The 57,671-nt window shown below is 44.5% G+C and carries 41 protein-coding genes, 1 pseudogene and 1 riboswitch (2 of these 43 running past the window's edge); of the genes and pseudogenes, 18 read left to right on the top strand and 24 right to left on the bottom strand.

Annotation, left to right across the window (positions count from 1 at the left end; genetic code table 11):
* Together IUA53_RS03495 and IUA53_RS03500 are read right to left on the bottom strand one after the other, a co-directional pair.
* Positions 1-354: the 5' end (the start) of a sulfite exporter TauE/SafE family protein gene (locus IUA53_RS03495; RefSeq protein ID WP_044058068.1), read on the bottom strand. It extends 468 nt beyond the left edge of the window; 354 of the gene's 822 nt are visible here — the first part of the coding sequence; its start codon is at positions 352-354; the stop codon falls past the left edge of the window.
* Positions 355-465: 111 nt separating this feature from the next.
* The gene (locus tag IUA53_RS03500; RefSeq protein ID WP_196898396.1) at positions 466-3,129 is read right to left on the bottom strand and encodes a TonB-dependent receptor plug domain-containing protein; all 2,664 of its coding nucleotides are present in this window, start codon (positions 3,127-3,129) and stop codon (positions 466-468) included.
* 449 nt (positions 3,130-3,578) lie between these two features.
* Between IUA53_RS03500 and IUA53_RS03505 the strand changes: the two genes are divergently transcribed.
* Complete coding sequence (locus IUA53_RS03505; RefSeq protein ID WP_044058066.1) at positions 3,579-4,583, top strand: LysR family transcriptional regulator; 1,005 nt, start codon at positions 3,579-3,581, stop codon at positions 4,581-4,583.
* On the opposite strand, the gene IUA53_RS03510 is transcribed toward IUA53_RS03505, so the two are convergent.
* The 5 genes from IUA53_RS03510 to IUA53_RS03530 form a co-directional block, all read right to left on the bottom strand.
* Positions 4,538-5,260, bottom strand: a complete 723-nt coding sequence (locus IUA53_RS03510; RefSeq protein ID WP_044058065.1) for an endonuclease/exonuclease/phosphatase family protein — start codon at positions 5,258-5,260, stop codon at positions 4,538-4,540. The two genes, IUA53_RS03505 and IUA53_RS03510, sit on opposite strands and share 46 nt — an antisense overlap.
* Complete coding sequence (locus IUA53_RS03515) at positions 5,248-7,434, bottom strand: VTT domain-containing protein (RefSeq protein WP_044448609.1); 2,187 nt, start codon at positions 7,432-7,434, stop codon at positions 5,248-5,250. The genes IUA53_RS03510 and IUA53_RS03515 overlap by 13 nt, the downstream gene beginning before the upstream one ends.
* A gap of 196 nt (positions 7,435-7,630) precedes the next feature.
* Positions 7,631-8,746 carry a diguanylate cyclase domain-containing protein gene (locus tag IUA53_RS03520; RefSeq protein WP_044448607.1) on the bottom strand — a complete coding sequence of 372 codons (1,116 nt, stop codon included), beginning with the start codon at positions 8,744-8,746 and terminating at the stop codon, positions 7,631-7,633.
* 153 nt (positions 8,747-8,899) lie between these two features.
* Entirely contained in the window at positions 8,900-10,756 is a 1,857-nt protein-coding gene (locus tag IUA53_RS03525; RefSeq protein WP_196898398.1) for a monovalent cation:proton antiporter-2 (CPA2) family protein, read from the bottom strand.
* A gap of 173 nt (positions 10,757-10,929) precedes the next feature.
* Positions 10,930-11,508 (bottom strand): porin family protein, encoded by a 579-nt coding sequence (locus tag IUA53_RS03530; RefSeq protein WP_044058061.1) that lies wholly within the window; start codon positions 11,506-11,508, stop codon positions 10,930-10,932.
* A gap of 570 nt (positions 11,509-12,078) precedes the next feature.
* On the opposite strand from IUA53_RS03530, the gene katG reads away from it, so the two are divergent.
* Both katG and IUA53_RS03540 read left to right on the top strand, forming a co-directional pair.
* Positions 12,079-14,379 carry a catalase/peroxidase HPI gene (katG, locus tag IUA53_RS03535; RefSeq protein ID WP_196898400.1) on the top strand — a complete coding sequence of 767 codons (2,301 nt, stop codon included), beginning with the start codon at positions 12,079-12,081 and terminating at the stop codon, positions 14,377-14,379.
* A 178-nt stretch (positions 14,380-14,557) separates the two neighbouring features.
* Positions 14,558-15,043 (top strand): hypothetical protein, encoded by a 486-nt coding sequence (locus tag IUA53_RS03540; protein ID WP_044448600.1) that lies wholly within the window; start codon positions 14,558-14,560, stop codon positions 15,041-15,043.
* Between the two features lie 46 nt (positions 15,044-15,089).
* Here IUA53_RS03540 and IUA53_RS03545 read toward each other — a convergent pair whose 3' ends face one another.
* From IUA53_RS03545 to IUA53_RS03555, 3 genes are all read right to left on the bottom strand, one after another.
* Positions 15,090-16,022 (bottom strand): AraC family transcriptional regulator, encoded by a 933-nt coding sequence (locus IUA53_RS03545; RefSeq protein WP_196898402.1) that lies wholly within the window; start codon positions 16,020-16,022, stop codon positions 15,090-15,092.
* Between the two features lie 158 nt (positions 16,023-16,180).
* Positions 16,181-17,503, bottom strand: coding sequence for a mechanosensitive ion channel family protein (locus IUA53_RS03550; RefSeq protein WP_196898404.1), 1,323 nt, complete (start codon positions 17,501-17,503; stop codon positions 16,181-16,183).
* Positions 17,504-18,097: 594 nt separating this feature from the next.
* The gene (locus IUA53_RS03555) at positions 18,098-18,829 is read right to left on the bottom strand and encodes a FadR/GntR family transcriptional regulator (protein WP_044058057.1); all 732 of its coding nucleotides are present in this window, start codon (positions 18,827-18,829) and stop codon (positions 18,098-18,100) included.
* A 346-nt stretch (positions 18,830-19,175) separates the two neighbouring features.
* On the opposite strand from IUA53_RS03555, the gene IUA53_RS03560 reads away from it, so the two are divergent.
* The 3 genes from IUA53_RS03560 to eda all read left to right on the top strand — a co-directional run bounded on the left by IUA53_RS03560 (position 19,176) and on the right by eda (position 23,025).
* The gene (locus tag IUA53_RS03560) at positions 19,176-21,380 is read left to right on the top strand and encodes a polysaccharide lyase 6 family protein (protein WP_196898406.1); all 2,205 of its coding nucleotides are present in this window, start codon (positions 19,176-19,178) and stop codon (positions 21,378-21,380) included.
* A 72-nt stretch (positions 21,381-21,452) separates the two neighbouring features.
* Positions 21,453-22,376, top strand: coding sequence for a sugar kinase (locus IUA53_RS03565; protein WP_044449759.1), 924 nt, complete (start codon positions 21,453-21,455; stop codon positions 22,374-22,376).
* A 31-nt stretch (positions 22,377-22,407) separates the two neighbouring features.
* Positions 22,408-23,025: a bifunctional 4-hydroxy-2-oxoglutarate aldolase/2-dehydro-3-deoxy-phosphogluconate aldolase gene (eda, locus tag IUA53_RS03570; protein ID WP_044058056.1), complete on the top strand. Its 618-nt coding sequence runs from the start codon at positions 22,408-22,410 to the stop codon at positions 23,023-23,025.
* Between the two features lie 77 nt (positions 23,026-23,102).
* Here the strand turns inward: eda and IUA53_RS03575 are convergent, their stop codons facing one another.
* Positions 23,103-23,303: a hypothetical protein gene (locus IUA53_RS03575; RefSeq protein WP_156141796.1), complete on the bottom strand. Its 201-nt coding sequence runs from the start codon at positions 23,301-23,303 to the stop codon at positions 23,103-23,105.
* A gap of 330 nt (positions 23,304-23,633) precedes the next feature.
* On the opposite strand from IUA53_RS03575, the gene IUA53_RS03580 reads away from it, so the two are divergent.
* Complete coding sequence (locus tag IUA53_RS03580) at positions 23,634-24,977, top strand: DEAD/DEAH box helicase (protein ID WP_044448593.1); 1,344 nt, start codon at positions 23,634-23,636, stop codon at positions 24,975-24,977.
* Between the two features lie 94 nt (positions 24,978-25,071).
* Here the strand turns inward: IUA53_RS03580 and IUA53_RS03585 are convergent, their stop codons facing one another.
* The 8 genes from IUA53_RS03585 to IUA53_RS03620 all read right to left on the bottom strand — a co-directional run bounded on the left by IUA53_RS03585 (position 25,072) and on the right by IUA53_RS03620 (position 35,718).
* Positions 25,072-25,890 carry a 2-keto-4-pentenoate hydratase gene (locus IUA53_RS03585; protein WP_052806719.1) on the bottom strand — a complete coding sequence of 273 codons (819 nt, stop codon included), beginning with the start codon at positions 25,888-25,890 and terminating at the stop codon, positions 25,072-25,074.
* Positions 25,891-26,022: 132 nt separating this feature from the next.
* Positions 26,023-26,778 (bottom strand): SDR family NAD(P)-dependent oxidoreductase, encoded by a 756-nt coding sequence (locus tag IUA53_RS03590; RefSeq protein ID WP_044058054.1) that lies wholly within the window; start codon positions 26,776-26,778, stop codon positions 26,023-26,025.
* 440 nt (positions 26,779-27,218) lie between these two features.
* Entirely contained in the window at positions 27,219-28,040 is an 822-nt protein-coding gene (locus IUA53_RS03595; protein ID WP_044448591.1) for a hypothetical protein, read from the bottom strand.
* Positions 28,022-28,624 (bottom strand): ATP-binding cassette domain-containing protein, encoded by a 603-nt coding sequence (locus IUA53_RS03600; protein ID WP_044058051.1) that lies wholly within the window; start codon positions 28,622-28,624, stop codon positions 28,022-28,024. The genes IUA53_RS03595 and IUA53_RS03600 overlap by 19 nt, the downstream gene beginning before the upstream one ends.
* 105 nt (positions 28,625-28,729) lie before the next feature.
* On the bottom strand, positions 28,730-30,478 hold the full coding sequence (locus IUA53_RS03605; protein WP_044448590.1) for a M1 family metallopeptidase: 1,749 nt from the start codon (positions 30,476-30,478) through the stop codon (positions 28,730-28,732).
* A gap of 122 nt (positions 30,479-30,600) precedes the next feature.
* The gene (locus tag IUA53_RS03610; RefSeq protein WP_052806718.1) at positions 30,601-32,475 is read right to left on the bottom strand and encodes a CocE/NonD family hydrolase; all 1,875 of its coding nucleotides are present in this window, start codon (positions 32,473-32,475) and stop codon (positions 30,601-30,603) included.
* A 56-nt stretch (positions 32,476-32,531) separates the two neighbouring features.
* Complete coding sequence (locus IUA53_RS03615) at positions 32,532-33,551, bottom strand: alpha/beta fold hydrolase (RefSeq protein WP_082052933.1); 1,020 nt, start codon at positions 33,549-33,551, stop codon at positions 32,532-32,534.
* Positions 33,552-33,720: 169 nt separating this feature from the next.
* Positions 33,721-35,718, bottom strand: a complete 1,998-nt coding sequence (locus tag IUA53_RS03620; RefSeq protein ID WP_196898408.1) for a hypothetical protein — start codon at positions 35,716-35,718, stop codon at positions 33,721-33,723.
* 767 nt (positions 35,719-36,485) lie between these two features.
* Between IUA53_RS03620 and IUA53_RS03625 the strand changes: the two genes are divergently transcribed.
* The 4 genes and pseudogenes from IUA53_RS03625 to IUA53_RS03640 all read left to right on the top strand — a co-directional run bounded on the left by IUA53_RS03625 (position 36,486) and on the right by IUA53_RS03640 (position 40,500).
* On the top strand, positions 36,486-37,760 hold the full coding sequence (locus IUA53_RS03625) for a hypothetical protein (protein ID WP_082052990.1): 1,275 nt from the start codon (positions 36,486-36,488) through the stop codon (positions 37,758-37,760).
* 231 nt (positions 37,761-37,991) lie between these two features.
* Positions 37,992-38,189: pseudogene (locus IUA53_RS20345) on the top strand (sugar ABC transporter ATP-binding protein); the annotation flags it as partial.
* Positions 38,190-38,311: 122 nt separating this feature from the next.
* Complete coding sequence (locus tag IUA53_RS03635; protein ID WP_044448584.1) at positions 38,312-39,001, top strand: HAD family hydrolase; 690 nt, start codon at positions 38,312-38,314, stop codon at positions 38,999-39,001.
* Between the two features lie 113 nt (positions 39,002-39,114).
* A complete protein-coding gene (locus IUA53_RS03640) occupies positions 39,115-40,500 on the top strand; it encodes an alpha/beta hydrolase family protein (RefSeq protein ID WP_082052932.1) in 1,386 nt (461 codons plus the stop codon).
* A 28-nt stretch (positions 40,501-40,528) separates the two neighbouring features.
* Here the strand turns inward: IUA53_RS03640 and IUA53_RS03645 are convergent, their stop codons facing one another.
* The 5 genes from IUA53_RS03645 to IUA53_RS03665 all read right to left on the bottom strand — a co-directional run bounded on the left by IUA53_RS03645 (position 40,529) and on the right by IUA53_RS03665 (position 49,288).
* The gene (locus IUA53_RS03645; RefSeq protein ID WP_196898410.1) at positions 40,529-42,769 is read right to left on the bottom strand and encodes a heparinase II/III domain-containing protein; all 2,241 of its coding nucleotides are present in this window, start codon (positions 42,767-42,769) and stop codon (positions 40,529-40,531) included.
* Positions 42,770-43,052: 283 nt separating this feature from the next.
* The gene (locus IUA53_RS03650) at positions 43,053-43,985 is read right to left on the bottom strand and encodes an AEC family transporter (protein ID WP_044448583.1); all 933 of its coding nucleotides are present in this window, start codon (positions 43,983-43,985) and stop codon (positions 43,053-43,055) included.
* A 94-nt stretch (positions 43,986-44,079) separates the two neighbouring features.
* Positions 44,080-45,099 (bottom strand): LacI family DNA-binding transcriptional regulator, encoded by a 1,020-nt coding sequence (locus tag IUA53_RS03655; RefSeq protein ID WP_044058041.1) that lies wholly within the window; start codon positions 45,097-45,099, stop codon positions 44,080-44,082.
* 54 nt (positions 45,100-45,153) lie between these two features.
* Complete coding sequence (locus IUA53_RS03660) at positions 45,154-46,257, bottom strand: polysaccharide lyase family 7 protein (RefSeq protein WP_044448581.1); 1,104 nt, start codon at positions 46,255-46,257, stop codon at positions 45,154-45,156.
* A gap of 103 nt (positions 46,258-46,360) precedes the next feature.
* Positions 46,361-49,288 carry a TonB-dependent receptor gene (locus tag IUA53_RS03665; RefSeq protein ID WP_044058039.1) on the bottom strand — a complete coding sequence of 976 codons (2,928 nt, stop codon included), beginning with the start codon at positions 49,286-49,288 and terminating at the stop codon, positions 46,361-46,363.
* A 615-nt stretch (positions 49,289-49,903) separates the two neighbouring features.
* On the opposite strand from IUA53_RS03665, the gene IUA53_RS03670 reads away from it, so the two are divergent.
* The 7 genes from IUA53_RS03670 to IUA53_RS03700 all read left to right on the top strand — a co-directional run.
* The gene (locus IUA53_RS03670; RefSeq protein WP_156026765.1) at positions 49,904-50,671 is read left to right on the top strand and encodes an SDR family NAD(P)-dependent oxidoreductase; all 768 of its coding nucleotides are present in this window, start codon (positions 49,904-49,906) and stop codon (positions 50,669-50,671) included.
* Positions 50,672-50,767: 96 nt separating this feature from the next.
* Positions 50,768-52,012: an Nramp family divalent metal transporter gene (locus tag IUA53_RS03675; protein WP_044058037.1), complete on the top strand. Its 1,245-nt coding sequence runs from the start codon at positions 50,768-50,770 to the stop codon at positions 52,010-52,012.
* A gap of 10 nt (positions 52,013-52,022) precedes the next feature.
* A complete protein-coding gene (locus tag IUA53_RS03680; protein ID WP_044058036.1) occupies positions 52,023-52,517 on the top strand; it encodes a gluconokinase in 495 nt (164 codons plus the stop codon).
* A gap of 47 nt (positions 52,518-52,564) precedes the next feature.
* Positions 52,565-54,802 (top strand): polysaccharide lyase 6 family protein, encoded by a 2,238-nt coding sequence (locus IUA53_RS03685; protein ID WP_196898412.1) that lies wholly within the window; start codon positions 52,565-52,567, stop codon positions 54,800-54,802.
* Positions 54,803-54,963: 161 nt separating this feature from the next.
* Complete coding sequence (locus IUA53_RS03690; RefSeq protein ID WP_044448577.1) at positions 54,964-56,082, top strand: adenosylhomocysteinase; 1,119 nt, start codon at positions 54,964-54,966, stop codon at positions 56,080-56,082.
* A gap of 49 nt (positions 56,083-56,131) precedes the next feature.
* Positions 56,132-56,266: riboswitch (cobalamin riboswitch) on the top strand.
* Positions 56,267-56,417: 151 nt separating this feature from the next.
* Positions 56,418-57,233 carry an ABC transporter ATP-binding protein gene (locus tag IUA53_RS03695; protein WP_231401250.1) on the top strand — a complete coding sequence of 272 codons (816 nt, stop codon included), beginning with the start codon at positions 56,418-56,420 and terminating at the stop codon, positions 57,231-57,233.
* Positions 57,234-57,253: 20 nt separating this feature from the next.
* Positions 57,254-57,671, top strand: the start of a protein-coding gene (locus IUA53_RS03700) for a FecCD family ABC transporter permease (RefSeq protein WP_156141840.1). The gene runs 602 nt beyond the window's last position; the window shows 418 of its 1,020 coding nt (coding positions 1-418); its start codon is at positions 57,254-57,256; its stop codon lies off the right edge, out of view.

Raw genomic sequence — 57,671 nt, forward strand, 5'->3', positions numbered from 1 at the left:
TGCAGCAAACACGACGGTTAAGCCATTTGCACTGGTATTGTTGGCAATAATGACGCCGCCAATTACACCTAACACAAGCCATACACTCCAAGAGCGGAGAATGTCAAAATCTACTGCGCCTTTCGCGCGGTGTGCCATAACAGATCGTGCGCTTGACACTACAATTGAAGCGAGGGAAGTCCCTATAGCGACTTTAACTAACTCTTCTGAAGGAGGGGTGAAAAACGGAAATACCGCTAACAATGCTGGAACGACGACGAACCCTCCACCGTTACCAAACAGACCTGCCGTGATGCCAGCAATAGCCCCTGTTAAGCAAAGGGTAACCACGAACCACAATAGTTCTATTTCCATTAAAAGTTTGCTCCAATGAATACTGCTAAAAACATAAATAAACCTTTAAGTTTTACTAATTTTAGGGCTGATAAACAAACACCGGCTTTCACCGGTGTTTGTTTTGAACGCTTAGAAGCGTGCGGCTAAACGGGTGTAGTAATAGCCACCTTGCCAGTCAACAACAGAAGCGGAGTCGTAGATTTGTCCACAACATGCATCTCCGTTAACGGTTGGGTCAGGATAGTTATCAAACAGGTTTCTCACTCCCACTGATAAAGTGAGGTTCTCATTAATCATATAAGAGCCTTCTATATCAAACATAAATTCTGAACCGTAAGTTTGAATAGTGTCTTCATTAATGACGTCACCATCATCACTACCTACATTTTCATATTCACCGTAGTAGCTTAACCTTGCTACCGCAGACCATACATCGTAGCTGTGGGTAACAGAGAAAACGCCGCGCATTTCAGGTGTGCCATTCTTAAAGTCAAAAATGTCCTCTGGATCTAAATACTCACTAGGATCTGAGTCAAAGTCGGTATCATTGTAGTTAACCGACCCAGTAATCATAGTTGTACCATAGGTGCTGTCCATTTTATAAGTCGCAACTACATCCAAACCTTCGGTAACTGTGTCAAACGCGTTTTGGAAGAAGAACACGCCACCAATAGATTCAGCACCAGATACACCCGCTGAAGATAATGCAAGGTAGTTTTGATAGGCATCATAGCCATCAGCATCAGGGTCAGTAACCACAGTGGTGGAAACATCACGGGTTGACACAGAGTAGAGTCTATCTTCCAACTTAATGTTGTAGTAATCCACCGTTAAGGTTAAGTCGCCATAGTTGGCAGTTAAACCAAGGGTAAAGTTGGTGGATTTTTCAGGTAACAGTTCTTCAGCACCAAGCGCTTGCGCCACTTCACCACCAGCTGGGAAGAGCCCCGTGGCTACAGGTTGCCCATTAGGCAAACGAGTGGACACGTTTGTGGTCCCTTGCTGACCTGGTGTTGGAGCTCTAAAGCCAGTTCCATATGAAGAACGAATACCTACATCATCGTTAATTTGATAGAAGGCGGCTACTTTATAAACCAGCTCTGAACCAAAATCTGAGTAATCTTCATAACGCAACGCTGCCTGTGCGAATAATGAATCAGTAATATCGCCAGAAATGTCGGTATACACAGCGTAAGAATCACGCTCATACGAGCCAGAGTAATCAGGAGAGTAACCAGGGAAGCCGTTAGATCCTACACCAACAATGGTGTAAACCGCATCAACACCCTCAAATCCGTCATCTTCAATACCATCTTCATCGGAATCGTTGCTTGTGTAGTTTGCACAATTGAGTGTTGAACCGTTGGCGATGACCGCCGCACCCGCTTCCGTGGTGGTATAATCGTCATTACAGAAGCCCCAAGGATCAGCCTGGGCATAATCACCTGCGAAATATGACGCTTCTTCACCTTCGGAAATTTCATAAGATTCATCTAAATAACTTAGACCAAACGCAAACACATACTCATCTAAATCATAGGTAAAGTCTGCTTGAAATTGGGTTTCTTCGTTCGTTAGGTCGCCAGGCTTAAAGGAAGTCGGTGATTCGTTACCCATTGACGGGTTAATGGTATTTGACAGCGTGTAAGAAATATCGTTGTAACCGTAGCGGCCACTGATGTCGTAACCCAATGCGCCAGACATGCCTTTAATACCACCTACTAAGGAATAGTCAGTCACATCACCGAAGAAGCGCGGCGTAAAACCGCCTGGGTATATTTCTAAAGGGCTCCAGATAGAACCATCTTCTAAGCGAAGATCTTCGATGGTGCCGTTGCCTGGATAACGGTAGTAGAATGAACCATCACCTTCACTTTCTGAGTAGTTACCAAACGCATAAAGCTCAGCATCGTCTGAAAGCGCGTAGCCTGCGTTAACAAAAATACGCGTACCACTGGTATTCGGTTGTCCCCATGGTTGAACCACATCTGAGCCATGCACTGAATTGGCCATTGCAGTGGCGTCTGCAATGTATTGATCTGATTGCTCATCAACGCAGAACCAAGATTCACAGTATTGCTCGCCACGATAGGTGGCTTCGCTGTCTGAGTATTCAGCAGATATACTTAAAAAACCGTCTTCGCCAAGAGAAAAACCTTTATTACCTGTAATGGTAATTTGGTCGCCGTCACCTTCGAAATAGCTACCGTAATCAGCGGTGAAAGAACCGCCTTCTGTGTTCTCTTTTAACTGAAAGTTGATAACACCGGCAATGGCATCTGAACCATACTGTGCAGCTGCGCCGTCACGTAACACTTCAACATTCGCAATAGCGGCTGTAGGGATAGTCGCAATATCAGGGCCTTGCGTACCCGAACCACCAATGGAAACCAAAGCAGCTCTGTGTCTGCGCTTCGAGTTTACTAGCACCAAGGTTTTATCCGTGGGCATGCCTCGAAGTGTGGCTGGACGAATAAACGTACCGCCGTCTGAAATGGGCTGACGACTTACAGCGTAAGAGGGCACGAGTGTCATCAAAACGTTGTTCATATCTGTAAACGCTACAGCTTCAATGTCTTCCGCGCTAAGCACATCTACAGGTACTGGTGAACTGGTGACTGAACGAGGAGCACCACGTGCACCCACCACCGCGATTTTTTCCAGATTTTCAGGTTCCGCTGCTTCCGTCTCAGCTTCTTGCGCAAGAGCGAGAGGAGCAGTAAGTGCTAGCGCCGCTAGCGACATACCGGAAAGTGCAGTTGTAATAGCGTGCTGAATTTTTGTTTTTCTCATGTGTATTCCCAGAATATGCAGTGTTTAATTTGTTGTCTGCTGCAGAAATAACGTTTGCTTCTGCTCACATATGGCACGCACAGGCACCGCCTCGATGCATTAAGCACACTATTATTGTTGTTAGCGATCGCCTGTGTTCGATATACAAGCTAAAAACTCTTAGCCTTTGGCGGAAGAAAAAAGAATATATAGGGGTATAAGGAAAATATTGAAGGTGTTTGTAATTATTTGTATTTAAAGAGAAATTATATTCATTTTTAATCGTTAAAATTTAAATCAATTAAGCTAATTAATTATTAACTAACATGTGTAAAGTTAAAATGCCTCGTTTCCTGGTACAGAAGTTGCTGTAACTTGCTGAAACAAAGTAGTTATTTTTGATAGCTGCGAAAGCGTTAAAAAACGAACTGTGTGTTAATTTATTGTAACTTGTTGATGGGGCGACACTTTTGAATTTTAAACAGCTTCACTATTTTCTCACTACGGTAAAAAAAGGAAGTATAGCTGCAGCAGCAAGGGAATTGGACATTGCACAACCGGCGATTAGCCAACAACTCGCCAGTTTAGAGCGAGAGATGGGAGGGCAACTTCTTACTCGCAGTTTTTCAGGAGTGGTATTAACCCCCGCGGGGCAAGTCTTTTTGAACCACGCTATAAAGTTGGTTGATGATTTTAATCTAGCGAAAAATGAGCTCAATGGCATCTTTAATCGCATTGATTGTGTGGTAAAAGTTGCCATGTTGCCTTCAATTGGGAACGTACTTTCCATGCCTTTAATCGCAGAAGTGAAAGCCCGACACCCCAAACTTACTTTGGATATTAGTACTGGCCCTTCTTATTCCGTCAAGAGTTGGCTGGAGGAAGGCAATGTAGATATTGCGCTAACTTACGAGCAGGAAGTTAACCCGCAATTTATGACGGTAGAGCCTCTCATTCGCGAAGAACTTCATCTCGTTGTTTCGAACGCGGCCACCAACAATGAATATCAGCATTTGCTTTCAAGAGACACTATCTCGTTTTGGGAAATTAGTCAGTTCCCGCTTTTATCACCCAGTACAAAAGATGCCTTAGGTAGGCTCATTGCGCACTATGAGCGCCTCACTGGAGTCAGTTTACAGCACGATCGCGCCTATTCAGGCCAGTTGATGACGGGATTGCGACAAGTTATGCAAGGTGAGGGGGTGATGATCTTGCCTACGTCGGCGGTGTTTCATTTGCAGGAATCAGGGTTAGTTAAGTTATTAAAAATTGTGGATCCGGAAATGCCAAGGTTGGTGCTCGCTGCTACCAATAAAACCGCGCCACTTAACGATGCTACCGCAAGAATGCTGTCTATCATTAAGCAGGTGGTGGCGAGTGAGCAAAAGCAACATCACTGGTGTGGTCTGCTTGCTTTCGCTCAGCAGGCTCAATCTCGGGGTGCCAGTTTATCGGGCAGCCTTATATCCAACTGAACGGGCAGGTGGTCGGAGAATACGCGGGTTCTTTTGCTCCTTAACTTGCGACAGTTAATCACCGTAATATCGTCGCTGGTCCATACCCTATCAAGAGAAAATAAAGGGAACTGGCTAGGGAAGGTTGCGCCTACTTTTTGCTGGTTTAGTAAGTTATCTAAGCCTCTAAAGGCGCGGGTGAAGAATTGCCATTCGTTAAAGTCGCCCGCCAACACAAGGGGCACAGGGTCGGATTTTAAGCGATTGGCCAAGTGCTCATGAAGCATGGCAAATTGAGAGCGGCGCTCTAGTTTTTTTAACCCTTTGTGGGTGTTCACTACCCTGATAGGCCCTTTTTCTGTTTGCAGTTCTACTATTTGCACGTTTCTAGGTTGCCGCCCTTCCTGACTGACATCGAAGGTCTCTTGTTTACGCACATTGAAGCGAGTGAGTATGGCGTTACCATACCACCCGCTGGCTTCTTGAATCGCAGGTGACGGCACCAGTTTAAAAGCATTGCCAGCGCATATGTCGTGAATGTCGCGCTCTATGGCCCGTTCCGAAGGGCGTGTGTCCATCTCTTGAAGTAGCACTACGTCAGCGCCTGACTCCGCGAGGAATTGACCAATTCGACGGTAGTCTTGCACCTTGTCTCGCCCAATTCCGCTATGAATATTATAACTAATTATGCGGCACATTCTTTCTCATCCGTGGCGGTTTTCTGTTTTCGCTCTTGGTAATAGCGAGCAAATTTCTGCGAGCCCCAGATCATTAACCCCCATAAAACGATACCCGCGACAAGATAGCCGATAGAGGTCGCAGACGGGTTTCTAAAAATTTGCGTAATAGAGTCGCCCACTAAGCCTTTGGCTATCATGGGGGGGAACATACCTAAGAAGGTTCCAATAAGAAATTGAACAATACCGATAGAAGAAATGCCCGCCACTAAGTTCACTAAGCTAAATGGCGCAATAGGTAGCATTCGAATGGCTGCAACACCCACGATACCGCTCTTTTTCAGTTTCTCGTCGACTGCTTCCACTTTTGGGCCGCCTATTTTTCGTAGGCCAGCGTTTCCTGAAAGTTTGCCAATACCGAACAATATGGCCGAACTCAATAGCGCGCCCATAATACCGTAGATAGGGCCCCATATAGGCCCGAAGATGGCCGCCACTGCAAGAGATAATACCGTCACAGGGAAAAACAAAATGCCGCCCACAACGTACACCAACAGTACCGTCGGTAGAGCAAAATAGGTGCCTCTACTTTTTTCTAAAAAGTCATTAATGCTCTCTGAACTTAGCCACGAAATAGACTGACTAGCCCAAAACATTAGGCCGCCTAAAATGGCAATAACGGCGATACCTAGCATGATCATAATACTGCGACGGCGAGGGTTACGAGCCGGCAACGCCGCCCCATCTAGAGTAGGCAGGGAAATAAGCGGTTCTTCTGGGTCAGACAGTGAACGGAATACGTTCTTCACTGAATGATTGGTAAACACTTCGTCACGCACTTCAGTAAGCACATAACCGTGGGCAATCTGACCTTGCATTAACGCGTCTACTGGATAGTCAGTGTCAAATAATGCTGGCATATCTTCCAGCTTTCGCCCGGTATGTTCTGCAAGTAAATCGTTTCGTACGTGTAAAATTTGCTGTCGGTTATGCTCACTATTGCCATGCAAAACAACGTCAATTTCTGTATCTAACGTCATAGAGCGATTACTTAGATTACTCGAGCCTATAACAAGGTATTTATCATCAACCGTCATGACTTTCGAATGTATTCGTTTGTAGGCTTTTCGGCCCTGCATGTCTTCAATAGAAGAGTAGGTGAGGCGAATACGTTTAGGGTCAATACCCTTCTCTAAAATAGCCTTAAACTCGATTCGACTGGCCCAAAAAGCCTCACATTCAAACTTACCTTTGGGTTCATAGGAGCTTACAAGTATGACATGCAAATTAGGGCACGCCTTGAGCCGTTTGTTAAGCGCTTCAGCGATTTCCTGACGTGTAGTAAATTGGTTTTCTATGTATATAAACGACTCCGCCTGATTAATTAAATCAAGCAGCATCGTGCGAACTTCTTGTGCGGGCTCGACTTCATCCATAAACGGGATAGTACGCGCCAATGCACAGCTTACATTTTCAAATTCTGGTGGAAAATCATCCGGCCAGGTGCGAGGTTTAGCCGCGGTTAAACCTGTGTCAGCTTCCTCTCTTAATGCGATAGGCTCGCTGTCAGCAACACGCTCCCAGCGCCATCTCACCAATGTTGCGAAATCTTTTACCACAGGGCCACTGGATACCATTTGTACATCATGCAGTGGTGGATATTCACCATCAGGGCCTTGACGCTCTTCCGACTGCACGGGGTGGTCTCGGGTATCCCAACGATTGGTTGAAATGTCCATACCGCCAGAGAATACAAGTTCGTCATCCACCACAATTATTTTTTGGTGCTGACTACCGCCCATAGGAATGGTGTCATCCAGTTGGGTTTCTACATTATCGGGTGTCTTTTCTTCCCATACTTCTTTGGCCCACATTTCACGTTGCGCAAAAAATGCTAAGGAAGAATCCCAGCGCAATAGATATATTTTAATATCGGGATTTTGTTCTGCTTTCCAGGCCAGTAAATCACTGACTACGCTTGGTGCTTCTGCGTTTTCTTCATCTTTACCTCTTAGCAATCTTATGCGGCTATCAATATCCCAGCCGACAATAAAAATGCTGTGTTGGGCTTTGGAAATCGCATTATGAAGCGCCTTGTAATAATTCGCGCAATCAATAAGCGGCGTCACATAGCGTGCTTCGCTACTGACCCAACAGTTTTCACCAGGGGTGAATATATTATTTTTAGTCACAATCTTTCTCCCGACATCGAATCCATGTCATTTTGTATAACAGGGAGAAGTGCAGGAATCATTCCTAATAGAGTGACGCTTTAAACTGCTCTATCTTATTGATATATATCTGAATAGATGAATGGGCTTTGATATGTAGTTAGCCCGTCAGTGTAACTTTTTCACGGAGTTCGGAAGTTAACGCCATATAGGCAAGGGGTTAATATGCCAGCTGCAGGGCGCAATTACCTTTCCCTTCTGGTCTATCAGTGGAGGATTCTGATGTGGCAGTTAGCGCAGCCGAAATAGAGTCAAACACACAAATGTGAGTGGTAAAAACCGGCGTGTTCGAATGTGTTTGTAGGTTGTGTGCAGTGAGGTCGTTAGCGAACCGGTCAGCAATCGCTAAAGAGGCCTCTTCCGGCACACCCTTTAGCACAGCGGCAAAAGTATCGTCTGACAATCGCGCTATCGTATCTTGCTCACGGGTGTATTGCTTAAGGCTGGAAACCACCTTTTTAATACTGTTTTTGTAAAAGCTTTCGCCCAGATCCTGTTTAATATCAGCGAGAGCATTGATTCTTACAAGAATAACAGAATGAGTAGAATAGGCAGGATAAGATTCAAAAAGTTGTATCATTTGCTCTCGAGAGTAGTAACCATCACAGCTAGGTGTCAGTGTGTTTAAAGGCACGCTAATTTCACTGGCAAGTGGGTTATTGAAAAGGGTAAACGCCAATACAATTGTGGCGACATCGACCAATATTAAACTCACTTGGTGGAGAAGATGGATGTCGCTGAATTCTCCTGCTAGCGTTAATGCAGCGGACACTACCCCATGGAAAAATAGCACAAACGCGCTTGCGAATAACAACTTCTTCATAGCGTATCCATGCGATCGAATGACCAGCCTTTCATTGTAAAGGGTGCCTTCACAAAGAAGTAATATGCATGCAGCGATACTCATATTAAGCGCTTCGGTAAGACTGGGTGAAATATAGAAGCAGAGGCAGGTTGCGATGCTGCCACCTACAAACGTCCACCACGCATAGGTATTCAATGAATCCTTCTTTTGTCGAAGCGCAGATAAACTCAAGAAGAGTTGGTAGCAACCTAATAGCCCAAAAACAAAGCCAGTGAGAATGAGCACAGTGGGCAATGGTAACTCGGTGGTAGTCCAACGTAGGATTAACGTTATCGCAATCAGTGCACAAGCCAAAGAAGCATGTGTATCAGCTTTCGATTTACCACGTTTCGCCTTCGTCGCTAAAGCGCTGCCAGTGGCAGTACATGCAGCGATAGCAATGAAAAATGAAAGGGAAACGAGACTTTGCACTTTGCCTACTCGAATAGTTAAGTCCCCATTATTATACCTAAGTATGAATCAGCAAAAAGTTAACTCCTTTACGGTGACGTATGCGATGCAATATTTAGGTATGGCTTTTCATGCTTAAAACCTGTAGAAATAAAATGCCCTCTATCAGGCCGCTTATTCACTTTTACTGTTATTTTTTACCTCAGCTTTCTCGAACTTGTCGTTATTGTTACAGGTATTAAATCTATCTCCCGCTTGAGAGTCTTGCGCCAACACTTGCGTGAGGTCCTGCATTCTTTGTTTAATTGCCACTCCGTAAGACTTATCATCGCCCCATACATCGGCAAGCATTTTCATTGATTCAATGTCGTGCTCCCTAAACATCCTGCCCGCTCTTTCGGCATCCGTATCTTCATTGCCGAGCAATTTGAGAGATTCAACGGCAAGTACAATAGCAGAGTCAAACAATTCACGGTTGAATGTAGTGACGTTCAATCTTATGAGTTGATAAGCGTGGCGTCGATCTCGTGCTCTTACCGCTAACTTGAGATTGGGATAGTGCTTTCTCGCTAAATCCACAATTGCCATAGACTTGTCTACATCATCGATGGCAATAACAAGAAGCTGTGCATGTTGAGCGCCTGCTGCATCCAATAACTCTTTTCTCGCGGCGTCCCCGTAATACACTTTATTACCAAACTTACGGAGCAGGTCGATTTGCGTGGGACTATGGTCTAACACACTCACTTCATACCCTTGTGCCTTGAGTAAGCGGCCAATAATCTGTCCAAAGCGCCCATATCCAGCAATAATGACATGTTTCGACTCCCCAATTTCACTCGGCGCATCAAAAGCAGGAGTGTCTGTTTTACGGTGTTTTTGCGCATAATCATAGAGCATGAGTAGCAACGGCGTGATGACCATAGATAGCGCTACCACCAAGGTGACTAGGTTAGCTTCGTTGTCACTGACTATACTCAACTGGCGAGAAAGGGATAAAAGAACAAAGGCAAACTCTCCACCTTGGGCTAAGGCAATGGCAAACAATAGACGTTGTCGTTTGTTGATTGAAAATAAGGTGCCTAGCGCGAAGAGAATTAATGCTTTAATGGCAATTAACGCCACCACTAACATGACAATGAGTAAGCTGTTATCTAGCAATAACGTAAAATTAATAGACGCACCCACCGTGACAAAGAACAAGCCGAGCAACAATCCTTTAAAAGGCTCAATATCTGCTTCTAACTCGTGGCGAAACTCGCTTTCAGCTAATACGACACCGGCGAGGAAAGTGCCTAGTGCAGGCGACAATCCGATAGATTGCATCAGCAAAGCAATGGCTATTACAAGAAACAATGCAAACGCGGTGAAAATTTCACGCATATGAGTTTGTGCAATATATCGAAATATCGGTGCAGATACATATTTTCCCGCCACGATAATTCCCGCAATAGCCGCAGCGGATACGGCAACTTTCTCCCACGCAGACCAGCTCGAAATAAGTGAGTGCTCACTTTCTATGGCACTTTCAGGCATAAAAGAAAGTAACGGTAATAAAGCAAGAATAGGGATGACAGCAATATCTTGGAATAAAAGCACGGAGAAGCTGTTTTGCCCAGCATCCAATCTAAGCCAGCCTTTTTCTTCTAGCGACTGAACCACAATTGCCGTGGAAGAAAGAGCGAGCATAAGCCCCACGGTGAGAGAGGTTTGCCAAGCCAATTGCAGCGCGAAGTAAGCTACACTGAAAATAGCGGCGGTTGAGAGCAGAACTTGAAGCCCTCCCAACCCAACGATGGAGTGGCGAAGTGTCCATAATCGTGATGGCTGCAGCTCAAGGCCTATCAAAAACAGCATCATGACGACACCAAACTCAGCAAAATGCATAATTTCAGTTTGGTCACCCACTAATGAGGGCCCAATCAGGATACCTGCTATTAAATAACCTAGAACAGAACCTAACCCTAACCTTTTGGCCAGAGGCACAGCCACGAGCGCCGCCGTGAGATATATTAAAGCAAGTAAAAGCATAGTGTTGTCGCCGAAGGTGTAATGATTGGTATGCTAGCCTAATTCGTTTAGCGGCGTAACAAGTGAAAGCGTATAAAATGACTATCAATAGGCGAATTTACATTCAACGTTAAAAACGGCACCGTGAGAGGTGCCGCCTTCAAAGAAATAACGTTTATTTCTGCGAATAATGATTAGAAACGGTATTCAATCCCTAAACTGGCTTGTTTTAAATCTGTTTCAAAGTCAGTATCGTCAATGTCGTCAACAGCTTCATCTGCATCTAGCGTCGTGTCGTACACCGTGTACTCTGCATTAACGAGGAAATTACGTGTGATTTCATAACTGATACCAGCCCCAACAAACAAGCTCTCGTCGTCGTAGTCGCCAGTAGCAGTACCGAAGTTGTACTCTGTTTCAGACCAAAGTTGCCCCACTTTTGCGTAGAGAGAAAAACGGTCTGAAATAGGAAGGATCCCTTTTACCGCAGCAGTGTAGCCGTCGGTTTCAGCGCCAGCAAGGTCACTGCCATAATCGCCGAAATCTATGTAACTACCTTCTAGTGCTACCCATTCGTTAAACTTATAACCAAGTAGTCCTTGCCATACGTCCTTATCGTCGTCGAAGTCATCTTCACCTTCGGCTTTTAGGTAACCATAGTTACCACCGACGTAAAACCCACTGTCATCCATAGGGTAGTCGCTAGACTGGGCGTATGTGCCAAATGAAGTTAATGCGGCAATACTTGCAATAGCTGTAAGTGTGTTTTTCATAATGATTCCTCTTGTCTTTAACGTTGTCCTTCACCAAGTGCCGATTAACCGGCAATTTGGCGACTCAAGTTTCACGATATGATGAGAGAAGAATTTCCCCCGCTTTCGCTGTTGAGTTTTCATAGGGAGGTGTTCAAGAGGTGTGCCAGCGTAAATATGACCAAAACCGGGGGAGAAATTGGGTAATATTTTCAAAGCGAGAAGGGATTTGATGAGTATACAAACAGTTTTGTAAAGTTGCCGGTATTTTGAGCAACACAACTTTACTCACCAAGTGTAAAGACTTCACGCTCACACACGTGTTTTATAGTTAACCCTGCAGTGTCATTAAGGGTCTCATAAAATAGCTTTAATTATTGATGTTTAACGATTTTTAAAGGCTAATTCAAATTTCCTATTAAGCCCATTTGTTTTATCAACTGTAAATTTCTCGTCTTGCTATCTATCTTTTAAGAGCTTGGTGTAAACAAATTGTTAACGCGTTGTCGGCGTAAAGAATGTGGACACGACAAAGAAGCTCCCTACGTCATTGACGAGGGCTAACACACGAGAAAAAACGGGAACAAGACCATGACGATAAAAAGGTTTAAGAAAACCACGCTGTCAGGCCTAATCGCCTTGTCGCTTGCAGCGACTGGGGCAATTGCCAACGATCAAATCAGTAAGCCTGCTGGCGCAAAAGGTAGCGGTACTAGCGTGCCATTTCAGCCTAAAAATAATAAATTTTGGTGGCCTGAGCAGTTGGATTTATCGCAACTTCGAGACCATGACACACGTTCAAACCCACTAGGTGAAGACTTTGATTATGCAGAAACATTCTCGAAGTTAGATTTAGCCGCGGTTAAAGCTGATGTAAATGAACTCCTTACTACATCGCAAGATTGGTGGCCGGCAGATTTTGGAAACTACGGTCCTTTTTTCATTCGTCTTGCTTGGCATAGTGCTGGTACCTACCGAACGTTAGATGGTCGTGGTGGCGGTGATGGTGGTCAAATGCGATTCGACCCACTAAATAGCTGGCCTGACAATGCAAGCTTAGATAAAGCCCGCCGCTTACTTTGGCCAATAAAGCAAAAGTATGGTGAGTCTATTTCATGGGGCGACTTAATGATCCTTGCCGGTACAGTGGGCATGGAAAACATGGGCTTTGACACCTACGGCTACGCAGGTGGTAGAACTGATGATTGGGAACCTGATATGGTGTATTGGGGCCCAGAAGTAGAGATGTTAGCCAGTGACCGTGAAGAGCGTGATGGCAAATTGCAACGTCCGCTAGGCGCAACCCACATGGGCTTAATCTACGTTAACCCTGAAGGTCCAAAAGGGGTGCCTGATCCTATGGGGTCAGCTAAGAACATCCGCATTGCCTTTTCACGTATGGCGATGAACGATGAAGAAACTGTAGCGCTTATTGCTGGTGGTCACACCTTCGGTAAAATGCACGGCGCACATAAACCTTCAGATTGTTTGGGTGCAGAGCCTGGTGGTGCAGGTCTTGAAGAGCAAGGTTTAGGTTGGAAAAACAAATGCGGGAAAGGGCATTCAGAAGACACGGTCACTAGTGGACTAGAAGGCGCTTGGACGCAACTTCCCACAAAGTGGACGAGTTTGTATTTACAAAACCTACTTGGCTTTGAGTGGAAACAAACGCGCAGTCCAGCAGGCGCAATTCAATGGGTACCCACCGACGAATCTTTGCATAAGTCAGTTCCGGATGCGCACGTGGAAGGTAAACGCAATCCACCTGTGATGACCACGGCAGATCTTGCCTTAAAGTACGATCCTAAATACCGTGCTATCGCTGAACGATTCCTTGCTGATCCCAAAGAGTACTCTACAGCGTTTGCGAAGGCCTGGTTTAAGCTTACTCATAGAGACATGGGGCCAAAAGAGAGATACTTAGGCACAGATATCCCAGAAGAAAACTTTATTTGGCAAGATCCTGTTCCTGAAGTGGATTACCCACTGATTGACAAAGACGATGCCAAGGCATTGAAAGCGGCCATTCTGGACACTGGTTTAACGGTACAACAATTGGTGAAAACCGCATGGGCTTCTGCGTCTAGCTTTAGAGCGTCAGATCTTAGAGGCGGCGCAAACGGTGCACGTATCGCCCTTGAGCCTCAGATTAGTTGGGATGTAAATGAGCCTGATACCATTAAAATGGTGGTGGCTAAACTGAAAGAAGTTCAGAGCGACTTCAACGAAGGCATGTTTAATAAAAAGCAGGTATCGTTGGCCGATCTCATTGTTCTTGGTGGCGCAGCGGCCATCGAAAAGGCGGCAGCAGATGCAGGCGTTGAAGTGACGGTTCCGTTTGTTCCGGGTCGCGGCGATGCAACGCAAGCACAAACTGACGTGAACTCGTTCTCATTGCTTGAGCCTAGCGCTGATGCGTTTAGAAATTACTACAATGCAGAAAAGAGCTATCGCACACCGACGGAAATGTTGATAGATAAAGCTGATCAACTTTATCTTACCGTGCCTGAGATGACGGTACTTCTTGGTGGCCTACGGGTACTCGATGTGAATGCAGAGGGTGCGTCACATGGGGTATTCACTGAAAACCCAGGTACCTTATCGAATGACTTTTTCGTGACCTTGCTAGATATGGGTGTGAAATGGCAGAAAACCGATGATGCAGGCGTTTACCAAGCCATGGATCGTAATACAGGTAAAGTACTATACACAGGTACACCTGTTGATCTTATCTTTGGCTCAAACAGCGAACTAAGAGCCGTGGCCGAAGTATATGCTTACAGCAACGCGAAAGAGAAGTTTGTCAACGATTTCGTAAAAGCGTGGACAAAGGTGATGACTCTCGATCGTTTCGATTTGCGTCATGATCTTGGCAAGCCATTAAATATGTAGGTAATGATACGCACGCGTTGAAATCTACTGATAAATTCAAAGGGCGATAATCAATCGCCCTTTTTTATTTTTTCAAAAAACGTGGATTCCATTCTGAAAGCAGTTCAAAATTTGGGTACACTAAGTGGCTATGTTTACGGCAATTTTCTGCACCAAATAGCGAACACTAGTTTTAGCCATGGCCCAAATTCAGCGACACCTTGTTAGCCTTGAAATGCTGGTTGATGATTTAACTTTGCTTTCTTCCAACGAATGCGGTACCAACGTGCATTTAAAGCTGATACGGGAATATCGGCAGGTGTTAGCCTTGCTGTTAGAAAGTGTTCAGCAAGAAACGGAATCTAGTTTTAAAAAGTGGCTAACCCCTACCTTATTTGCTCAGGTATTTGAAAATAAGCGAATGGTGAGCATCCATTTGCGCCTAGTGGATTACGTATTAACCTACTGGCAGACGATGCAGAAAGTGAATGACATACGTGATACAAACTTTGAAAGCAATGCGGATAAACGACTAGATTTACTGCATGTCAAAGCCGTTAAAGCAAAGTCACAACTAAAAACAGTGGCCAGTGCCATGGGACAAGACAATTACTCGCGATTTCTTGCCCTTATCAACCTGTCTGACGTTGAGTGGCAATGGGATGTCATCCGCGCCCGCTATTAACGTGAAGCACCTCGTGCTTTGATGCTTTCCCTAATTAGGCCTGCACTTAATTAAAGGCTGGCTTACTGGCCTCTTTATAAGTGTCGGGTTGAAGCATCTCGGGGAGCGGCCTAGACTGAGTCCATTGTTTTGGCGAAAGGCCATATAACCGCTTGAATTCACGGCTAAACTGAGATGAACTAACGTAGCCTACAGACATTGCTGCTTCACTTACATTCTTACCTGATGCTATCTGCATTGCTGCGTTATTCAATCGCATAGACTTCATAAATTGAATGGGAGACATCAAGGTTGCTTGTTTGAATTTACGATGGAAAACCGCACGACTCATACCTACCTGCGAAGCAAGTTCATCAATGGTGACATTGTCGTTCAAATGAGTAGCCAAATAATCGATAGACCGCGCAATTTCGTTGCCTATGCCGAAGGCACGTTTAACGGCTAATCCGCTTTTACCTTTTAATACCGCATAGTAAAGTTCTCGCAGCCTAGCCTCGCCTAATATGGCGGTATCTAATTTGTTGCCCCCTAACTGTAACAGCCGAAAAAGTGCCTCGGAAAAATTATCGTCCCAATCAGCTAACGATAAACTGCTGAGTTGTTCACTAGGTTTTGGGGACTTAATTAGGCCGGAAGCGGTTTCAATTTCTAGCGCCAACTCGGTCATGACTTTAGTATCTAGAGAAATTGAAACACCTAATAGCGGGTTTTCTACTGACGCATTTGGTGTGCCTGCTTCAACGGGCATCGACACGGAACAGCACAGGTATTGGCGACTGTCGTAAGTCAATTTATTGCCTTCCAGTATGGCTTCTTTTTGACCACTCACAATGGCGATGATAGTGGGCTCATAAACTGCTGGAGAACAAGGGATAGAGGACGTTATCTTGAAAGTACGCACCCCTTTAATGCCTGTTTCCGAAACACCCTCTTGGTGAGCAAGGCTTTCTACTAATTGCTTAATACGCTGCTTTGTCATGCCTAAAATCTCATGCTGATACAAATAGGCATATAATAAGCGAAAAATCTGGCTTATTTAACTCTATTTAGGTGTTTTTGATTGCGTATGGCAAAATTTATAATGTGCACTCAGCACGGGGAGACGCCAAGATAAAGGCCGCAAGCAAGACCTTTCCCTTACGGCGTGGTTTCTTTAATACTAGGACCTTCGTTGAGTACACGTACTTCTCGCTGCGGAAAGGGAATCTCAATACCATGTTCTTTTAGTGTTTCAAACACAGTCAGTAGCAAATCGCCCCCGACGCGATTTTTCCCATCGTCTACCCCTTCAATCCAAAACTCGACGAACATATTCACGCCTGAGTCGCCGAAACTGTCTATTTCACAGTCTGGGCGTTCTTCAAAAGGCACAGCATCACCGCTGATCACCTGCGGGTGTTGAGACACCGCGTCTTTTATGATGTCGACCATGGCACGAATATCGGTTTTATAGGCCACAGAAAAATCAATACGATAACGTTGTTTTGGGTCTTTATGCGTCCAGTTTATGAGGAGTGAACTAATAAATTTTTCGTTGGGTACGAGAATATCTTTGCCATCGAAGGTTTCAAGTACGGCGTAACGCATTTTGAATTCACGCACGATACCCTTTTGGCCATCTTCGAGTTCCACATAATCGCCTACAGTAAGAGATCTATCTAATAAAATGATAATACCGGAGATAAAATTTGACGCGATAGACTGCAACCCCAACCCGAGTCCTACACCTAATGCACCACCAAATACCGCTAGGGCGGTAAGGTTTATCCCCATTACGTTTAGTAGTAGAAGAAACACAATGCAAAAAAGCGCCACCTCAAAAAGCTTCGCAAAAACCTCTTTAGTTGAGCCGTCTAACGTATTGTGATTACGGATGATGTTTTGACCCACAGTGTTGGACGCTCTGCCTAGCCAAAATAGCAACCCGCCAAAAATGAACACTCTGGTAACGCCGTAGGCTGAAATATTCACGTTACCGATAGAAATAGAGATACTTTGTAGCGCATCGGTAATGACAGGTAACACACCCACAAGATGTAGAAACAAGACAGGCATGGCAACGTAACGCATGAAGCCTGCAAAAAGTGCGTTTTCTACAAAGATCCTAATCAATGAATTAACAAAAAGCATAACGGCCACAACAATGGCCACGTTAAGTAGCCATGCGTCAAACTGATATTGCTCAGAAAGCACTGAGGTAAGCTTTAAAGCGCTAATAGTGATGATTGGAAATAGGGTGTCACTGGCTTTATGGGCTAATCCGTAAAGCGTATGTGTTCCTTTAAGCTGCGGCCGGCGTTCAATCTTAAGTGCGTACTTAAGCTGACGTGAAACAAGGAAAGACACCAAGTAGATAGCGGCTAAAACAAGTAATTGTATAGCAAAACTTTCCGTGTAGATCGCAGCTTTAATGTTGGCTAGTGCTTCATCAAGATGTATCACAAGGTTATCTACATTCATATTAGCAGTCAGCTCCAGAGATACCGGCGTTGGGCACTCAACGTTGGATAATTAATACTAGGCCGCTTTTTAACCTTTAAATTATACAAGGTAAAGAAATATTCACATTTTATCTGTAAGAGGTGAGGGGGGGACCCATAGGAAAAAACGTACACATCTCAAAATTGGAATGACCAGTTTTTGTATTGGTAATGTATTATTGTCATCATTGGTAAAATAAATGGTTGACCGGTGGCAGGATTTTGGTTACATTTATTTTACGCAGACGGAAAGAATAGACGGTCTCTGGCATACAAGCACTAAGGTGTAACCTTCAGAGGAAGTCAGGTCTAGCTTAAGTTTATCCTGCGGCGGCGTAGGTGTGTGCGGGCCGTCGTGGGGCCTTTATTGGTCAAGCCGATTGAAGACTTTGTGGCAAGTATAGAGTAGAGCCTTCAAGGTTACTTTTTATCTTCGGTCGGGGAAAGCAGTACGAACTCAAGTCAATAAAAACAACATAACTCACTGAGTACCCTAGTAAGTAACAGGCTTCGTAAGAAGCCTGTTTTATTTTGTGCGCCATAAAATCATCAACGATGATGTTGTCGCTTAGATTTACTGACTTAAATGAGAGATTGAGTAAAGATCGCGGGTTTCATCGGTTTTGCGTTTAATTTCTTCAAGTGCTTTTGCTTCGCTTGCATCAAAGAGTGCATTAATCAGGCGATTGAAATGATAATGCATAGCGCGCCGGGCACCTGCTGGGTCTTTATTCGCAATGGCATCATATATTGCGGTGTGTTCTTTCAAGCGCTGCTCATTCCCTTGCGAGCACACTTCACTGTAGGCACTAACAACTTGCGGAACAGTGCGTCGTAATTGCCACAAATTTTCTACTGAAATAAGAATGGCATTGTTACGGGTAGCTTGAGAGATAACTTGGTGGAAACGTTGATCGGCAGCATCTGCTTTCTCGGGCGTCTTCATTTCTACCAACGTTTGATGCAGTTCAGCCAGTTCTTCTTGAGAGATTGTTGAGGCAGCAAGCGCAGCAGCCTCGCCTTCCACTAATGCTCTCGCTTGTGTGAGTTCAAACGCACTAATAGGTTTAGAATTGTTCTGGCTGTTTTTCTGTTGCAGCACATAAACGCCGGAGCCGGTCTTTACTTCCACGCGCTCGCGTACTTCCAACGCAATTATCGCTTCTCGGATGGTAGGCCTGCTTACTTGATACGTTTCCGCAAGTTCTCTTTCCGCAGGCAATCGACTGCCAACGGGGTATATACCCTGATCGATAAGCGATTCAAGCTTCTCGACAATACTCCAAAAAAGCCGACGGGTTTTCATTAATTCTACCTTTTTCTACATATGCCAAACACACTGTTAAGATGACGATTGTATCCTGAAAACAGCGCTAAGCGCAAAAGCAGGTAGATACAACCATTCACAATAGTAGCAATTTTTTAACATTTATCAATTGGTAATATAGGTTAATTTGATTTGGTAAAATAAATTGGTTGTTTTTAGCGGCTTTATTGGTTAGATTTAACCTCTAGAGTTAGTAACAATTTGATAACGGCAATAAAACATATTTGTTTTTCAATCATCCTGTACGGGGTGAAGTACGCAGCAAACGGACGAGTTTGTTCTGCGCTTTGCATATGTTTTTGCTTTTTGTCAGGGAGTAGAACGAATGTCAGTATTTAAACGATTCACGCTTTTGATTGGCTCAACCGTTGTATTAAGTGCGCAGCCGGCACTTGCAGAGGATTTCTTGGTTGATTCTTTAAGCGCTTATCAAAAAGCCGTGAGTGATTTAGCCCCAGGCGATCGCGTTATCTTAAAAAACGGTGTCTATGAAGACTTCGAAATGGTATTCGATGCAGAAGGCACAGCCGACGAGCCTATCGAATTGACTGTTGAGGAAAAAGGTAAGGTTATCTTATCGGGTCAATCAAGCCTAGCTATAGGCGGAAAGCACCTTGTGGTTTCTGGTCTTGTATTTAAAGACGGTTATTCTCCTTCCGGCGCCGTGGTCAATTACCAGGTTAATAAGAACCGTTTAGCTAATCATGTTCGAGTGACAGAGTTAGTTATAGAAGACTACTCTAAGCCCGACCGCTTTGAGAATGACTACTGGGTAGCGCTTTACGGCAAACATAATCGCCTAGACCACAGCTATCTTGCTGGTAAGCGAAACCGAGGCGTTACCGTCGCTGTGCGCCTCAATAGCGAAGAGAGTATTGAAAATCACCACCGCATTGACAATAACTACTTTGGGTTTCGCCCTGAGCTAGGTTCTAATGGAGGGGAAACGCTACGGATTGGTACTAGCCACTATTCACTAGAAGACTCATTTACCCTTGTCGAAAACAACGTGTTTGATAAGTGTAATGGCGAAGTTGAAATTATCAGTGTTAAGTCAGGAAGCAATACACTCAAGGGCAATACCTTTATTGAATCTAGAGGGACGTTAACGTTGCGCCACGGCAATGGGAATAAGATTCTTGAAAATGTTTTTCTAGGAAACGGGGTGGCGAATACCGGCGGTGTGCGCATCATCAACCAAGACCAAGAAGTGGCTAACAATGTATTTAAGTCGCTAACGGGTTATCGTTTTGGCAGCGGGTTTACCATTATGAATGGTGTTCCCAATTCGCCCATAAACCGCTATCACCAAGTTAAAAATGCGTATGTTCATCACAATACCTTCATTGATGTCAGTCACATTCAACTGGCTGCAGGGGCTGATGAAGAGCGCTCCGCTGCGCCTATAGACAGTCGCTTTGAACAAAACCTTGTCATCAGCGATAAGGCAGACACTACCTTTAGCTTTTTCGATGATATAAGCGGTATCACGTTTAACGATAATATAGCTAATTACCCGGTAGATAAGAAAATTAGTGAAGGGTTTAATGTAGACGACAGCATAACGGCTGACACGGGTTACAACGTGACTGTTGATGGCGTTACCGTCGGCGCATCTAATTCGGTTAAAGCGCTAACAAAAAACGACGTTGGCCCAAGCTGGTACACCAAAAAAGCGTACGATACCGCTTTTGGTTCTGGCAAGGTTCATGAAGTGTCCGCTGGCACTAACGCGTTATTTGATGCAGTTGCCAATGCCTCTGACGGTGACGTGCTACTCCTCAATGATGGCGTCTATAATGAGCAAAAAATTGTTTATATTGATAAAGCGTTAGTGATTAAGGCAAAACATCCTCATAAAGCCAAACTGCTTCCCCAACGTTCAGCATTGTTTGAAATTAAGGATAATGGCGCGCTTTCTCTTTCAGGGTTAGTACTGTCAGGTGAAGACGCCCCCGACGCTACAGGGAATACCCTTATTCGCACGCAAAAGTGGGGGCTTAGAACTAACTACCGTTTTGAAATGGACAACACTAAGGTTGTGGATTTAACCGTTAACCATAGTTACCACTTTTTTGCTGCAGGGGCACGAAGCTTTGCAAAATCGTTCTCCATTACCCATAGCCAATTTTCCAATATTTCCGGTCACGTATTAAAGTTTAATAAAGAAAAAGATGATTTAGGGATATACAACGTGGAAATGTTACACGTGAGTGACAACAGCTTCACTAATATAGAAGGCGCTTTGGCATTGGTTTATCGTGGTGGCAGAGATGAGAGTACCTTCGGCCCACAAGTGACAGTGACCGACAACGTCATCAATAATGTAGGCAAAGGTAAACGTAATTCACGTCACGCCAGCCTATTTTTCCATGGTGTTCAAATTGCCAACGTTACAAATAACCTGTTTGAGGACTCGGCACCTATTTCCATTGAATTGACCGTGGGTGAGCCTCAAAACCATTTAAGTGGTAACAAATTCGATAACACAGCCGAGCCCCGTATCGTCGATTTTCTGGCTCAAAAGTAAACGCATTAATAGGTATTAACATCCCTAAGCCAGTAAATGGGCATAGGTGAAGACATTTCGGAGTCCGCATACATGAGAGTGGGATTTATTGGTGAATGCATGGCCGAGCTAAAAGAGCTTGATGGCCAGCTATCAGAAGGGTTTGCAGGCGATACGTATAATTCTGCAGTGTATTTAAAGCGCACGTTTAACCAACATGAAACGTTTTATATTAGTGCCGTAGGAAGCGATCCTTTAAGTGACCAAATGGTCGCGGGGGTGGAAGAAGAAAATATCAGTACACGTTTCTTAAAACGCGATACTGAAAAGCATATTGGTTTATACAGAATATACACTGATGACGAGGGTGAGCGTTCGTTTATCTACTGGCGTTCAGATTCTGCCGCAAAACGAATGATGTCTATGTTTGATGCGACTGATATCGCGTCTATGACCGCATTGAATATGGTGTTGTTCTCTGGCATTGCACTCGCTATTTTGAATGAAGATGATTTAGCACAATATTGGATGCTGCTAAGTAAGCTTAAAGCATCGGGCACAAAATTAGTCTTTGACATGAACCACCGACCGTCTCTGTGGCGTGATAATGAGGCAGCAAAAGCGCTTTATGCGAAGGCTTTTGAACTGGCGGATGTCGTCTTGCCAGGACTCGAAGATTTTAATTTTTTATATGGTTTTGAAACCATTGATGAAGTCATTAGTTACTTAGAGCAGTTTACGTTTGATGAAATTATCATAAAAAATGGTAGTGATCCCGTCACGGTTATTGCCGAGGGTAACCGGATGACTATCCCTCTCACGCCAGCTACGAAAGTGGTGGATACCACGTCTGCTGGCGATGCGTTTAATGGTGTTTACTTAGGGGCACGTTTAGCCGGCGTAGAGATAGAAGACGCTGTACAGAAAGCGTCTAAATGCGCTGCATTTGTTATTCAACATCGTGGTGCCATTGTAGAAGCGGGCACTTATCAAGATTTCGTACAAAATTTGGCTTAATAGTCAGATAACACATTGAGAGAAAAGTGATATGGATTCAGTATCGTCATTAATGGATGGGCAGGTTCTGCTGCCAATTATTCAGGTAGACAACGAACATGATGGGGTGGCTATTGCAAAGGCCATGCATGCTGCTGGACTAAAAACCGTTGAAGTTGTTTTACGTTCAGAACAATCAGCAAAAGCACTGTCTGCGATAAAGGCTGAGTTGCCTGAAATGATTGTAAGCGCGGGGACCATTGTTGACGAAGCATCGTTAAATGTGGCGCTAGAAGCTGGTGCCGATTTCATCGTGACACCAGCGGTCACCGAGAAATTACTGAGTAAACTGACCCAATGCGGTAAGCCAGTGATACCAGGCGTGTCTACCGTGGCTGATATTGTATTAGCCAGAGAGCATGGTTTTAGAGAACTTAAGCTATTTCCTGCAGCCTTATCGGGCGGTGCAGGCTTCCTCAAAGCAGTAGGCGGTCTATTCAAAGATACCAAATTTTGTCCAACTGGCGGTATATCTCAAGACAACTACCAAGACTATTTAAGCTTAAATAATGTTTTCGCTATTGGCGGCACTTGGGTCGCTAAAACTGATTGGGTGGTGAATCAGGAATGGCAAAAAATTACTGATGCCTGCGCAAAAGTAAAAGCGTAAAACAAAAATAGTACATAGAAGGGGTGTTCGCCTAGGTTATCGGTGAACACCCTTTTTTGTTTCTCATGTTGGCAGAGTTACTTTCTCAATGACCAAGCAACATTATCTGAAACGTAGCTGTGCGCCACAACGACAGTCGATGCACTCTGGCTTGGAGAGTGACTATAAATAGAGTTATCGATACGCACAGACGCGCTAGCCTGGGTTGTCAAAGGTGTAGTGCCGTTCATTGCTGCCCCGCAGGTACGTTGAATATCATTTTGGAGTAGTGGTTGCATGTTATTTCCTCTTAGGTTTTGCATTAGGGTGTTGATTAGCGCTACTCATGATACGCAGTTGAATACAGTAGATAACTGACTTAGAGGATAGGTTTAGTCTAGGTTTGATTAAAAATTAATCTGGCTTGAAGGGCGCAACAGTGGTAGTATGCGCGCCTAATAAGTTGGTACTATTTAAATTTGATAAACGCTTCAGCCGTTAGTTCTCTGTCAGTCCCTCACGCGATTCACATAGTGACCTTTACCGTTTTAAGCCTGCTACAAACTGATAGCTCTCCAGCGCCCCTAGGCTATATCTCATAGCGCATTTTATTTTTTAGGAGTCATCATATGTCATTTACTGAGTTGGGACTGTCAACCCCGCTTTTACAAGCTATTGAAAAACAGGGTTACACGTCGCCGTCTCCCATTCAGGAACAAGCAATCCCGCTAGTACTTGAAGGTAAAGACGTGTTAGCCGCTGCGCAAACTGGCACTGGCAAAACGGCAGGGTTTTCCTTGCCTATGTTACATAAACTATCATCAGGTAAGCCTGCCTCATCCAATCGAGTAAGAGCGCTAATCTTAACGCCAACCCGAGAATTAGCAGCGCAGGTGGAAGATAACGTTCGTGGATTTAATGCGTTTCTTTCGCTAAAAACGGCCGTGGTATTTGGTGGGGTAGGCATTAACCCACAAATGAAAGCACTGCGCTCTGGTGTAGATGTACTGATTGCCACACCGGGTCGTTTACTGGATTTGTTTCAGCAAAATGCGGTGAAGTTTGACCAACTTGAAATGTTAGTGCTTGATGAAGCAGACCGTATGCTGGATATGGGTTTTATCCACGATATTAAACGTATCTTAAAATTGTTACCTGCAAAACGTCAGACCTTATTGTTCTCCGCTACGTTTTCTCCAGAGATCACTACACTTGCTCACACGATTACGGTAGACGCTGTGAAGGTTTCTACCGCGCCGGCAAACACCACGGTAGACAAAATTGAGCAACGCTTAGTTACCCTTGATAAAGCAAAGAAAGCCACCGCGCTTATTTGCTTAATAAAACAAAACAACTGGAAACAAGTACTAGTGTTTAGCCGAACTAAGCATGGCGCTAACCGTATTGCCGAGAAGCTCTCAAAAGCTCGTATTCCTAGCGCGGCCATACACGGAAATAAAAGCCAAGGCGCGAGAACGAAAGCGTTATCAGGGTTTAAAAACGGTGAAATTGACGTACTTGTAGCCACGGATATTGCAGCACGTGGAATTGATATCAGTGAGCTACCTGTGGTGGTGAACTTCGATTTACCCAACACGGCAGCTGATTATGTTCACCGTATAGGCCGTACAGGGCGAGCGGGAGCAAGTGGTCAAGCGTGGTCTTTCGTGAGTGCAGATGAACTGCAGCAGTTAAAAGACATTGAAACCTTACTACAGCGTCTATTGCCTCGTGAAGTCATGGATGGGTTTGAACCTCAGGTTAACGTGCCAGACACGACATTGTCTGCACCTAAAAAGCCGAAGAAAGCCAAAAAGCCTAAACAAGGGGCTGCGTCAGCAGGAAATAATCAAGGGAATGGTCAGCCGCGTTCGTCTCGTCGTCGTCCTCATCAAAAAGCGGCAGGTAATGCTTCTTCAGGCAGAAGGCATGAAGGAAATAGGCAAGGCACATCGCGCCCGTCGGCATCATAACTTAAAGTCATGTCTTTAACTGTTATTGGCAGTGGTCACTTGTACCACATGCCAATAACTACACACCCTTCATATTAATCAGAAGTTTTGTCGCTTAAAATGCCACTAACTTCATATTGATCTTACCCGCCTCACCAAAGTCTACTGTGGACGTTGAGCCTACTAAGGTTTCGTGAACACCGGTAATCGCTCCCGAGCACACCATTGTGCCCTTCGGTAACGTGATATTACGTTTACTTGCTTGGTCTATAAGATAGGCAAATGCCGCCATTGGCCCATTTAATACATTGTTGGCAGGGGCGGAGTTAATCAGTTCATCATTGATGAAACACTTAGTTTCAATGGTCGCGATTTTTGATTGCCAATCCTCGATTGGCGCACCTACCACCATGCCGTGGTTATTGCCAAAGTCTGCAATTATCGCAGTAGGGCCGTAGTCATTTAAGTCCTTCACTGGGCTACTGGCTATTTCGACCCCGGTATAAACATGACGAATCAAATGAGATAGATCCGCAGAAGTATCTATACTGCCAGGCGTGATCTCGCGGTTAATCTCAATCATGAGTTCAGCTTCAACCGCAATAAAGCCATCGGTATAGACAGGCAGTTCTATGTACTCATTATCACCGTGAGAATGCCCAATAAAGTGTGCCACATTCTTAAAGACTGGCCCCATTATGCGCTCAGATTTCATTTGCTCACGAAGCTCTGGAATAACCATGCCGACTTTCCAGCCCACAACGTTATCGCCAGAAGCTGCAATAGAAAGATCTTGTACCGCATAGGCTTGCTCTAGTGTGGCGGGGAGTTTGCCCGGAAACTCAGGTAGCGCTTTGCCTGTTGTGCGAGCGTTAAATAGCGTGTCTGAAAGCTGACGAACTTCTTCGTCGGTTAATGTATGAAATTGCAACATGTCATGCCTCTGGGTGTCGCTAAATGTCTATGTTCAACACCTTCTCGTGGTTGAAAAGGTTATGATGGTAAGGAGGGCAAATGCGAAAGAGCAACGCCCATGGCCTTGCTCTTTCGTTAATACAAACAGGAATTAAATCCCTAGAGCTTGGCCGCCACCAATTTGAACAGTTTCTGCAGTAATAAATGACGCATCTTCACTCACTAAGAAAGAAACAACAGAGGCTACCTCTTCCGGCTGACCTAATCGACCCAACAGAATGCTGTCTTTCCATGACGCAAATACTTCTGGCTTAGTGGCTTTAATTTGCGCGTGGAATGGCGTATCGATAGTGCCTGGAGATACAGCATTCACGCGAATACCTGCAGGAGCAAGTTCTTTAGCAAGTGCACGGGTTAACGTATTAACCGCTGCTTTTGATACGCCGTAGATACCTGCACCTGGGCCACCTGCATTCCAAGCTGCATTCGATGTGTAGTTAACGATGGAGCCGCCAGTGGTTTTCTTAAGATAAGGAATGGCCGCACGAGAAACGAAGAAAGCGCTGTCTAAGTTGAGTGCCATGACCGAGCGGTAAAACTCAGTGGTCATCTCTTCCATTGGGCTTCTTCCACCTAAACCGCCCGCATTGTTAATAACCGCATCGATTTGACCGTATTTTTCGCCGATGGCTTTAACGTTTTCTGTCACCGCTTCGTCGTTAGTAACATCGAAGCCATAATATTCTGCTTCAATCCCCAGTGCTGCTAGCTCTTCTACGCGTTCCGCGCCTTTGTCATCTTCGATACCGTTTAATACAACAGTATAGCCGTCTTCACCTAGACGCTTTGCTACTTGAAATCCAATTCCGCCAGTAGCCCCTGTAACCAATGCAATTTTCTTAGACATAACTCGTTTCTCTTTGTATGTGTATGACAATGAATGTTTACCAATATTAGAGCATTAAAATATATTGGTCTACCAGATAAGGCAATAAAGTGTAAATTTTGTTCTATTATTTTTTGGTTTTTTTGTTAATTTAATCGACAGGCCAGTGTTGATACGGGTTGGTTCTAAACAAAAAGTGACGAAAAAGTACAAAAAAATGCACATGGAAGGCGCTTAAAAGCGATTTATTCGAAAAAAGCCTTTGTTAGCGTGAATGGATTAGCCCTATTGCCCTTGCACATTAAGTGAACGCGTAAAAATGTCACGGAAGCTAGCGAATGACACTGAGTTTATCGAATATGGCACCCTGAAAAAGCGTCGCGAAGATGACACCCTGTTAAAACCTCTTTATTGGTAATACCAGTTGGTGGGGGATACGAGGTGAATGACAAGAAAGAGGGTTAAAAAAGGAGTAATCTTGACCAAGGTAAGGCGATCGCGATAGCCCAAATGAAGAAAAGTACAACGCGAGTATTGCGCCAGCAAGATTGATAAAACCTAGCAGAAAGACTCATTAAAAATAGGCGATGGGATTCTACATAGTTAAAACAATACGCGCTGCATGTATATAGCAGGGTAAAAGTAAACATACCGATAAATGTAAAAATGCCAAGGTTGAATAAAAATGACTGCTGCGAGTCCATAAGGTATATCTGCACGCTAAGGGCGAATAAAAACAGTATCCACCTTAAATAAAGCCGCAAAAGAGGCGTTAGCAAAAAGCGTAGTTGGAATGAGTAAGCGAAGGACGTCGCTGGTGTTGATGATGTTAAACGCCAAACGCTGTCTAAGGTAATAAAACCGGCTAAAATAAGGCTTATCGTGATACCGCTTATTATACTAGAGGGAGTCAATGGGGCTTCAGCATATCCAATCGCGAGCAAAATGAAGACCGGGGTGCATGCAATAAGCCGATTGACACAGTACAGCGTGTAAAACTTATGCTTGCCATAACAGTCTATCCCCCAGTTGATATACTTTACTTTCACCACGGCGGAATGAAAAGACAACATGCTTTTGCTGATAGCAAGCAGTAGACTCAGCCCTAACCAGAATCGAATGTCGGTAACGGGCATGGCTAATATCCAATATCCCAATAAAGGAAAAAACAGCAATATTACTGGTGAAATTAGCATAACTGCTATGGAAATAGCGGAATATAACCCTCTGTTTTCAATGTTGTGCGCTTTAAACAAACGAGCAACTATGGCGTTATAGTGCATGATCCTGCGTCATCTATTTTAATTTTCCCTTTCACATGTGGGGCACAACGCTTTTCATGGTCAACAATGATCATGGGCCTTTGTTCCTGTGCTATTTCATCTAATGCAACGAGTACGCTTTCGTTGTCTAAGCCATTTAACGGTTCGTCGAGTAGCACCAACGGGTGACTGCTTGCTAAAGCTAAACATAAGCGTAGCTTCTGAAGCGAACCGGTTGATAGTTCTCCCACTAAGGTTGATAAATATGGCGTTAGATTGAAATGCTTAATGCGCTGTTCAAAGGCATTTTTATCAAGTTTACCTTCTTTGACATATAAGTCGGCAAGCTCACGAATCGCTAATATTTCTGGGTAAACGATACAATCAGAGGCAATAGCAGCACTTGATGCCCACGGCGGCCTTTCAATTGTGCCTTCTGAGGGCTCTTCCAAGCCGGCTAGTATCTTTAATAACGTGGTTTTTCCTACGCCATTTCTACCGCTTAATAGGAACTTCCCGTGAGGGATAGCAACTGAGAGCGGCTTTAAAGCACACTTTTTCTTATAGCTTTTTGCGAGCTGACGTAGTGTTATGGTGTCGTTCAAAAATCTGCACTCATTCGCTAACAGTAAGGTGGTAAGGCAGCGGCATGCCTCTTTGGGTTAAAAAGCACCAACAAGGTGTTATCCAAAAGAGACATGCCTATAGCGTTACTTCTTCTTGGTATTACTATTTTCTTTTATCCAAGCTTTATAGTCTTCATATCGCTGTTCGTATCTCAATACTTTGCTATTAGGATCTGCAATCACTGTGTCGAATTGGCTCACTGGCAGGCTAAACGCTGTTTGCATATCAAGCTCGGTGATTTTACCGTTTATACTCACTTCAAGTGGCATAGGAAAGGGGAGGTTGTTGTCAGTTTTCCAAGCAAATGTGACACTGTCTTTATGGCGAGTCATTGTTAATTCAGGCAGAGCCGCACTGAAAAGATACACGTCGAAAAACCAGTCTAAGTTCGATTCGCTATGTTTATTTACAATATCGATGAAATCTTGTGTATTAGCAAAAATAGGTTTGAAGTTACCAGGTTTAGGGTCGGTTCTGCCGTAGACTAGCTCGGTGACGGAACGAAAGAAGGCGTCATCGCCCATAACGCCTCGCAAGGTATGAATGACCCAAGCGCCTTTTGCATAAATATCACCCGCAGGCCCTTTTTCATAGACATCTTCTTCAGACATCAAGGTATTACTGACGATGGGGTGGGCGTTAGCTAACCCTTTGCGCTGGGCATTGAGTTTAACAAAGTAGGCCTCATTACCGTGAAGGTACTGTGCGTATAGTGGTTGCATATAGGTTCCGAAACCCTCATGCAGCCACATATGATCCCAGTTGTCATTAGTGAGTTGATTGCCAAACCACTCATGGGCAAATTCGTGTTGCATCAGCCAATCGTAACCCCCATCATCTTTTCGATATTGATTACCGTAGGCATTAATCGTTTGGTGCTCCATACCTAAATGTGGGGTTTGTACAATGCCCACTTTTTCATCCGCAAAAGGGTAAGGGCCAATCATACGTTCAAAGAAGGTTATCATTTCCGGTAGTTCGTCAAATAGCGCTTTTGCTTTATCTTCCTTCTCCGGTAAGTAGTAATAGGTAAGCGGATAAGTGTTTCCGTAAATGCTGGTAAATTGCGTAGTCATTTGCTTGTATGGTGCAATATTTAACGCAATGCCATAGGTATTGTGAACAGACTTTGTTTGCCAGTGATAGGTGCGGTTTTCACCTTCATCATGGGTGTTAATAAGTACACCGTTGGTGGCGGCAACCAAAGGTTTCGGCACCGTAATGTAAAGCTCTGTCTCATTGGGTTCGCCAAAGGGTTGGTCTATACATGGCCAAAACAGATCACAGCCTTCGCCTTGCACCGCCGTGGCTAACCAAGGTTGCCCTTCAGCGGTTTTCTCCCACATAACCCCCCCATCCCAGGGCGCGCGTATAGGTGTTCTCGGATGACCTGAATACACAACGCGTAACGTGGCCGGAAATGCGACTAATGAAGATGAAGAGACAATGAGTTCCCCGTATTTGTTGCTATAACGATCGTTGGGTAATCGCTCGCCATTTAGCCATACATCTTGCAGGGTAAATCGGGTATCTAAATCAACAGAAAACGTCGATTGTGGCTTTGATGCATTCAGTGTGAGCGTGGTATCGCCAAACAGGATTTCTTTGTCGAAATCGAATGAAAAGCGTAGCAATGCTTTGTCTACGGTGAGATGTTTTTGGTGCTCTGATATCTCGCCGCCAGTTTTTAGCGTGTAAGGCGTAGACAACTCATTCGGCTTAACCGTTTGCGCTAGGGGCGTTGTACTATCAGGTTGCGTTATCGACTTAGGTGCTGCGCAGCTAAAAAGAAATACGCTGACACAGCTTAGGGCTATTGCGCTCTTTTTCATGTGTATTTTCCGTTGTTGGTACTTGTTGTTATGTATTATTGTGTTTTGCAATACACCTTTATACAGGCATAAAGGTGTGGGTCAGAAGCGCTAAAACTAGCGCTTCTGGTGGCGCATTGTGATCAGTTGTCTAATGTTTTAAAGCGTATGGCACTTGGGTAGTCCTTGTTGTGGTAAATGGTGTGCATCGCTTTAACATAGTCAGACTCTTTCGCTTCAAAAATATTGTCTACATAGTGTTGTGGGTTAATGTCGATAAAGGGAAACATACTACTTTGAATTTGTATTTGTAGCTTGTGTCCACGTTTAAATGTATGAAGTATGTCGTACAGGTCGAAGGTGACTTTTGTGGGTTGATTGGCAACGAAAGGTTTGGGTTCGCTCATGCTTTCGCGAAATCTACCTCGAATGACACTCCAGCGAACTAACTCGTGTCGATTACCGGTTTCCTTATCCACTTTATTGGTATTGTCATCTTTACCGGGGAAAACATCGACCACTTTTACGACAATGTCAGCGGCCGTTTGTGTGGTAGAAAACCAAAGATCTAAATCAATGGCACCTGCAATGGTCATATCGTTTTCTAACACGTCGGTTTCAAAAACAAGCACATCAGGGCGTCTTGCGGCAAAGCGTTGGTCTTCAACCATATAAGGTTTATCCCAACCGCGACTGACTTTTGCTGAATGAGGAACGGGTTTGTTGGGGTCGCTGATGTATTCACTTGCCCCTTTGCTTGTGTTTTCATCGAGAAGTTGTTCATTGTTGCCAAGGTATAGCGTTTGTACATTACCCGCTTTAGGTGGCCAGGTATCGAACTTCTTCCAACGATTACTGCCGGTTTCGAACATAGTCGCAGTGGCAAGGTTAGCCTCACCTTCGCCTTTTAAATGCTGTTTGAAAAAGGGTAATAACACCTCTTTTTGGAACCAAGCACTGGTGTCAAAGCCAAAGTTTGCTTCACCCAGACTTGCGCCACCTTTTGTACTGTTCCATTGGCCATGTGACCAAGGGCCCATCACCAATTTGATGTGTGATTGACTATTTTTCTGCGACATGGTTTGGTAAGTATACAAGGGTCCATAAAGGTCTTCTGTATCGTACCATCCGCCCACGACCAAGGTGGCTGGTTTCGTCTTCGAAAGGTGTTGCAATAGATCGCGTGATTGCCAGTAGTCATCGTAGTTAGGGTGCGCAATAATTTCGTTCCAAAATGGTCGCTCGCCGTTAAAGTAATCTTCATTAACGTTCGTTAGCGGGCCTAAATCTTTGAAGAACTGATAGCCATCAGGAGTGACTTGATCCATCCCTTTCGGCCAATAAGCAAATTGCCCATCTCGCTGTTTATCGAAGGTATCGAAGAAGATAAATGCCATGGGCGTGACAAACGCGCCATTCCTATGGAAATCGTCAAAAAACCAGTCGGCAATGGGGGCTTGAGGAGAAATGGCTTTTAACGCAGGATGGCTGTTTATTGCACCTACTGACGTGTAATAGCCTGGGTATGAGGTCCCCCACATCCCTACATTACCATTATTGTTGTCTACATTTTTCACTAGCCATTCAATGCTGTCATAGGTGTCCGTCGCATCGTCTGTGGCGGAATTACCACGTTTGTATGCATCTTGAGGACGCATATTGACAAATTCGCCCTCAGACATGAACTTACCGCGAACATCTTGAAAAACAAAGATAAAACCTTCCTTCTCAAAGGCATCACTTGGCCCCAAGCGCGTTTTGTATTTATCTGCACCGTAAGGGGCAACGCGATAAGGTGTACGCTGAAACATCATGGGGTAGGTTTTGCTATCGTCGTTGGGGACATACACAGAGGTAAATAACTTCACATCGTCCCGCATAGGAATTTGGTACTCGTATTTCGTGTAGTTTGCTCTTATGTAATCAGCGCGGGGGTCGCTTTTTTTGTCGGCTGCCAGTGCACTAAAGCTGGTCACTAATACGAATATTAGCAACAGCCTATTGGTGATTGTTTTCATTATTTCCTCTCGTTTGTGTTTTTATTTTTTATTGATGACCTGGGTCAAATGAGTTGTTATTTTGTCGATAGTGCGCGTATAAAATTGGGCTTAAAACGGGAAAAGTCTTCTATCTGTGGCAGGTGGCCAAGTCCTTCCAGTTCGATAACTTGAATGCTTGGGTTTCGCGCTGTTATTTCTGCCCCTAGTTTGTCATAACGGCCTAGCTCCCGCGTAACATCGTCTCTTTTGTTGGCACGGCCTGGTGCTGTTCTATCTCGTGTACCTAGTATCAACGTGGTGGGGACGTTAAGGTGGGTAAATTCTTCAACCACAGGCTGGGTAAAAATCATATCGTAAGTTAAGGCATTAACACGTGCTAACGTGTCCCAATCCGGGCCTTCTATCCAACCTTGTAAAAATGCCGCATGCTTGGCGTATTGTTCGTTCCAATTGCCATCGTAGTAATTTTTTTGTTGATAACGTTTAATCATTTCGGGGGTTTTCTTTAGCTCACTTTGATACACATTTTCTATGTCCGTATAAGTTTCATAAAGCAGATAATTTTCGAGTCCAATAGGGTTAATCAGCACTAAGTTTTCTGTGAGTTTAGGATATAGAAGTGCAAAACGAGTGGCTAGCATACCGCCCATGGAGTGACCCACTATGATGCTGCGGTTTATCTTTAACGTGTCGAGTAAAGCGCGGGTATTATGGGCTAAGGTGGCAAAGCTGTATTGATAGTGAGTGGGTTTTGATGATTTTCCAAAACCAATTTGGTCAGGAATCAGTACCCCAAAACCTTGCTCGTGCAACATAGCAGCAGTTTGTTCCCAATACGCGCCATTAAAGTTCTTGCCATGCATGAGAGTAACGACGGGCTTACTGGCCTTGGGTGGCAAGTACATGTATGCCATTTCTAATTCTTCACCCTGAGATGAGAATGAGAAAGTATTTACGGCAAAAGGGTAGGGATATTCCGATAGGCGCTTATCCAAACCCTTCGAAGGGGCAGCCTGTACTAAAAATGGCACTATTAGCGGGAGCAAAAGGCAGATAAAGCGTAAACCAACGCTATGTTTTGAAGTACCCATCATAATCATTACCACCTAAGTTCTGCTTTGTATCATGGTTATTTTGTATAACAAATGCAGCGTAAAAGGGGGGAAAACAAGACAGGGTGAAGGAATAGAAAGACGGTTGGCACATATCGTTAAGGTACAAAGGGTTCTTTTGTACCTTAACGTTGCCCTATGGCCGAGGTTGCTAGAGTATTTTTGCCGTTGAATTAAAACGCAATATACCAAATAGGGGCGGGTTGTCAGTGGACTCACAATATTGTACGAAGTCCACAGCGAGCTTGGTAAGCTGCCCATCACTAAACGCAATTTCACTGATAGTGAAGCTGCCATATAGGTTATTACAACCTCTGTGGTTTCCAGAAAAATCAAGACCTGGCACTAATGCAGCTTGGAAAGGCCAGCGAGTAGCATCGTTATAGGTGCCCACCTCAAGCTCACTTCCTTCAGGTGCTTCTAAATTTAGCGACCAATAATCACTGAAAAAAGAAGAATCTACTCTGGCTTCTATCTCTTGCGTTGAGTAGGTTTGCACAGAGAAAACGCTGTCTGTGTCATCCATAATAACGGATTGTCCAGCGCCAATGTAGTCACCTTCTTCGCTCTTAAATGCAAGATAGCTGCCTGTGTCAGGTACGATTAGCAATGTTTTGGTGGCGAAAGCAATCAATCCATTATCGCTGATTGCTTCTGCCATGACCGTTACCTCATTCACATCGGAAGGTATTGCAGAAATATCTACATAAATTTCGCTTCCACCATCATCGGAAAAGGTCACCCCATAATCCGTGATTTCACTCCATTGAACTGACACAGTCTCCCCGCCGTTGGCGAAGTTACTAAATACCGACAAGCTGGGTTGGCTATCTCTACTGTAAAAGTTATCTGAGGTTTCTATTTCGGCTATGGCTGCAGTAGATGCAGTTAAGGTCACCGAATCGGTAGAAATAGACTGTCCAAGTGCATCGAACACTTCAAAACCGTAAAGTGTGTATTCTACTCCTGGCGTGAGTGGGCTAGTAGGTGTCAATATCACCTTGGCACCCACGACGTCAGCGGTTACCTCTACATCGGGGTTGTTTGACCACACCGAATATAACTTGGTTGTTTGCGTACCGATTGACGCGATGGGGCGAGAGAACTGAAATTCTAGGCTCTCTAAAATCGGGTAGTTGTTAATTGTATGGGGCCCAGTGTTAATGCCTAAGTAATGAAAGTTATCCGCGCGATGATGTGTAGCGTAGCCGAAATAACCTACTTCGGTGCTGGCACTCCACATCGCTCCATCTACTGAAAAACTCCAATCCATTGCGCCAGTGTCACCAGCAAACTCAAAGTTGTACATATCTGAATCTGTCACAAAGTTTGTCGTGATTACAAGATCGCTGGACACATCTGAAGAAAGCGTAACTTTGCCCTCATGAGGGTATTCCGAAAAATACCCTACTATTGGTTCATCTACCGAAAAGGCAAAGGCATCAAAAACATTTGATTCGAGAAATTGTCCATGTCCATCAAGGCTGTACTTAGCCGTCAACCAGTCTCTTGTATGTGTGAGTTGAAAATCATCAAGGAGAATTTCAAAACCATCAGGTTGGGATATGCTAAAAGGATCGGATATAGACAGCGTGAAGCTGTCCAGTGGGAGTGTGCTTATACTTTGCACGGTGAAATCTCCCGATATAAAAAGACGGCCATCGTTAACAATCGTTTCTAATTGATTAAAGCTGGCATCGTACGTCATCGCCCCCTGGTTGATATCAACACTGGTGATTTCAGCGGTAATATCTCCAGACAGGTCTCCCCCAATCTCTTTGTGAAAACAGTCATTGAATGAAAAAGTAACGACATCGCCCGAGGTGAATGTAGTACTGCCTGAACTATAAGTCGCAGTGGAAATACCGCCATTTTCACAAATGTTACTTATTTCAGTTGCATTGCCTCTGGGCTGTTTAAGCATATTGTTGGTGATATTACCCAGTTGGATCATGCTGTCCATGGTGTCTAGACCCGCTACGGTGTAGTCCACGGGACTTAAAGAAAAGTCGGCACCAGTTGGTTCTGGAGTGCTAGGCGTCGTTGGAGTGGAAGAGCCACCTCCTGAAGAGGATGAACTACCACCGCCTCCACAAGCACTGAGGGTTAAGGCGAAAGCAAGGCAGATATAAGGGGATTTTTTTAACATGTTGAAATCCGTTTCTGTGATTATTTTTATTTGAATGGCCATTATGCCTCTACAAAAATGGAACGCATAATTAAACTTTCGTTTAAATGTAACAAAAGGTACGGGTACTTCAGTGGCTATTATCGTCGTACCTTCCCCAGTTGAAAGCCTTATTGTGCCTTGCCTTAAGAGAGATTGTCGTGCTCGCCATTGAGACGAGTATTGCGTACCCGCGCAACGCAATTTACACCCGATTTTTTTTGGTTTAGTTTGAGCATGTGCCTTTTGTTGGGGTGTATGCTCTCTAATTTCCGTGTTCATAAAATGTAAATTTTTATCAATTTGAAAATGATTTTTTTCGGTTTCCCTTCTCATATTTCATCTTTACACAAAATTTTAATACAATTTTTACTGCAAGTAACTATCTGAATTTTAATATTAATTATCTTGTGTGGGTGAAAATGATAATTAATTGTTAAAAAAATTGTTGACGATAAAATAATAAAATGGTCATATGCCCTAATGTTGAGCAGGTGTAAATGAGTGAAAGCCTGTTTGTTGAATGTGACACTCTAAGAGTGTCATGTTCCATTTCATATTCAGTTTTGCGGAATAAAAATTAAAAATTAGTCTTGAGAGGGTTCACAATGCTAGACATCAACCAGCGTCATCTTTCTACAACTTGTTCTACCAAAACGGCCAGCAAATTAAGCGCGCTCGCTGCTGCAATTATTGCAGTGACGACGCCAGCGCTTTCAATGGCGCAAGAGTTAAGTGAAGAGAAGCCTATGTATGTGCCGCCTAGTGAACCCAATGAGTTCCTTGATGGCCGAGTACAGGTAAACTTTTTGGCCATGCAAAATTACCAGGCTATTCAGGCCAAAGACGGCGCGTTCCGCCCAGAAGATGAAATGCAATCCGACGGTTTCGGTCGTTTACGCGTTAACTTGATGTTTAAATTCAAAATTACTGAAAACATTACGGCAGACATCGATATCGCAGAAGAACCTAATGATTTTGGTAACAATGGTGATCGAGATTTCTCCTTTCACCAAGATTTCGCCGGTATTGAATTCGATATGTTTGGGCTCACGGGGTATGAGAAAGAAAATGCCAGTTTAATTTTACGTGCAGGGAATATTGGCGCGTCACCGTTTCAATTTAAAGGTTTCCAAGATGGTGCAGACAACCAAGGAAATGCGTTAATTGGTAATGGTATCACTGACTATGCAACGGCAGAAAACGGCATTCAATTAAGTTATACAGAAACCTTTGACGGCGGCATACTTCGCGCCTACAACGTCGCCGGTCACATGACAACGTCTAGCTTTGGCGAAGCGTTCCAAGAAGATAGAGGCTACAACTACCGTATTCAGGGCACGTTGGAGTTTCAAGGTGGTTTCAAAGCGGGCTTAAACATCTTCCAAGCCAACCAAGGCGACCAACTGGTGTTTGAAAACGGCCTCGCAAGCTTAGATGGCGTCACCACCACGAACTATCGCTTTGGTGATGGTGAAAACTATAACTTCTCGGCTTCAGCTTCCAGTGAACGGGATACACACGTAGGTGCATTGCCTGGGTTGAATCAATCTATTATGCAATTAAACCTTGCATACCAGCCTTCAGACCAAACCAGCGTTATCCTCATGCTAGGTAAAGCCAGTGACGATTATACCTTTGCAGATACCGAAGGTAATGCCGTCGCCGGTATTACCTATTTTGGGACCGACGGCGTGCTAGATCCTACTGGCACCACATTTGATTCTAATCAAGTGATTGAAGCCGATTCCTCTGTTGATTATTGGGTTATTGAAGCACAGCAGTATGTTATTCCTGAAAAACTCTATGTCGCAGCGCGCTATGCTGAAGCTGAAAATACCTCTGATCTTATCGAGCAAAGCGACAACGAAGTAACCCGGCTTCAAGTTTCGGCAGGGTATTGGATCAACGACAGAACACTTTGGAAAGTAGAATATGTTGATCAGGAAGAAGGGACAAACTCTGGCGGCCAAATAGGCGCCGGCTTTGACGGCATCACGTCAGAAATATCAGTGAAATTCTAACACGGTAGCGTGTGTAGCATTGCCCGTATGAGCGCGACAGTTCAGCCTACTCATGCGGGTAAACCAACCAAAACCTAATAGTCATAAACGACGCAAACCTCTATCCCTGTTATCGGTGGTGAATGAACAATATCATGTAGGGGGGAAATATTGCTCTTCTCACGTCAATGTCTAATGCATTTGGCACCATAGGGTTTGATGAAAACTGGATACCACAGTTCAATTCACACGCGTTTAGACACCACCCTGATTTATGTCACTCACGATAGGGTGGAAGCGATGACCATGGCCGATAGAATTGCGGTATTCAATGGTGGTATCATTGAATAAGTATGCACCCCTCTTGAGTTATACCAAAAGCCAGTAAACCGATTTGCAGCAGGGTCTATTGGTTCTCCCAAAATGAACTTCATTGATGTTCGGCCTAATTGAAGGCATTCAGGTGTAAGTGCATCGGTGAGTTTGCTGTAGGCAGTGTTCAAGTTGTTTGTGACCGGCTTGGGCGTTGCCCAATGGCTAGATATTGATAGATAGAGTAGCGAGAAATAAACATGGAAAGCACCATACATAAACCAGATTTTAATCATATTGAACTGGTTATTTTTGATTGCGACGGGGTGCTTATCGACAGTGAAATATTGTGCAAAAAAGTGCTTGTCTCAATGCTAGCTGACTTAGGTGTGGTGATAACTGGTGAATATTTCGATAAGCACTTTTTGGGAAAAAGCTTCCCGTCTGCCAGGCAGCAAATTGTCACTGATTTTAATGTCTACTTAGCGGATGATTTTCGAGATGAGTATCTTGCTGCATTACTGGTGGTATTCGCCGAGGAATTAAAGCCAACGGATGGGCTTGAGCAAGTGTTAAATTCACTGAATGTAAAACGATGTATTGCAACCAGCAGTAGTCCATCTCGAGTCAGCTTCTCTCTGGAAACTACAGGTTTGTCAGCACTCTTCGAGGGAATGATCACCACCAGTGAAGAAGTGGAAAACGGCAAACCTGCGCCAGACATATTTTTACTCGCAGCCGAAAAAATGGGGGTATTGCCTGAGAAATGTTTGGTCATTGAGGATTCTATGGCTGGCATAGAGGGCGCATTAGCTGCGAACATGCAGGTCATCAGGTATACGGGGGCCAGTCACTTAGCTGAAACAGTATATGATGAAGGTGGTGGTTTTCGTGTTATCTCACACTGGAAAGATTTGTCTTTGTTGGCACCTCAGCTATTTGAAAAATAGCATCAAAAGCAATCCTGCAATACATCGATTATGTATTTTTCTGTTCATATTTATACAGTAGAGTAGAGGTGAAAAATGCGACCCTACACACAAATAAAATGGACAGAAATCTTATGCAAATTAATCCACTAAGAGGTTCGAAGTTCGCCCTGACAAAACGGAACTTAGGGTGGCGTAGTGCTATTCTATTATTAGCCACCTTAACTTATTCAACCTTGAGTGTTGCCGAAAACCGCATCGATACCCAGCGACCTGACGCGCCAGAGCTTGCCGCTTATGGTACATATGATATTGGGGTAAAAACGCTGCATCTTGTTAACCCAAAGCAAATAGATATGCTGCAATTAGATGCATCTAAACCCAAACCATCATCACTGCCCACTTACGATAGACCGTTAACCATAGAAGTGTGGTACCCCGCCAGCGAAAATGCCAAAGGTGAAACGGAATTGAAGGCGTTTATTCGCGATGGCAAAACACAAGTGGCGCTTCATGGAAAGGCGATGCGAGACGCTTCACCTATAGAGGCTGATACGCCGTTTCCTTTAGTACTGGTATCTCATGGTTATCCAGGCAACCGATTCTTATTATCACATTTAGCAGAAAACATTGCCTCTAAGGGCTACGTAGTTGTGTCTATTGATCACACTGATTCTACCTATAGGACCCAAGCCGCTTTTGCGTCTACCTTAGTAAACCGGCCGGTAGATCAGCAATTTGTGTTAGACAAAGTTGCTGCACTGTCAAATGACGCTGATTCGTTTTTGTACAAATTGGTTAATGCAGATAATACAGCGCTAATTGGTTATTCCATGGGGGGGTATGGCGCGTTAATTACCGCTGGAGCGAGTGTGACTGAAATGGCGGTTAACAGCCCTCAGAGCGCACCTTTTGCTACGTTGAAGCGTCATCAAGCTGGCTATCATGCACCAGTAGATAGCCGCCTTAAAACGGTGATCGCCTTTGCGCCGTGGGGAATGAACTATTATATGTTTAGCCCCGAAACCCTCTCTACTGTATCTGTCCCCATGATGCTGGTGGCGGGTTCTCAGGACGATGTGTCTGGTTATGAAAATGGCGTACGCGCTATATGGCAAGGAATGCAGAATACCGAGCGAGCTTTACTGACTTACGAGAATGCAAATCACAATGCGGGGGCAGTAATGCCGGCACCAGAGGAATCATTCTATTTTAATGACGCGCTTGGGTTTAACGTAAGTGGTCATTACATAGATGCTGTATGGGATAACGTGAGAATGAATAATATCGCTCAGCACTTTGTGACCGCATGGTTAGGTAAATACCTGAAAGAAGACACAAGCATGCAAGACTATTTAAACCTAGTTCCTCACGCGAATGAAGGGGTATGGGCTATGGATGAAAAGGGCATGGCTAAAGACAGCCACACTTACTGGAAAGGGTTTCAAAAGCGCACGGCGAAAGGGCTGAGTTTTGAGTACTTAGCCCCATATTTCCTTTCACACGCTATTACACCGTGAGAGATAGGTTTATATCCTCGTGAACCTTCTACTGATAAAAGTAAGGCCCTGTCCAGCGGTAGGTCTCTCCGTCTATTGTAACTGCATGCTCAGCGGTGTCACTGTTGTCGCTATTGGCAATAACAAATAGCTGGGTTTTACCTTTTACATCGACAATAGACACGCCCGTATACTTAGCACTATTGAGTACTAATTCCAGCTTAGCAATACTGCTTTTAGAGTTTTTTGACGATTCGCTGACTGGGCTGTAAGACCCATGAGGCTCTACCACTGAAACAAACACGGTATCTTTTGTGTTTTCTCTACGCAGCATAATGCCAGCTTCACGACGAAGGTTAAATTCAGGGTCGTTCGCGCCAATGCGTGTTAAATAAATATCGTCTTGTGCATCGGTAAGCATGGTCAAGGTATAATACTTACCTGCGCCTAACCATGAAAATTTAGTATTGCCTTCTACTGCGCTACCTTTGCCTTCAACATAGAGATGTTGATAACCGTTTTCTTCGCCTAGCGGATGTAAACTGGTCGGTGATTGGTAGTCGAAATTGTTATCAATCACTTGTCCCAAATAGTAAAATGGAAGGTCGTACTGATTTTCGCTGTCTGATGTCACTCGCATAATGTCTAAAAGGTACGGCTTCTCAAAGCTCTCCTCTTTGATAACCGCCATGGTGCGGTGCATAAAAGTACCAGGGTAGGCATTCTCTTCTGTTGCACTCACCACTTTCACATTACCTTTGTTCGCGTCGAAGGTGAATAATTCTGAGTGATGTTGACTTGCTACATCATAAACGCCACCAAAATGCTTTTGCTGATTGATAGATAATGTATTGTGAGCAATTGTGGTTTTTGCCCAGGTGGTATTTTCTTTTAAGTAGTTACCGCCGCCTTTTTGCTCGATATTGACAAACCGGGCAAGACCATAATCTTGCAGAACTTCCTCACCTTTTTCATACAGTGAGAAGGACAGTTTATCGTAATGCCCGTGGCTTAACCCCTGCGCGGCGTATTTAAACACTAAGGTTAAATCTTCATTTCCATGACGTAAAACGCCAATGCCGCCTTGTTTACCGTTAATACCGTCGCTTAAATTCACAGAACCCTTTAGGTATGGTTTGGCTTTTCCATCACGAACACCTATCGCTGCGGCTAATCCCGACTCTTGAAGCAGTACTTGCCCTTGCTTTTCCACAATACTCAGAAGTTGAGGGTCTTTGTTGCCATAGAAATAAGCTAAGTCTACCGCTGTGACTAACGATGCACTGTAGTAAGACATGCCTTTTTGTCCATCGTTTAATGGAAAGAATTCGCCGTCAGCATCAGATAGATTCAATAACGCATCTACACCTTTAAGCAATACATTGTCTTTGTGTTGAAGAACCTTTAAGTCGGGGCGGTTGTTTTCCATAGCCAGTGCAAAAATAAGAAAAGGGTACATGGCATAGCGCTGATAATAAGGGCCTTCGGTATAGTAGCCATCAGGCGAGAAAGGTTCTTCTAAGTTGGCGAAAAAGCCTTTGCGCTGACCTTCTACTTTGATGGTGCCACCGTCATTATCTTTGCCGCCCACCTCTAAACCGTCATCATCAATACCGTATAATGCGCGCTGAATGAGTTCTTCATCGTTCATCACTAGGCCAATCATACCAACGGCAGCAATACCCCAAGTACTATGGTTGTGTACACGGTTAAAAAATTGTGGGTTCTCGATTGAGATAAAGTCGGCAAAGGGGCGAAATAGATTGGTCTCTAATGTCTGGCGCTCATCTTTCGAAAGGTAGTTGTATATGGCGTCATAAGCTTGGCTCATGTATACCAGCCAATTACTGTCGTTTAAGCATTGCCAGAAAAGCTTTCCCCGAGCGTAAGATCGCTCTTGCGGGTGGAGAGGAAGGTCTTTGTACATGGCCTCATATTGAAACAACATATCGCGAATATATTTGGCGTACTTTTCGTCGCCTAAAATCTGATACAGCCCCCCGGCTTTTTGTGCGATAAAGAAATTCTGTTTATGGCGCTGATGGGTATAGCCCCCTGAAAAATCTTTAGGAATGGGCGTATCGATACCCATGGCTATTTCTGCGTCCACTTGTTGTTTTACTGACGCAAGGCTTTTATCGAACAAGGGAACCTGCCCCACATTTTCTCGCATTCTCTCAACGCCAGATTCAGTAAGAATAAGGTTTGGGTGCTCGCTCGCTTGAAGGGTTAGGGGAGATAAACTCATCCCAATGGTGAGTAGGCTAAACGTTAATTTCTTTAAATTCATTTTTGTAAGTTCCTTATTAACCAGCCGCACTTCAAGACATTATTAACAAGGGTAGGGACTTGTTAATAAAAGTGCATCGATTTGTAACGACTACAATAACAGATTGTTTTGACCAATGTGGATGAAAATTTTGCCCAAAAGCCTAAAATTTTAGTTAATTGGTTAGTCCAATTTATTCTTATTGGTAAGTTTTTGGTCTTGTGAGGTAAGCACTCAAGACACAGAAAAAATTAAGGGCTTACCTTCGCGTGTGAAGAAGGTAAGCTGCAAGGTAAAATAAGCTTTAGACTAATTGCCAGGCCGCAAGCAGTCCAAATCCTAGGGCAGTAATAGGCAGTGACGCCAGGGTGCTGACAGCGATGATACTGGCTGCAAGGCGATGGTCGCCTCCTAAATTGCGTACCATGATATAGCTAGCTGCCGCCGTAGGAGAAATAGAGAGTAAAAGAATGATGCCTAAGCTCATTCCTCGAAAACCAAATAAATAGGCACTACCCACCAAAAACGCGGGATAGACAACACATTTACTGACTGTCGCTAGCACAATATTGTACCAGTCGCTGGAAAACGAACGAAATTGCAAGGATGCACCTGTGCAAATAAGGGCAAGGGGCAGGGTGAGCTGAGCAAAGTACTCGCCGGTTCTTAATACGACTTCGGGCAACCCCCATTGGTAATACGAAAACGGTAACGCAGCCACAATGGAAATAATTAATGGGTTTCGAGTTATCCCCTTAATTTGCGCCATTGGTGCACTAAAGCCTACTTGGTAGAAGTTAAGCACGAATACCGATACCACGTTGTATAAAATAGTCACGCAGCCCATGTAAACAGAGGCTGCTGCTAATCCTTCTGAGCCGTAGGTGTTGGCACAATAAGCTAACCCGATAATTCCCATGTTTGCTCGAAAACCGCCTTGAACCACTACGCCACGAGCGTTTTGAGGGTTGACAGTAAAGTGCGCGAGCAACATGAGCAGAACGCACATTACGAGGGTGCCGACTATGCCAATGGCAATGAGAGAGAAATTCGCAGCATGGGAAAAGTCAGACTGACTTATCGACAAAAACAATAAGGCCGGCAGGGCGACATTAAAAACCAACTTCGAGCCGGACTCAATAAAGGCTTCGTTTAGCCAGCGAATACGGAAAAAAAACCAACCAAAAAAAAGCAAAATAAGTACAGGAAGTAATGTACTTGTGATAAACGAGAGCATGGGTTAAACAGTCAAAATAAGGATAACATTCACTGTATCAAAATTTATTCTAGAATATTGATATTCCTACAACCTTCTTATTAATTCCCACTTATTAAGGCTTTGGTGGGCAACACGATTCCCGTAATACAAGCTCGCAGGGTACCAACATACGCGTATTAAACGATTTGCCACTGCTAAGCTTGTCCATAAGCATACGTGCGGCTTCACTCCCAATTTCATAGGGCTGCTGTTTCACTACTGTGATAGGCACCCGAAAAAATTCAGCCATCGGTATTTCTTCAAACCCTAGTAGTGACACCGCTTCAGGTATCGCAATATTGGCTTTTTCTAGCGCCTTTAATACGTCCACGGTGATGGCGATTTGCTGCGTGAAAAATGCGGTAGGGGCAAGGTCTGAACGTAATATATCGACAGGCGAGGTGTCTAAGCCATGGGTTCTATCCCAATGTAGGATTAGATTGTCGTTTACCGGAAGATCATATTTATGGTGGGCGTCCACAAAGCCCTGATATTTTTCTTGGCGAGACTTAACACTTTCAAATTTTTGGGTTACAAAACAGATATTTTTGTGTCCTTGCTTGATTAAATATTCGGTGGCTTGAAAAGAGGCGCGCTTGTAATCGGCAACCACAATGCCTGTATCGCAATCATCATGTTCTAGCTGAAACTGAACCACAGGAACAGTGTTGTTAGAAATGTCTTCAATAAGCTTTGCATTGTTACCGCATGAAGCAATAATGACACCGTCTACGTTGAGTTGACATAGGGTGGTTAGGGCATTTTTTTCTGTTTGAGGTTCAAAATCAGAATTATAGATGAAGAGATCATAGCCATGACTTTTACAGTAGTCGTCCATGCCACGAATAGCTTGGCTAGTGTAATAGCTAGATATATCCCTAACGATAACCCCTAGGGTGCGAGTCTTGTTTGTTTTTAAGCTGCGTGCAATATTGTTAGGGACATAATTTAATTCCTCTACCGTTTTTTGTAACCGCAAGCGGGTATCTAGCGACATAAAATCAAATCGGCCATTTAAGAACTGCGAAGCAGTGCTTTTTGACACGCCGGCTTTTGTAGCCACATCAATCAGTCTAACTTTATTTTTGTTCATTGGTTCATCTCTTACATCCGGGGCTTTATTGGTAAATTAACTACCCTGACCCTCTTATTCCACCACATGGGCATGACCTAACTGCAAATGTGAAAATGTCACGCTGGTGTAGTTACCATCGGCTTTGTCAGTTTCCCAATCACCGGTACCTGGGCACGCAGGATAACGAAATGTGGGGGCATCTTTTGTACTGCATTGGTTATACGCACCAGCCTTAAAAAACAGCCAATCGTTTTTATAGCCAACCGGATCATCGTGCCCATCAACGCGCCCATTTGCATCAATGTTATCGGCTAAATTAATTTGATGGTTAACGGTGGGGTGGTTGTGGGCGCTGAAGGTTAAATACATCGTATCGCCATACACATTAACAATGTAGCTAAATTCTTCTCCTAAGGCTATACCGTTAACGCCTGGATCGGCGTCGTTTTCCCATCCATTGCCCCATACGCCATAGGCAATATCAATGCGGTTAGGCGCGGCTTCAGGCAGGTTGCGCTCATAGTTCCAAAACACTGACCCAGTTTGATGGTCCGGATACTTCTTGTAGTAAATTTTTAGTGGCTCATTGCCCCATCCAAAGCCTGATATCTCTGTTTTCATGTCATCTAACTTTGCCGCATGAATTTGGCCTACCACTACAGAGTACGCGGGGGGCTTATCGCCGTACTTTGCATTCGTTGAAACATGGTTAACTTTCAATGTTGCGGTTAAGCGTCCGCCTAACGCGGCGAAATCTTCTGAATTTGGATGAGAGGCCAGAGCAAAATAATTGCGAGGGTCGTCAAGACTGGGCACCTCGCCACTTTCGCCTACATAGACTTGCCGTAATTCGCTACGTGTATTGGTGGATGTTGGCGAGGTAAAGGCTTTGTTGGCTGCCGCAAATACCATGTTATTTTCATCGTCTAAATAAAAAAACTCATCCAACTGATAGTGCGACAAGGCTTCATTGTCTACTCTATCTGCCTTACCGTCTTTATCTAAATCTACCGGTAAGAGAATATTCCAAGACGATAAATCAAACACTTCACCCGGTGCGGTTTTGGATGATGCATCGCGCTTAGGGCTTGAGGAAGGCGCGCTGTTTTCGCTACATCCTGTTGTCAAGGCAGCTGCCATGGCGGCAATTAGCCACAGTGAATCTCTGCTACGCATAAGAAGCTCCAGTTAAAAATAATTAAGAAGTAGAAGGGATATGAAAACTAAGGTTAAAACGCCGCAGCATGCTGCGGCGATAAAGCGAGACACGTGCGAAAGTTTACCAGCGCGCTCTTACACCAAAAGTAAAGCGTCTGTCAGATTCACTATACTGCCAAATGCTATCTAGCTCCGTCACCTGGGTAATGGGTTCACCGGTAAGATTAACGGCATTCGCAACCAAGGTAATATTGTCATTAACATCGTAGCTGGCTGAAAAATCAAACTGGCCCCGTGCATCACGGTAGTTATTTCCTAATGTTGGGTCGAAATAGGCCTCATCTGGATTCGTTCGGTTATAGATACCTGTGGCCAGTGCGCCCACGGGACGAACACGTTTTTCATCCTGCGTGTCTAGGTATTTATCGCGCCAGTTGTAGGCTAAACGAATCTGGAAGCCGGCATTCTCCCAATATATTTGGCCGTTAAAGGTGTGATTAGATATATCTAATAGCGGGTTGCCATCTGGTTGCTCGCTGTCCGCGTAGGTATAGTTTGTGCTGACTCCAAGGCCAGACCACATACCCGGTAAAAAGCTAAACTGTTGTTGATAGGCAAGCTCAATACCAGCAACTTCACCACTGCCACCGTTAATGTCAGTATCAATAACAATACCGGTTAGTCCAGCATCACGTTGCGCCTCTACATAAGCTAAGTCTTGATCGCCCGTCACATAATTCACATCCGACTGACTTACACCTGCAGTATCCAGTAAACACACGTTCACATATTCGGTCACATTTTGACCTTCAACGGTGTTGGGGTCTGCGACACATGAGCTGCTCGCGACAGTAAATGACTCAACATCTTTGTAGAATAAGGCGGCAGATACCATGCCACCGTCACCGAAATAATGTTCGGCGGAAATGTCATATTGCGTAATACGATAGGGGTCTAGCTGATAGGAACCTTGTGTACCGGTAACCAACGAGTTATCAACACTTAAAGCTGGGCTTAACTCACCAAATTCAGGTCGACGCATTACCTTCGCGGCGGCAAAGCGCAATATTGTGTCGTTGGTTACGGTATAGGTGGCGTTTATGCTAGGTAAAAAGTCAGAATAGTCGTAGTTGCCGCTTTGATCGTAAGTATCTGAGGTGAGATCTGTTTTGACGTAGCGGGCGCCTACAACGGCAGTCAATTGGTCAAAATCGAGATGAAACTGTGCATATAGTGCTTGGGTTTCCTCGTTAATCTTGGCGTACGAACCTGTATTACGAACCATGTTATCGTCTAACGAACCGGTAAGCTCATGGCTACTGCCCGCAAGCATTTGTTTTACGCGATCATAGGTTCCATCAATGTTGTAGGCCAACTCGGCACCGTCGTAGACATAATAATGCGTAAGGGCATTGCTACCAGAGATACCCGACTGTTCAAATGAATTATCGTGATTAATTTCTTTAAATCCGCCATAGGCTTCAGCAAACTCATCCACCCATGTTGGGCGAATAACCCCGTCGTATGAGACACTGGTTTGAAGGTTTTTAAGTTCGCTGCCGTTATTACGCAAATCATAACGGTCAAGTTCGTAATCTCTGTCCGTCGTGCGCACACCGGCTTTCATTTTTGAAAGGAAGTCCCAGCCTGCGATGGGTTCTATGTATTCAATATCAAAACGAATTGCTGTTTCTTCGTTATCTTCATAATACCTTTGATGGGTAAACTGACGAATTGCAAGGTTGTTGGGATCTAACAGGGCATCAGGATCGGAAAACGTAATGCCGGGTACCTGATCGCCATCTTGGTTCATCGTTATCGTGAATAGGTGTTCAGTGATAGTGCCGTCTTCTTCGTACTGCTCACGGGAAATGGGGCGTAAGTTAAACTCAGAATTTGTACGCAAGCTTTCGGCTTTGGTGTAAGCCACTTCACCAGACAATTTGATTTTGTCGGTGATAAACCATTCACCACCCAACGCGTTCGACATAGATTCATTGGTGGTGAAGTCGGCCCAGGTTTTAGGTTGAACAAATACGCTACCAGAGCCAAAGTTATGCAGTTGTCCTTGTGCATCACCGTAGGCATTATCTAGCACAAGGTCGCTATAATCTTTGCTGTCATTTAATACAGAGTAGGCTTCTTGACCACCGTCAAGATCAGTGGCATTAATATCCAGATATACGAAGGCGTCGGTGTCTTTTGGTGCCCATTGTAGCGATAACCCGAAAGCGGTACGCTCTCGCTGCTCTGTTTTTTGTTCCACGGTATTTTGACTGCGTACTAAGTAGTTACCGCTTGGCGTATTTGCCGCATCGCTATTGCCATCACCGTCCAAATCTAATTCCGTCGGTGTAACTAAGTTGAAAAACTCGTCACGGCGAAGGGTGCGATCTTGATAGGACATAACCACAGATGCACCAAAGGTACCTGCGTCACCTAAATCCCAATTAGTGCCCGCTGCACCGGTAAACATGGGGGCCCAGTTTTCGGCTTTGTCAGCGTACTCGCCGTCAAGAGTAATGGCCACTAGAGGCTCAGACAGTTCTAAAGGCCTAACCGTGGTCATATTGATAGTGCCGCCCAGTGCGCCTTCAATCATTTCTGGTGTTGGAGATTTTACCACTTCAACGGTTTTTAAGAAGCTGGAAGGGAAATCGTCTAAACTAATCCCGCCACGGCCACTACCAGAGGTAGAACGACCATTCAGCTCTACGCGGTTTTGTGAGATACCGCGAATGGTTACCGATTCACCCACGCCAAAATCTCTACTGATCGACACCCCTGTAATTCTTTGCAATGCTTCAGCGATGTTGTTATCCGGAAGCTTACCTATATCTTCTGCCACAATGGCATCGACAATACGTGAGTCGAAGCGCTTGAGTCTCGCAGACTCAGCAATACTGCTGGCGATGCCCCTCACTTCAATGACTTCAACTGCATCAGATGCCTCCGATTCTGGTGTCTCCTGAGCCAAAGAGGGAAAGGCTGCTCCCATCGTACTGGCAGATAAAATGGCTAGGGTAAGTTTGGATAATCTATTATTCATTTCGCTTCTCCAAAAGCTGGTCAGCTAAATACCTCACAAACGCCGAATTAAAAATTTCATGTGAAGCTTATGCTTGTAATTATTCCGGGGGTAAACCGGTTTAGTATCGTTTTCAAAAAAATCCTGCGGCACAGGAAATTAACAATAAACTTACATTTAATGGGTTTGACGTCAACCAAAAAGTAGACAAAAGTTGCATTAAATTTACCCTATTTAACACGGAGTTTGATTAAGCTATTGAATTAATTTGCTTTTTATTTTCGGGAAGGTTTACTGATACGGGAGTAGGTTGGAATAGTGGTTGGCTATCTAGAGAATATCAATGAAGAATAAAAATCGTTTTTATTATTTATGGTATAAGTTATTGATAATTTTAATGTATTTTATATTTATCTTGATTTGCTATTATTAACCTAATGTAAACTAAAGTTGTAAATTTGGTTATTTTACCGTTGACATGGTGCATTGCTATGTTAATTTAAAACGCAAGCTAAAACGGTTTAGCTATGGTTTGGCGGTAACGCTTTTTTCAGCTTTTATAGCCATAAAGGTAATTTTAGCTGCCGCTAATATGGAAACGAATTTACGCTATTGTTAATGAATGTGGGGGGCGGTGTGAATACATTATCTGGGAAAAGGGTACTAGTGACGGGCGGCGCCAGCGGTATTGGCGGCGCAATCTCGTCGGAGCTTGCAGCTCAAGGCGCAACAGTGATTGTGCATTACTTTCGCTCGAAAGACGCGGTGAAAGAACTGCAAGATGAGGTGCGCGCTTCAGGCGTGGGCGAAATTATTCCGCTTCAGGCTGATTTAACCCAAGAAAGCACAGTTGCGAAGTTTGCTGAAGATGTGGAAAGCCTAACCTCTACGTTAGATATTCTTATTAACAATACCGGCGACCTCGTAGAGCGCCATACCCTTGATGATATCGATAATGCCTTTTGGGAACGTGTGATGGCAGTGAATGTGACCTCTATGATGATGGTCACTCGCGCTATGTTGCCCCTGCTGAAGCAGGGTGATGAAGGGGCATCCATTGTGAACTTGTCCTCGCTAGCGGGGCGAAAAGGCGGGCATGGTGGTTCTTTAGCTTATTCAACCAGTAAAGGCGCGGTACTCACGTTCACTCGCTCACTGGCCGCGGAATTAGCGTCCATGGGGATTCGCGTCAATGCCGTTACTCCAGGTTTAATATTAGGGACGCGATTTCATGCGACGCATACCACCGATGAATCGGCTAACAAAACCATTGGTGAGATCCCGCTTAAACGGGCGGGTAATCCAATGGATGTGGCTCGTGCTGTGGCATTTCTCGCTTCTGAATATAACGGCTTTATCACTGGTGCTACCTTGGATATCAACGGTGGCGTATACATGGCGTAGTGGTGGTAAGGGCACTTGGCCCTTTATTCACAATGCCTACACCGTGAACACTTACAGCTAAAAAAACAATTACGGTAAGTTGTCAGAGGTAGCAATATGTTAGCAATGTTTAAAAAACTCATGGCATTTGGCCCTGCCTTCTTTGCCATTGGGTACACCATAGGCACAGGTAGTGTCACATCAATGATTGTGGCGGGCAGTACTTACGGAATGTCACTGCTCTGGGTACTCTTTTTGAGCTGCTTATTTTCAGGGGCACTCATTTATGCGTACGGTAATTACGCTATTGTGACTGGGGAAACCGCCCTTTACGCGTTCAGAAAGCATCTGAAATTCGGAAAACCAATCGCCATTCTTATCATAGTTGGAGTGACCTTTGGGCAGTGGAATTCACTGATGGGGATACTGGGTATTTCATCCAATATCATTTTTGAAATGCTAGCTTTGTATTCCCCTTCACTCAATCAATACAAATATGAGTTGGTTTTAGCCATTGCTGTCAGTGTTATTAGCATTATGTACGCCATAATGCTAATAGGTAAGTACTCGCTATTTGAAAAAATTCTTGTGATGTTTGTATCCTGTATGGGAATTTCATTCGTATTTTCGCTGCTTGTCGTCCATCCCATGCCAGCAGAAGTTGCCGCAGGCTTTGTTCCCTCAATACCTAATATAGAGGGCGGAAAAATGATGGTTGCTGCCTTTGTGGGCACCACCATGGCAGCCGCTACTTTCCTGTCTCGGCCTTTATTTATTCAAGGTAAAGGCTGGGGCATGGAAAACCAAAAACAGCAGAAAAAAGATGCCATTGTGGCAGCGTGTTTGGTGTTCGTAATTAGTGCTTCTGTGATGGCAGTAGCCCATGGTGCGCTGTTTCATGAAGGGAAAAAAATTACCCACGTGTTAGACATGGTCAATGCACTTGAGCCTATTGCAGGTAAAACGGCATTAACGGTTTTCTTTTTCGGTACCTTGGCTGCCGGCTTGTCTTCTGTTTTTCCCTGTTTGTTAATAGCACCACTGCTTATTGCCGATTATCGCTCCGGTAAGTTAGATACAAAATCTAGTCAGTTTAAAGCGATTACGGGCGTTGCTTGTATTGTGGCGCTTATCATTCCAGTGTTTGGCTTTAACCCCATTAAAGGGCAAATTTTATCCCAGGTATTCAACGTGTTTGTTTTACCTTTGGTGATTATTGGCATATTGGTGGTGATGAATAACCCAGCACGAATGAAGTCCCATACGCCGGGGAAACTGTTAAATCTACTTCTTGGTTTATCTTTAATCTTCGCATTAGTGATTTCTGCCAACGGCGTTATCGCTATTATTGAACAACTCTAAGGAGGGCAACATGATTGTTGTTGTCGCCGGCGTGTCAGGCACAGGAAAATCAACGATAGGTGAAGCTTTAAGCACGGCGCTTGCGATCCCTTTTTTTGATGCTGACGATTATCATCCGCAAAAAAATATCGACAAAATGCAGCGGGGTGACGCTCTCAACGACGACGATCGTTGGCCATGGTTAGCACGTTTAGCCGAGTTGCTGTCAAACCAAGAAAAGCAGGATGGGGCAGTATTGGCATGCTCCGCGTTAAAAGAACGTTACCGTGAACGCCTTAGTGGCACACTGTCCACCCCCGTCACATGGATTGTACTGACGGGCAGTGCCGCGCTTCTTTCGTCACGGCTATCCAACAGAAAAGGGCATTTTTTTGATGCTCGTTTACTTGAAAATCAATTGGCTACCTTAGAGATGCCTGCATATGGCCTGCACATTGATGTGGACGCGCCGATCGACGCCGTGGTTTCTCAAGCCGTTTCCTATATTCAACAGGTGAATCACTAGCGTGTGAGTGTCTCAACTTTAGTGTGCGTAAAAGAAGGAAGTAACCTATGACGTTAATAAGAACAGTACTAATAAAGGGCATAAGTACGCTGGTACTTTTGCTCATCCATGCCACGGTTTTCGCGCAGCAGGTGGCCAATATTGACGAGTTCAATCGTGCGGTAGCCCACGCTAAACCAGGTGATACGATTGTGTTAGCCAACGGCGAATGGAAAGATGTTGAACTTATTTTTAAAGGTAAGGGTACAGAAGACAAGCCTATTACGTTAACGGCGCAAACCCCGGGAGAAGTCGTCATTACTGGACGTTCTAATTTAAGTTTGTCGGGGGAATATTTAGTGGTAGATGGCTTAGTGTTTACCCGTGGTTACACGCCTACTGGGGAGGTTATTGCTTTTCGTACATCGCCAACAGCGTTAGCCAGTTATTCTCGGTTAACTAACGTGGTCATTGATAACTTTAGCCATCCTGAGCGTCAGCTTTCAGATTTGTGGTTGGCAATTTATGGCAAACACAATCGCATTGATCACAACACGTTCGTCAATAAGCGTAATCGGGGGGTAACCGTGGCGGTGCGAATGAATAGCGAAGGCAGTAGGAAAAACAACCATGTGATTGAATATAACTACTTCGGCCCTAGGCAAGTTTTAGGGGCAAATGGCGGCGAAACCCTTCGCATAGGCACCAGCCACTTCTCTCGTGAATACGCCAATACTCTGGTGCAGTACAATTATTTTGATAGAACCAATGGCGAGCATGAAATTATTTCTAACAAGTCTAGTGGCAATACGTTTATAGGGAATGTGTTTTTTGAAGCTCAAGGCACACTGACTATGCGCCACGGCCACTACACAAGAGTAGAAAACAACTACTTCTTGGGCAACCGCAAGCCAAATACTGGCGGCATTCGCATCATTAACGAACACCAAACTGTAAGCAATAACTACCTTTATGGCCTAACAGGTCGTCGCTTTAGAGGCGCCTTGGTCATTATGAATGGTGTGCCGAACTCGCCACCTAACCGTTACGACCCGGTTATCGAATCACAGATGGATAACAATGTGGTGATTGACAGTGAATATATTCAACTTGGTGCTGGGGCCGATGAAGAACGCTCTGCGCCTCCCTCTCGTTCGCAAATGCACAACAACATTATTCTAGGAAAGCAAAACTTGAACCCTATTACGGTGTTTGACGATGTGTCTGGTATTAGTTTTAAGGGGAATGTTTTAAATGAAAAAGCGAGTAACCCTATTGAATCAGGTTTTACCACCGTGCCTTATGAAGTGACTCAAAATGAACAAGGCTTGTGGGTGCCAGCACAATCGTTGCTTGATGAAATTGGCTTTGGAGAGGTTAAACTACCGGTAGAAAAGCAAGACACAGGCGCGCCCTATTATGAAAAGAGAGAAAGTCAGGTCGCATTTGACAGTGGCAGAGAAATTCACGTAGCACCGGGTATTGATACTCTTGTTAAGGCGCTAGACAAAAGTGCAGCTGGCGATGTATTGGTTTTAGATAACGGTGGCGAATACCTATTAACGCGTTTTGCTCATATTACTCACCCAATTACCCTGAAAGCGAAGTCAGGAGAAAAGCCATTAGTGCGTTCAGAAAAACCTAGCTTTATAGTGATTGAAAACGGCGGTGCATTAAAAATACAAAACCTATGGTTTGATGGTGCGGCGTCGCCGGACTACAAAGGTAACAGTATTATTCGTACTAGCCGCTATTCGATGAATATTAACTATTCATTATCAGTTGAAGACGTAAAAGTGACTGATTTAGACATTAATGGTTATTTTTACTTCTTTAAAGCTCACCCAGGTACATTCGCAGATTCCATCAGCATTTTGAATTCGCAAATGGACAATATTACCGGTGCAATATTGTCTTTGAATAAAGAAACCGACGACCTTGGGGTTTACAGCGTAGAGAATCTGACGCTAAAAGGAAATGAGTTTTCCAACATCAAAGAAGAAGTGGTCACAGTGTATCGTGGTGGGTTTGACGAAAGTACCTTTGGCCCTATGGTCACCGTAGAGGACAATTATCTATTCAATGTTGGTAAAGGGAAAACCCACAGAACAGGAGCATCTATGTATTTTCATGGTGTTCAGAATTTGCATATTAGTGAAACCGTTATTGAGGATAGTGCACCTATTTCTTTATATCTCACGAATGGAGAACCGCTCACCCTCATTGAAAATGTCACGATGAGAAATACGCCAGAGATTCAATCTAATCATGCTGGCTACACCACGAAACACGTAGTGTATCAATAAAGAATCCATGCCCGGGCGAATCGCTCTAGCCCGGGCATGCTGCATAACGTAAATGATGACCAACCAATTCCTCGCCGATGAATGAAACTCATGGGGCTATTGTGGTTTGTAAGACAGGTAACGTATTATGCAGACTCTTCTTTTTTCGAGTAGCACAGTTTATGTATCAAGATTTTCAAGCCGAGCTTGCCTGGGCAAGCTTGCATATGCCACGTACCCGCACTGCGGTGTCTTCTCTACCTGATCTGAAAGGCGTAAAACTCGCCTGTAACATGCATTTAGATTTAAAAATGGCTCCCTTAGTTGAAGGCTTGCTGTCACGGGGCTGTGAGGTTTTTCTGACGACATGTAACCCCACCACGGTGCAAGATGACGTGGTTGCTCACCTTGTTGATAAAGGCGCGGTGGCACATGCATGGCGCAATATGACCAACGCACAGTGGTCGGAGTCTTTTGACAAAGCGTTAGCGTGGCAACCCACACACATGTGTGAAATGGGCGCAGATTTAACCACCCGCCTACATGAAAACGTGAGTGAAGGTAAGCCAGTTCCCGCTATTGTTGCTGGCTTAGAAGCTACCGGCTCTGGAATTAACCGCTTAAATGGAATGGCGCCCAATTACCCTATTTTCAATTGGGATGATTTACCGGTTAAAGAGGGTCTACACAACAGACATATGGTGGGACTAAGTGCATGGCAAACGTTCTTCCAAACCACTCACCTAACGTTACATGAAAAAGTGGTAGTGGTTATTGGGTATGGGCTAGTGGGGCAAGGCGTAGCAGCATCTGCCAAGGCATTTGGTGCTCAGGTTCAAGTGGCTGAACTCGATCCCGCTTGTGGGCTACAAGCAAAATATGACGGCTGGCCTGTCGTCGACTTAGCGGAAGCCGTGAAAAACGCAGATGTTATCGCCACTGCAACAGGCGCATACGGTGTAGTAAATGCTCGTCATTTAGATACCATGAAAGACGGTGCTTTTATTTTAAATGTGGGTCACGTAGCACAAGAAATCGACGTGCCTTATTTAAAAGACAATGCCAGTCATAGCCTACCTATGCCTTATGTGAATGCCTATAACTTGAATGGTAAAACGCTTTTCTTATTGGCTGATGGCTCCATGTTTAATTTAACCGCCGGATACGGTGACAGTTTAAACGCCTTTGACGTTACCCTTGCGGTAATGGCTGCAGGGATCGGTCATATTGTCGGGGAAGGGGCTAACAGCGAGAATGGCCTGTACTTACTTCCCGAATCAGCGTGGAAAGCCGCATTATAGTTGTATTTAAACAAACGTAGCCTTACACATCTTGTGTCTGCTATATTCGTGCCCATAGAGTGCAGAAGGTTTATTGCGAACACATCGCTATTGGGAATTTGGTGAAAGTCCAAAACTGTACCCGCAACTGTAAGATAGCCCGGTGCTATTCAAGTCAGATACCAGCCTTCTACACCATATTGTTAACGCGTGCGGGAATACACGATAGCAAGCCTGCTTACCCCTTGAATGTTAGCCAAGTCTAAATTCAGCGCATGGTGCTGATACATAGGATTTGAGTCTCACGATTTAACGTTAGTTGCTTGCCCATTCTCGCCACCCAAACAGGTGGAATATTGTCTATCAACAGCGCCCTTTGTATTCATCAAGTATCACTGTCTATCGGTGATAAAGCTATTTTAAAAAACATCAATTTCGGCGTTGAGCGCGGAGAGGTTTTAGGTGTGCTTGGGCCCAATGGTGCCGGCAAAACCAGCCTGCTTAAGGTGATAGCTGGGCAAAAACGCCATCAAGGTGTTGTGAATTGGTGTGGGCACGGGGTTGCTGATTACAGTATTCAAGCACTTGCACGTCAAATTGCAGTGGTAAACCAACTCAACGATGTGGTGTTTTCTGTCACCCTTAAGCAAGTGGTTAGAATGGGATTACTCCCCCATAAAACGTTATTGTCACGTGAAACCGCAACAGATACGCAACGTGTAGAAGACGCCATTCAAGCAGTTGGCCTTGAAGGAAAGCAACACCAGGAATACAGCAGTCTTTCGGGTGGCGAACAACAACGGGGGCTGATTGCTCGCGCGTTGGTGCAAGGCTCGCCTCTGCTTATTTTAGATGAGCCAGTTAACCACCTGGATGTCTACTATCAACATCAAGTTTTGCAACTGCTTCACGACTTAGCCAGACAACTTGGGGTGACCGTTGTCATGAGCTTACATGAGATGAATTTGGCCTCACAGTATTGTGATAAAATAGCACTTTTAAATTCGGGAGATTTGATCGCCTATGGCGAGCCAGAGCCCGTATTAAACGCTGATTTGTTAACCCGCGTATTTAGCATTCCATGTGAAGTAAAAACGCAAAATGGCAAACCCCATGTTTCATTTACGCCCAGTCGCAAAACTGTACTAGATTTAAGCAGGTGGGGAAAATGATGGGGCGAGCGCCACTAAGTATCACCCTAAAGTGGTGGTTATTGTCTATCGCCGCTATCGGTGCCTGTGGCATATCCCTGTTTTTTGGTGCGGCTGAACTGTCGCCAAATCAGATTACGCAATGTCTTTTAGGGCAGTGTGATAACCCGACAGAATCCCTCATTTTTTGGCAAATTCGTGTGCCTCGCATTGCCGTTGGTTTTTTGGTGGGGATAGGCTTAGCGGTGGCCGGTGCAACCTTGCAAAATGTGACGCGCAATAGCCTTACCGACCCTTATTTGTTTGGTGTGGTTGCAGGCGCAGGGCTAGGAGTCAGTATTGCCACGCTTTTGTTTAGCGAAAGTGTGGCGGCTCAGCTTGGCTTAAATGGTGTAGACGCTGACACGGCCTTCTCAATTACGCTGCCTGGTGCCGCGTTCTTGGGGGCATTGTTTGCCG

This window comes from Alteromonas sp. B31-7 (assembly GCF_015767655.1).
GTDB classification, from domain to species: Bacteria; Pseudomonadota; Gammaproteobacteria; order Enterobacterales; family Alteromonadaceae; genus Alteromonas; species Alteromonas australica.

Bases quoted from the DNA above. Each gene is read 5' to 3' on its own strand.
- IUA53_RS03500 (WP_196898396.1), bottom strand. From the start codon at position 3,129: ATGAGAAAAACAAAAATTCAGCACGCTATTACAACTGCACTTTCCGGT.
- IUA53_RS03510 (WP_044058065.1), bottom strand. From the start codon at position 5,260: ATGTGCCGCATAATTAGTTATAATATTCATAGCGGAATTGGGCGAGAC.
- IUA53_RS03525 (WP_196898398.1), bottom strand. From the start codon at position 10,756: ATGCTTTTACTTGCTTTAATATATCTCACGGCGGCGCTCGTGGCTGTG.
- IUA53_RS03530 (WP_044058061.1), bottom strand. From the start codon at position 11,508: ATGAAAAACACACTTACAGCTATTGCAAGTATTGCCGCATTAACTTCA.
- katG (WP_196898400.1), top strand. From the start codon at position 12,079: ATGACGATAAAAAGGTTTAAGAAAACCACGCTGTCAGGCCTAATCGCC.
- IUA53_RS03540 (WP_044448600.1), top strand. From the start codon at position 14,558: ATGGCCCAAATTCAGCGACACCTTGTTAGCCTTGAAATGCTGGTTGAT.
- IUA53_RS03545 (WP_196898402.1), bottom strand. From the start codon at position 16,022: ATGACAAAGCAGCGTATTAAGCAATTAGTAGAAAGCCTTGCTCACCAA.
- IUA53_RS03550 (WP_196898404.1), bottom strand. From the start codon at position 17,503: ATGAATGTAGATAACCTTGTGATACATCTTGATGAAGCACTAGCCAAC.
- IUA53_RS03555 (WP_044058057.1), bottom strand. From the start codon at position 18,829: ATGAAAACCCGTCGGCTTTTTTGGAGTATTGTCGAGAAGCTTGAATCG.
- IUA53_RS03560 (WP_196898406.1), top strand. From the start codon at position 19,176: ATGTCAGTATTTAAACGATTCACGCTTTTGATTGGCTCAACCGTTGTA.
- IUA53_RS03565 (WP_044449759.1), top strand. From the start codon at position 21,453: ATGAGAGTGGGATTTATTGGTGAATGCATGGCCGAGCTAAAAGAGCTT.
- eda (WP_044058056.1), top strand. From the start codon at position 22,408: ATGGATTCAGTATCGTCATTAATGGATGGGCAGGTTCTGCTGCCAATT.
- IUA53_RS03575 (WP_156141796.1), bottom strand. From the start codon at position 23,303: ATGCAACCACTACTCCAAAATGATATTCAACGTACCTGCGGGGCAGCA.
- IUA53_RS03580 (WP_044448593.1), top strand. From the start codon at position 23,634: ATGTCATTTACTGAGTTGGGACTGTCAACCCCGCTTTTACAAGCTATT.
- IUA53_RS03585 (WP_052806719.1), bottom strand. From the start codon at position 25,890: ATGTTGCAATTTCATACATTAACCGACGAAGAAGTTCGTCAGCTTTCA.
- IUA53_RS03590 (WP_044058054.1), bottom strand. From the start codon at position 26,778: ATGTCTAAGAAAATTGCATTGGTTACAGGGGCTACTGGCGGAATTGGA.
- IUA53_RS03595 (WP_044448591.1), bottom strand. From the start codon at position 28,040: ATGCACTATAACGCCATAGTTGCTCGTTTGTTTAAAGCGCACAACATT.
- IUA53_RS03605 (WP_044448590.1), bottom strand. From the start codon at position 30,478: ATGAAAAAGAGCGCAATAGCCCTAAGCTGTGTCAGCGTATTTCTTTTT.
- IUA53_RS03610 (WP_052806718.1), bottom strand. From the start codon at position 32,475: ATGAAAACAATCACCAATAGGCTGTTGCTAATATTCGTATTAGTGACC.
- IUA53_RS03615 (WP_082052933.1), bottom strand. From the start codon at position 33,551: ATGATGGGTACTTCAAAACATAGCGTTGGTTTACGCTTTATCTGCCTT.
- IUA53_RS03620 (WP_196898408.1), bottom strand. From the start codon at position 35,718: ATGTTAAAAAAATCCCCTTATATCTGCCTTGCTTTCGCCTTAACCCTC.
- IUA53_RS03625 (WP_082052990.1), top strand. From the start codon at position 36,486: ATGTATGTGCCGCCTAGTGAACCCAATGAGTTCCTTGATGGCCGAGTA.
- IUA53_RS03635 (WP_044448584.1), top strand. From the start codon at position 38,312: ATGGAAAGCACCATACATAAACCAGATTTTAATCATATTGAACTGGTT.
- IUA53_RS03640 (WP_082052932.1), top strand. From the start codon at position 39,115: ATGCAAATTAATCCACTAAGAGGTTCGAAGTTCGCCCTGACAAAACGG.
- IUA53_RS03645 (WP_196898410.1), bottom strand. From the start codon at position 42,769: ATGAATTTAAAGAAATTAACGTTTAGCCTACTCACCATTGGGATGAGT.
- IUA53_RS03650 (WP_044448583.1), bottom strand. From the start codon at position 43,985: ATGCTCTCGTTTATCACAAGTACATTACTTCCTGTACTTATTTTGCTT.
- IUA53_RS03655 (WP_044058041.1), bottom strand. From the start codon at position 45,099: ATGAACAAAAATAAAGTTAGACTGATTGATGTGGCTACAAAAGCCGGC.
- IUA53_RS03660 (WP_044448581.1), bottom strand. From the start codon at position 46,257: ATGCGTAGCAGAGATTCACTGTGGCTAATTGCCGCCATGGCAGCTGCC.
- IUA53_RS03665 (WP_044058039.1), bottom strand. From the start codon at position 49,288: ATGAATAATAGATTATCCAAACTTACCCTAGCCATTTTATCTGCCAGT.
- IUA53_RS03675 (WP_044058037.1), top strand. From the start codon at position 50,768: ATGTTAGCAATGTTTAAAAAACTCATGGCATTTGGCCCTGCCTTCTTT.
- IUA53_RS03680 (WP_044058036.1), top strand. From the start codon at position 52,023: ATGATTGTTGTTGTCGCCGGCGTGTCAGGCACAGGAAAATCAACGATA.
- IUA53_RS03685 (WP_196898412.1), top strand. From the start codon at position 52,565: ATGACGTTAATAAGAACAGTACTAATAAAGGGCATAAGTACGCTGGTA.
- IUA53_RS03690 (WP_044448577.1), top strand. From the start codon at position 54,964: ATGTATCAAGATTTTCAAGCCGAGCTTGCCTGGGCAAGCTTGCATATG.